General features: G+C 66.2%; 49 protein-coding genes and 1 pseudogene (1 of these 50 running past the window's edge). 18 read left to right on the top strand and 32 right to left on the bottom strand.

The window, feature by feature from the left end:
• The first annotated feature begins 454 nt into the window (after nt 1-454).
• Nucleotides 455-1,147 (top strand): response regulator, encoded by a 693-nt coding sequence (locus BFF94_RS29335; RefSeq protein WP_219140122.1) that lies wholly within the window; start codon nt 455-457, stop codon nt 1,145-1,147.
• 139 nt (nt 1,148-1,286) lie between these two features.
• A complete protein-coding gene (locus BFF94_RS29330; protein WP_128848256.1) occupies nt 1,287-4,292 on the top strand; it encodes a hybrid sensor histidine kinase/response regulator in 3,006 nt (1,001 codons plus the stop codon).
• 218 nt (nt 4,293-4,510) lie between these two features.
• Here BFF94_RS29330 and BFF94_RS29325 read toward each other — a convergent pair whose 3' ends face one another.
• The 22 genes from BFF94_RS29325 to BFF94_RS29220 form a co-directional block, all read right to left on the bottom strand.
• Entirely contained in the window at nt 4,511-5,206 is a 696-nt protein-coding gene (locus BFF94_RS29325) for a hypothetical protein (protein WP_372454353.1), read from the bottom strand.
• Nucleotides 5,207-5,384: 178 nt separating this feature from the next.
• Complete coding sequence (locus tag BFF94_RS29320) at nt 5,385-5,933, bottom strand: CS1 type fimbrial major subunit (RefSeq protein ID WP_128848258.1); 549 nt, start codon at nt 5,931-5,933, stop codon at nt 5,385-5,387.
• A gap of 8 nt (nt 5,934-5,941) precedes the next feature.
• A complete protein-coding gene (locus BFF94_RS29315) occupies nt 5,942-7,417 on the bottom strand; it encodes a hypothetical protein (RefSeq protein ID WP_128848260.1) in 1,476 nt (491 codons plus the stop codon).
• 146 nt (nt 7,418-7,563) lie between these two features.
• Complete coding sequence (locus BFF94_RS29310; protein ID WP_128848263.1) at nt 7,564-8,103, bottom strand: CS1 type fimbrial major subunit; 540 nt, start codon at nt 8,101-8,103, stop codon at nt 7,564-7,566.
• Nucleotides 8,104-8,110: 7 nt separating this feature from the next.
• A complete protein-coding gene (locus tag BFF94_RS29305) occupies nt 8,111-9,112 on the bottom strand; it encodes a hypothetical protein (RefSeq protein ID WP_128848265.1) in 1,002 nt (333 codons plus the stop codon).
• 62 nt (nt 9,113-9,174) lie between these two features.
• Nucleotides 9,175-9,501: a hypothetical protein gene (locus tag BFF94_RS29300; protein WP_128848268.1), complete on the bottom strand. Its 327-nt coding sequence runs from the start codon at nt 9,499-9,501 to the stop codon at nt 9,175-9,177.
• Between the two features lie 188 nt (nt 9,502-9,689).
• Nucleotides 9,690-10,238 carry a CS1 type fimbrial major subunit gene (locus BFF94_RS29295; protein WP_128848271.1) on the bottom strand — a complete coding sequence of 183 codons (549 nt, stop codon included), beginning with the start codon at nt 10,236-10,238 and terminating at the stop codon, nt 9,690-9,692.
• Between the two features lie 8 nt (nt 10,239-10,246).
• Nucleotides 10,247-11,275, bottom strand: a complete 1,029-nt coding sequence (locus BFF94_RS29290; RefSeq protein ID WP_128848274.1) for a hypothetical protein — start codon at nt 11,273-11,275, stop codon at nt 10,247-10,249.
• 189 nt (nt 11,276-11,464) lie between these two features.
• Entirely contained in the window at nt 11,465-11,941 is a 477-nt protein-coding gene (locus BFF94_RS29285; RefSeq protein ID WP_128848276.1) for a fimbrial biogenesis chaperone, read from the bottom strand.
• On the bottom strand, nt 11,941-12,627 hold the full coding sequence (locus BFF94_RS29280) for a pilus assembly protein (protein WP_128848278.1): 687 nt from the start codon (nt 12,625-12,627) through the stop codon (nt 11,941-11,943). The genes BFF94_RS29285 and BFF94_RS29280 overlap by 1 nt, the downstream gene beginning before the upstream one ends.
• A gap of 12 nt (nt 12,628-12,639) precedes the next feature.
• The gene (locus BFF94_RS29275; protein ID WP_128848281.1) at nt 12,640-14,919 is read right to left on the bottom strand and encodes a TcfC E-set like domain-containing protein; all 2,280 of its coding nucleotides are present in this window, start codon (nt 14,917-14,919) and stop codon (nt 12,640-12,642) included.
• Nucleotides 14,920-15,037: 118 nt separating this feature from the next.
• Nucleotides 15,038-15,574: a CS1 type fimbrial major subunit gene (locus BFF94_RS29270; RefSeq protein WP_128848284.1), complete on the bottom strand. Its 537-nt coding sequence runs from the start codon at nt 15,572-15,574 to the stop codon at nt 15,038-15,040.
• 506 nt (nt 15,575-16,080) lie between these two features.
• Nucleotides 16,081-17,118 (bottom strand): acyltransferase family protein, encoded by a 1,038-nt coding sequence (locus BFF94_RS29265; protein ID WP_128848286.1) that lies wholly within the window; start codon nt 17,116-17,118, stop codon nt 16,081-16,083.
• A gap of 29 nt (nt 17,119-17,147) precedes the next feature.
• On the bottom strand, nt 17,148-18,251 hold the full coding sequence (locus BFF94_RS29260) for a hypothetical protein (RefSeq protein ID WP_246637450.1): 1,104 nt from the start codon (nt 18,249-18,251) through the stop codon (nt 17,148-17,150).
• Nucleotides 18,241-19,542, bottom strand: coding sequence for an oligosaccharide flippase family protein (locus BFF94_RS29255; protein WP_128848289.1), 1,302 nt, complete (start codon nt 19,540-19,542; stop codon nt 18,241-18,243). The genes BFF94_RS29260 and BFF94_RS29255 overlap by 11 nt, the downstream gene beginning before the upstream one ends.
• Before the next feature lie 12 nt (nt 19,543-19,554).
• Nucleotides 19,555-20,715, bottom strand: a complete 1,161-nt coding sequence (locus BFF94_RS29250) for a polysaccharide pyruvyl transferase family protein (RefSeq protein ID WP_219140121.1) — start codon at nt 20,713-20,715, stop codon at nt 19,555-19,557.
• Nucleotides 20,712-21,965 carry a glycosyltransferase family 4 protein gene (locus tag BFF94_RS29245; RefSeq protein ID WP_246637448.1) on the bottom strand — a complete coding sequence of 418 codons (1,254 nt, stop codon included), beginning with the start codon at nt 21,963-21,965 and terminating at the stop codon, nt 20,712-20,714. The genes BFF94_RS29250 and BFF94_RS29245 overlap by 4 nt, the downstream gene beginning before the upstream one ends.
• Complete coding sequence (locus BFF94_RS29240) at nt 21,962-24,262, bottom strand: polysaccharide biosynthesis tyrosine autokinase (RefSeq protein WP_128848292.1); 2,301 nt, start codon at nt 24,260-24,262, stop codon at nt 21,962-21,964. Before BFF94_RS29240 ends, BFF94_RS29245 begins: the two co-directional genes overlap by 4 nt.
• Nucleotides 24,263-24,266: 4 nt before the next feature.
• Nucleotides 24,267-24,803 carry a low molecular weight protein-tyrosine-phosphatase gene (locus BFF94_RS29235; protein WP_219140120.1) on the bottom strand — a complete coding sequence of 179 codons (537 nt, stop codon included), beginning with the start codon at nt 24,801-24,803 and terminating at the stop codon, nt 24,267-24,269.
• Entirely contained in the window at nt 24,800-25,954 is a 1,155-nt protein-coding gene (locus BFF94_RS29230) for a polysaccharide biosynthesis/export family protein (RefSeq protein WP_219140119.1), read from the bottom strand. The genes BFF94_RS29235 and BFF94_RS29230 overlap by 4 nt, the downstream gene beginning before the upstream one ends.
• Before the next feature lie 50 nt (nt 25,955-26,004).
• Entirely contained in the window at nt 26,005-27,417 is a 1,413-nt protein-coding gene (locus BFF94_RS29225; protein ID WP_128841481.1) for an undecaprenyl-phosphate glucose phosphotransferase, read from the bottom strand.
• A 452-nt stretch (nt 27,418-27,869) separates the two neighbouring features.
• A complete protein-coding gene (locus BFF94_RS29220) occupies nt 27,870-28,886 on the bottom strand; it encodes a 1-aminocyclopropane-1-carboxylate deaminase (protein WP_128841480.1) in 1,017 nt (338 codons plus the stop codon).
• 194 nt (nt 28,887-29,080) lie between these two features.
• Between BFF94_RS29220 and BFF94_RS29215 the strand changes: the two genes are divergently transcribed.
• From BFF94_RS29215 to BFF94_RS29180, 8 genes and pseudogenes are all read left to right on the top strand, one after another.
• Nucleotides 29,081-29,581, top strand: coding sequence for an Lrp/AsnC family transcriptional regulator (locus BFF94_RS29215; RefSeq protein WP_128841479.1), 501 nt, complete (start codon nt 29,081-29,083; stop codon nt 29,579-29,581).
• Between the two features lie 219 nt (nt 29,582-29,800).
• Nucleotides 29,801-31,522 (top strand): ubiquinone-dependent pyruvate dehydrogenase, encoded by a 1,722-nt coding sequence (gene poxB, locus BFF94_RS29210; protein ID WP_219140118.1) that lies wholly within the window; start codon nt 29,801-29,803, stop codon nt 31,520-31,522.
• Between the two features lie 72 nt (nt 31,523-31,594).
• On the top strand, nt 31,595-32,035 hold the full coding sequence (locus BFF94_RS29205; protein WP_128841478.1) for a GNAT family N-acetyltransferase: 441 nt from the start codon (nt 31,595-31,597) through the stop codon (nt 32,033-32,035).
• Nucleotides 32,036-32,047: 12 nt separating this feature from the next.
• Nucleotides 32,048-32,482 (top strand): annotated as a pseudogene (locus tag BFF94_RS29200) (aldo/keto reductase); the annotation flags it as partial.
• A gap of 226 nt (nt 32,483-32,708) precedes the next feature.
• Nucleotides 32,709-33,299, top strand: a complete 591-nt coding sequence (locus BFF94_RS29195) for a class I SAM-dependent methyltransferase (RefSeq protein WP_219140117.1) — start codon at nt 32,709-32,711, stop codon at nt 33,297-33,299.
• A 154-nt stretch (nt 33,300-33,453) separates the two neighbouring features.
• Entirely contained in the window at nt 33,454-34,893 is a 1,440-nt protein-coding gene (locus BFF94_RS29190) for an alkaline phosphatase (protein ID WP_128841477.1), read from the top strand.
• A 32-nt stretch (nt 34,894-34,925) separates the two neighbouring features.
• Complete coding sequence (locus BFF94_RS29185) at nt 34,926-36,317, top strand: alkaline phosphatase (protein ID WP_128841476.1); 1,392 nt, start codon at nt 34,926-34,928, stop codon at nt 36,315-36,317.
• A 33-nt stretch (nt 36,318-36,350) separates the two neighbouring features.
• Nucleotides 36,351-37,088, top strand: coding sequence for a hypothetical protein (locus tag BFF94_RS29180; protein ID WP_128841475.1), 738 nt, complete (start codon nt 36,351-36,353; stop codon nt 37,086-37,088).
• A 161-nt stretch (nt 37,089-37,249) separates the two neighbouring features.
• On the opposite strand, the gene BFF94_RS29175 is transcribed toward BFF94_RS29180, so the two are convergent.
• On the bottom strand, nt 37,250-38,362 hold the full coding sequence (locus BFF94_RS29175) for an acyltransferase family protein (RefSeq protein ID WP_128841482.1): 1,113 nt from the start codon (nt 38,360-38,362) through the stop codon (nt 37,250-37,252).
• A gap of 315 nt (nt 38,363-38,677) precedes the next feature.
• Nucleotides 38,678-39,829, bottom strand: coding sequence for a porin (locus tag BFF94_RS29170; protein ID WP_128841474.1), 1,152 nt, complete (start codon nt 39,827-39,829; stop codon nt 38,678-38,680).
• A gap of 569 nt (nt 39,830-40,398) precedes the next feature.
• Here BFF94_RS29170 and BFF94_RS29165 point away from each other — a divergent pair.
• The 7 genes from BFF94_RS29165 to BFF94_RS29135 all read left to right on the top strand — a co-directional run bounded on the left by BFF94_RS29165 (nt 40,399) and on the right by BFF94_RS29135 (nt 47,109).
• The gene (locus tag BFF94_RS29165) at nt 40,399-41,436 is read left to right on the top strand and encodes an ABC transporter substrate-binding protein (protein WP_128841473.1); all 1,038 of its coding nucleotides are present in this window, start codon (nt 40,399-40,401) and stop codon (nt 41,434-41,436) included.
• Between the two features lie 70 nt (nt 41,437-41,506).
• Nucleotides 41,507-42,472 carry an ABC transporter permease gene (locus BFF94_RS29160; RefSeq protein WP_128841472.1) on the top strand — a complete coding sequence of 322 codons (966 nt, stop codon included), beginning with the start codon at nt 41,507-41,509 and terminating at the stop codon, nt 42,470-42,472.
• A 12-nt stretch (nt 42,473-42,484) separates the two neighbouring features.
• Nucleotides 42,485-43,306, top strand: a complete 822-nt coding sequence (locus BFF94_RS29155; RefSeq protein ID WP_128841471.1) for a quaternary amine ABC transporter ATP-binding protein — start codon at nt 42,485-42,487, stop codon at nt 43,304-43,306.
• A 633-nt stretch (nt 43,307-43,939) separates the two neighbouring features.
• Nucleotides 43,940-45,202 (top strand): hypothetical protein, encoded by a 1,263-nt coding sequence (locus BFF94_RS29150; RefSeq protein ID WP_219140125.1) that lies wholly within the window; start codon nt 43,940-43,942, stop codon nt 45,200-45,202.
• Between the two features lie 129 nt (nt 45,203-45,331).
• Nucleotides 45,332-45,805: a hypothetical protein gene (locus BFF94_RS29145; RefSeq protein WP_128848035.1), complete on the top strand. Its 474-nt coding sequence runs from the start codon at nt 45,332-45,334 to the stop codon at nt 45,803-45,805.
• 3 nt (nt 45,806-45,808) lie between these two features.
• Nucleotides 45,809-46,501, top strand: a complete 693-nt coding sequence (locus BFF94_RS29140) for a C39 family peptidase (RefSeq protein ID WP_246637447.1) — start codon at nt 45,809-45,811, stop codon at nt 46,499-46,501.
• Nucleotides 46,502-46,509: 8 nt separating this feature from the next.
• Nucleotides 46,510-47,109 carry a hypothetical protein gene (locus BFF94_RS29135; protein ID WP_219140116.1) on the top strand — a complete coding sequence of 200 codons (600 nt, stop codon included), beginning with the start codon at nt 46,510-46,512 and terminating at the stop codon, nt 47,107-47,109.
• A gap of 60 nt (nt 47,110-47,169) precedes the next feature.
• Here the strand turns inward: BFF94_RS29135 and BFF94_RS29130 are convergent, their stop codons facing one another.
• From BFF94_RS29130 to BFF94_RS29105, 6 genes are all read right to left on the bottom strand, one after another.
• Nucleotides 47,170-48,537, bottom strand: coding sequence for a DUF3187 family protein (locus BFF94_RS29130; protein ID WP_219140115.1), 1,368 nt, complete (start codon nt 48,535-48,537; stop codon nt 47,170-47,172).
• A gap of 323 nt (nt 48,538-48,860) precedes the next feature.
• Nucleotides 48,861-50,528 carry a GMC family oxidoreductase gene (locus BFF94_RS29125; RefSeq protein WP_128845724.1) on the bottom strand — a complete coding sequence of 556 codons (1,668 nt, stop codon included), beginning with the start codon at nt 50,526-50,528 and terminating at the stop codon, nt 48,861-48,863.
• A gap of 15 nt (nt 50,529-50,543) precedes the next feature.
• Entirely contained in the window at nt 50,544-51,761 is a 1,218-nt protein-coding gene (locus tag BFF94_RS29120; protein WP_128845722.1) for a mandelate racemase/muconate lactonizing enzyme family protein, read from the bottom strand.
• Nucleotides 51,758-53,095, bottom strand: a complete 1,338-nt coding sequence (locus BFF94_RS29115; RefSeq protein WP_164497754.1) for an MFS transporter — start codon at nt 53,093-53,095, stop codon at nt 51,758-51,760. The genes BFF94_RS29120 and BFF94_RS29115 overlap by 4 nt, the downstream gene beginning before the upstream one ends.
• 116 nt (nt 53,096-53,211) lie before the next feature.
• Nucleotides 53,212-54,636 carry an aldehyde dehydrogenase gene (gene aldA, locus BFF94_RS29110; RefSeq protein WP_219140114.1) on the bottom strand — a complete coding sequence of 475 codons (1,425 nt, stop codon included), beginning with the start codon at nt 54,634-54,636 and terminating at the stop codon, nt 53,212-53,214.
• Nucleotides 54,637-55,040: 404 nt separating this feature from the next.
• Complete coding sequence (locus BFF94_RS29105) at nt 55,041-55,979, bottom strand: LysR substrate-binding domain-containing protein (RefSeq protein WP_128845371.1); 939 nt, start codon at nt 55,977-55,979, stop codon at nt 55,041-55,043.
• 222 nt (nt 55,980-56,201) lie between these two features.
• Here BFF94_RS29105 and BFF94_RS29100 point away from each other — a divergent pair, with 222 nt between their 5' ends.
• Complete coding sequence (locus tag BFF94_RS29100) at nt 56,202-57,077, top strand: LysR substrate-binding domain-containing protein (RefSeq protein WP_128845361.1); 876 nt, start codon at nt 56,202-56,204, stop codon at nt 57,075-57,077.
• A 176-nt stretch (nt 57,078-57,253) separates the two neighbouring features.
• Here BFF94_RS29100 and BFF94_RS29095 read toward each other — a convergent pair whose 3' ends face one another.
• Complete coding sequence (locus BFF94_RS29095) at nt 57,254-57,607, bottom strand: hypothetical protein (protein ID WP_128845363.1); 354 nt, start codon at nt 57,605-57,607, stop codon at nt 57,254-57,256.
• Nucleotides 57,604-57,671, bottom strand: partial view of a hypothetical protein gene (locus BFF94_RS29090; protein WP_128845365.1) — the end only. The gene runs 658 nt beyond the window's last position; only the last 68 of its 726 coding nucleotides appear in the window; its start codon lies beyond the right edge, outside the window; its stop codon occupies nt 57,604-57,606. The genes BFF94_RS29095 and BFF94_RS29090 overlap by 4 nt, the downstream gene beginning before the upstream one ends.

Below are 57,671 nucleotides of genomic sequence, written 5' to 3'. Positions count from 1 at the left end.
TGCGGCGCGCCTGATCGGTGTGACATGCGCGACGACGCGGCATCGCGTCACGGCGCGCCGCGAATCTCGCGATCGGGGCGATTGTATCGGGGTGACGAAAGACGATCACGACCGAGGCGGGCGTGACCGCGCCGCAATGCATTCGCGTAGCCGGCGTGCGGCGATCTTGCCGGCAGCCATCGACCTGACCATCCAGTCATGGCAGGATGCCGCACGCTTCGGCACGCATGCTCGACGCGTCGATCGCGGCTCACGGGGTAATTGGGGGGCCGCTCGCGTATCCCTGTCGATGCAAACGCTAAGTCCGGCGTCATTTATCTTAAAATTACGTCGCGCATCGTCGTCCGATGTACAAAACGTAGTGCTTCGTCGACGTGATGTCGTGCGATTCGTTGCACCCTGCCGATTCCGGCAGTTGGGCGCATGATCGAAAGCTCCGGGGAGAACGGATACGATGGATGAATTCTTTGTACGTGTGATGGTGGCGGATGACCATCCTGCGTCCTCGCTCGGGATGTCGCAGGCGCTGGCCGGCAGCAGCACCGTCAAGCTGGTGGGCACCGTGGCGAATTCGACCGATCTGGTGGCCGCGCTTGACGAGAATCCGAGCGACGTTCTCGTGCTCGACTACGTGATGCCGGGCGGCAAGTATGGCGACGGGCTGGCGTTGCTGTCGTTTCTGCAGCGCCGCTACCCTGCGCTGCATCTGGTGACGATCACGATGATCGACAATCCGAATGTGCTGCGCGCGATCCGGATACAGGGCGTCGGCTGCATCCTGAGCAAGTCGGATGCGATTTCGCACCTGGTCGGCGCCGTGCATGCCGCGTACGTGGGCGCGAACTATCTGTCGCCTTTCATCAAGAAGCTGCTGGACGATACGGAGGCGGCTCCGGTCGCGCGTCCGTTGACGACGCGCGAGATCGAAGTGGTCCGGCTGTATGGCGCCGGCTATACGGTCGGCGAGATTGCCACGCAGCTGCATCGCAGCAAGCAGACCATCAGCTCGCAGAAATCGAGCGCGATGAAGAAACTCGGCATCGTGCGCGACGCGGACCTGATCCGCTATGCGGGCGAGGGCAAGCTCCCGGATACGCCGGCGTCCGACGCGCCGGGCGCGCACAAACAGCCCGGGCACGACGCGTAACCGCCGGTCGGCGCCCGCGGCCGGGTTGGCCGCGGTGCGGAACCTGGCGGCATGAGTGCGGCCGGAATGCGCGGTGGGGCAGGCCGGCGGTTTCCGGAAGTCGTCGTGTTCATGCCGGGGCCACCCCACAACGAATCCTATGCCCGCAAAACTGAAACGACTCGTCGCGCACCTGGCCGCGGCAGGCAGCAAGCCATTCGAACCGGGCCGGGTTCGGCGCCAGCAGCAGACCTTGCTGTATGGCGGCGGCGCGGCGGTCACGGCCTTCATCCTGGTGTGCGCGGCGCTCGTCGTACGGCTCGATGTGCTGGATCACCTCGAGCGGGCACGCACGGCTTTTCTGCAGCGCGAGACCGTGTTCAACGCGAACCTGCAGTCGGCCGACCGGATGATGACGACCTACGGGAACAGGCTGGAGCGTCTGTGGAGCCGCGGTGTCGAGTTGCCGCCCGAGACGTTCCGGGCATTCGAGGACGGGCACGGCAAGCTGGTCTGGCGCAACCGCAACGGCGGGGAGCCGTTGCTCGCGCTGGCCGAGATCGCCGCGGATCGTCCCGCCGCGTCATACGCACGCTATCTCGCGACGGTGATCGCTCAGCTGGATCCCGACGGGCTGCCGCCGCCGCCGGCCGTCGCCGCCGAACCGGTCGGCGGCTACGTGATCGGAATCGATCAGCGGCTGCTCGTCATGATTGGACGTGAGCTCGTCGCACATGCGCGCGGGCTTCAGGCCGACGGCGGCCTGCCGCAGCTGATTGCCGGATTGATGCCGACGGGCTCCGTGACGAACAAAAGCGGGATCGGCTATTTCGGCAGCTTCACGATGGACCGGCGCTTCGATCCGGTGGTCGGGCGCACGGTCATACGGTTCGTCAGACGGCTCGACGACGCGAATGGCCGACCGTTCGGATGGATCGTCTTCAACGGCCCGTTCAATCTCGACGACATCATGGCGCCGCAATCGAGCGACGAGGAAACGATGGTCGTCGATGTGCGCGGGAATGTCCGGTTCGGGCAGATTCGCGACCGGGCGACGCTCGAACGCGGGCTGAGCGATGCGCGCGCGCCGTTCGGCGATCACGTGTTCGTGCGCCGGGTCGGCACGAACTTCGTCGTCAGCGGGCGCTTGCCGGATTCCGAGCTCGTCATGATGACGGCTTTCTCGTGGCGCAGCGTGGCGAAAGCCACCTTTGTGCGCGTGAGCGCCACGCTCGGGACGGCGTTCGCCGCGATCGCGCTGCTGTGGTTGGCGATCGTGATGTTCGACCGGCGCGCGCTGCGCCCGGCCAACCGGCGTGCGATCCGCCTGATCGAAAGCGAGGCGCTCAATCGGGCGCTGATCCGCACCGCGCCGGCCGGCATCATGCTGCTGTCGGTGGCCGACGGCGAGACGATGGTGCGCAACGACGCGATGCTTGCCTATGAGAACGCGGCGCCGGGCGTGCCGCTCGGCAAGCGGATCTGGCGCGCGTATCGCGAGCGTCACGCCGGCGCAGGCCAGTCGCGCATCGTCATGCAGCACGAACTGGCGGTCGACCATCCCGGCCACGACACGCGCCATCTCGTGGCGAGCATCGTCCGAACCCGGTTTCGCGGCGCCGACGTGCTGCTCTGCACGCTGACCGACATCACGGCGCGCAAGCTGGCGGAAGACAAGCTGCGCGAGGCGCGCGCGGCGGCGGAAGACGCGAACAAGGCGAAGTCGACGTTTCTCGCGACGATGAGCCACGAGATCCGCACGCCGCTCAATGCGATCGTCGGCAACCTGGAACTGATGGAGCGCGAGCCGCTGCCGTCGTCGCAGCGGCGGCGGCTGAAGACGATCGTGTCGTCGTCGGACGCGTTGCTGAGCACCATCAACGACGTGCTCGATCTCTCGAAGGCGGAATCGCACCAGATGATGCTGGAGCACATCCCGTTCGACGTGCGCGACTTGCTGCGCGACGTCGCGGCGATCTTCAGGCCGCTTGCCGATGCGAAGGGGCTGACGCTCGCGTGCCGGATGTCGGTGGAGCTGGACGACGGCTACGTCGGCGATCCGACCCGGCTGCGCCAGCTCGTCTCGAACCTGGTCAGCAACGCGATCAAGTTCACGGAGCGCGGCAGCGTGACGATCGACGCGCGGCCGGCGCGGGACGACGCAGGCCGGCACGGGATCGAAATACGCGTCGCCGATACGGGCATCGGCATTCCGGCCGACGGCATGTCGTCGTTGTTCGACGTCTACATCCAGGCCGATGCGTCCATGTACCGGCGCTTCGGCGGAACCGGCCTCGGGCTGCCGCTGTGCCGCCATATCGTCACGCTGATGGGCGGCGAGCTGAGCGCCGACAGCCGCGCCGGCGAGGGTTCGACGTTCACCGCGATGCTGCCGCTGCCGGAAGCGCCGCCGGGATGGCGGGACGATCTGCCCGAGCAGGACGCCGAGGCCGACCACGAACCCGAGCCGGAGGCCGACGACGACGTTGCGCTGCGCGTGCTCGTCGCCGAGGATCATCCGGCGAGCCGCGCGCTGCTGCGCGACCAGCTCGAAGCGCTGCGGTACGACGCGACGATCGTCGCCAACGGCGCGGAGGCGATGCGGGCATTCTTCGAGCAGACTTTCGACGTCGTGCTGACCGACCTCGGCATGCCGGAGATGGATGGCTACGCGCTGACGAATTTCCTGCGCGAGCAGCAGTCGGGCGTGCCGGTGATCGCCATGACCGCCCATGCGACCGAAGAGGACTACCGGCGCTGCGAGCGGGTCGGCGCGGCGGAAGTCGTGCTGAAGCCGCTGTCGATGGCCGCGCTCGACGCGGTGCTGAGGCGGCACGCGGATCGGCGTGCGCGCAGCGATGCGAGGGCGGTGCACGGCGCGCCGCCGGTGATGACCGCCGAGATTCGCGGCAAGCTGCATGCGTCGACGCTGCATTCGCTGGCGACGATTGACGATGCGTTGTCGAACGGCGAAGCCGATTCGGTCAGGATCGAGCTTCATTCGCTGCGGGGCGGTTTCGCGCTGGTGGGCGATACCGAAGCCAGCGACGCATGCGCCGACGCCGAACGGATCGTGGCCGAAGGCGGCATGGATGCGCTGGCAAAGGCGTGGCCGGCTTGCCGGGCAGCGCTCGAACGCGCGCTCGAGCGGTTGGCAGGGAAGTGATCGCAGCGGTCGCGCCGGAGAGGGCGCTGCCGCCGTCCTCGCTGCCGAAATCGCGGCTGACCGGCCGCGTCAGGGCGCCACGGTTTCGGGGGGCCGGCCTTCCCCAGTCGAGCAACATCCTTGGACTGATTCATCGCGATGGGCTTTCTCAAGGGCGGGGAACCTTGCGCCGTCAGGCTGCGATGCGCGACGCCGGAGTCCGTGCGACGTGAACCGCATCACTGCGTAGCGGCGGCCCCTTTCTCGAGCGAGTTGCCCGTGCCGTGACAAACGGGCTGGCCGGGTATCTCGACGTTGCGTCCGGTCAACGGCAACGGTACGCCGGGATAGACGTTGAAATTGTCCAGTGCGCGGCCGTCCACCTTGGCGTCTTTCACCGTGTAACGCACGCTGCCCGTGGCAGTGAGTTGCGCGCCGGATGCGTCGCAGGTCACGGACAGGCTCGCGTTCTCCTTCGCCGGTAATTGACGGACCAGCCCGCTGAAACTCAGGTTGACGACCACCGTGCCGGACGTTTTCTGCTGCTCGCCCGGCAAGACCTTGAGCACCGGCTTCACGTCCAGCCGGTAGACCGTTTCCGATTCGACCGTGTGCAGCGGCTTCAGCGTGATCGTCTTGGTCTGGCCCGGCGCGAGCGTCAGCCGGAACGGCGACGCGAACAGCGCCGGCTTCACGGCGTCGCCGACCGGTTCGAGTTTTTCGTCGGCGAGCGGGACGCCGGGGTTCAGCAGGCGCGACAGCGAGATCGATACGTATTCCGGGCGCTTGCCGTTGTTGATGATTTGAACGGCGGTAGCTTTGTCATGAACGACCACCTCCTTTGGAATCAGGTCGATCGCGCCGAAGGCGGATACGGAGAAGGCGAGCCCCATCGTCGAGGCAAGGATCGAGCAGGCGGAGGTCAACAGCTTCATGGATTCGTGTCCGTGGATGGTGATGCTGGAATTGTGTCGCAACCGGGGTTCGGCGCAAGCGCTGTGTTCGCGACTTTGGCGAGTGTAGTGAACAGTCGGTGAGCGTGGCGATGAAGTGCTATCGATCGTCGCTCGAAAGCACGCGCTGACATATCAGCGAGACACGCCCGGCGAGCCGTCAAGGCGCTTTTACCACGGGTTCGAAAGTCAGCGACAACACACCGCCGTACGTACCGGCCGTGGTCTTGAAGTCGCCTTCCGGCGGGTAGGCGGAAACCGCGAGATTGTAGTAACCGACCGAATCGTCCGCCGACGTTGGCGGCGCCGGGTTCTGGAATGCGGTGTTCTGGCCGACCACGAGCGCCTTCGGCTGGCCGTCCTCCGCGCCGAGACTGACGGACGGTTGCCGGAACGCCTTCGTGGGATCCGCCTGGTTGCGGATCTGCAGCGGCTCGTCCAGGCGGACCTGGAAGTCGCGGCTGGTCGACAGCACGCGCAGACGTGCGGTCACCTCGTAAGGCGTATTCCAGCCGCCGAGCTGCTGCATGGCCAGCCCCTGTTCGAACCACCCGCCCTTGTCGTCGGTGACTTCAAATATAAATGACTGAACGACGCTCGCCGTGATCTTGCTCGACGTTTTGCCGGTGAGCGTGATCTGCTGGGCGGATACCAGGACCGGCAGAAATATCGCGGTGGCCAGCAAACGGCCGACGATTCGGGTTGTCATGATGCTCCCTACGATCTGATGACGACGTTGAACGTCAGCACGTCGCTGTAGTTGCCCAGCGCCGTGCCCAGGTTCAGCGTTGTGTTGAACGTCGGAACGAAGCAGGTCTTGCCGGTATCGCTGAGCGGCACTGCGGTGCTGTTGCGGTTCGGTAGGGACACGGTCGAAGCTCCGCTGTCCAGCGTCACGTTGTACGGCACGATCTGTGAAGTATCGGCCACGTTTTTGAGCTGGTAGCGGTTGTTGACGATGCCGTTCGCGTTGCTGGCATTAATGACGAAGTTTTTGCCGCGGACACCTGTACCCGAGTACGTGAAGCAAAGCTGATCCGCCGTCTTCTCGAACGTCTTCCTTCCGTCGCCTCGCGGCAGTTCGCCGAGATTCCAGTCGGGGGCGGTCACGTTGATTGCAAGCACAGGCGGCGGCGGATTCGTCGGATCGATAATAATCTGGCAACCGCCATTAGCCCCGTCGCGGCTGACATAGGCCGCCCGGGTGTCGCCGTATACCTTGTCTCCGCCAATATTCGCCGCTTGAGACCCTCCGAGGAGGGAAAGAGCCGGCCACACTTTAGACACGAGCGAGTTGTTAACGACGACGTTGACGAATGCGGTAAACGGCTCGGAGATCCGCCAGTCGCCGTAATTGCTGGAGTTCGTGTTCATGACCATGCTCCACCCTTCCGCCAAAAAGTGCACGGCGCTTGATGCCGTTACTCCGTTGAGCGTCGTTCGGGAGGTGACGACAAACTTGTCATCCATTACAGGGTGTCCTGAATCGTTGTACCTGTATACCTGTATTCCGCGCGTCTGGAGATAGCCGCCAACCAGGTAGTCGGAGGCAGCCTTGAAGAATACTTTCACCCCGATAGTGCTGGTTCCGTCGCCGTTGTCGGTCCAGGAACACGAATCGTAGCCATTGGTGATCGGAACCACCCGCAGCGCAGCCGCCTCACCGGACACAAAGACAATGGTCGTCGCAGTTAAGAGCTTTCCCAATCTTCGATTCAAATATGCGTTGAAGAGATTTTTCATCGATGGACTCCTAATGTTTTGGTGGCGAGGTGCTGGATTTGCATTGGAGTTCAATGCAATTGATGATGTGTTGATTGGGGGGTATCTGAAACTGCTCTGGAGGATTTTCTCGTGAATGGCGGAGCCGCCAGTCACTGAAAATTTTTTATCGAGAAGAAGACGATTTTTTATTTTATCGACAATCTGATAGGTCACGATGCCGTAATCCGCACTGACAAAGAGCGGCGCCGGTGCGCCTTCAGTCTTGCCGGCATCGGCAACGATGTATTCTGCGGGACGAGGAGTCGCATGCCAGAGCTTGAGCGCGTGCGGAATACCCGGCACGTTCACCGCCATCCGGTGTTTCCGTGCAGGCGCAAACGTTTGCCATGTTGGCAAAACCAGCAGCGTGGGTCGTTCGACTTCGGTGACCGGAACCAGATGCTCCGGGGAATACCCCGGATTCGTCACGGGGTACCGCGTCACGTTCGTACGCGACGATTTTTGAATCCATGATTCAAGCGAGCATGACCGCCGGCAATCGTGGCGGTGAGATCTTACCGATCGCCGCTCGAAAGCACGCGTCGGTGTATCCGCGGGACACATTCGGCTAGCCCTCAAGGCGCCTTCACCACCGGTTCGAAAGTCACCGATAACACACCGCCGTACGTACCGGCCGTGGTCTTGAAGTCGCCCTCCGGCGGATAGGCGGAAACCACGAGATTGTAGTAACCGACCGAATCGGTCCCGGCCACCGGCGGTGCCGGGTTCGTGAATGTCGTGCTCTGGCCCACCGCGAGCACCTTCGGCTGACCGTCGTCGGCACCGAGGCTGACGGACGGCTGTCGGAACATCTTCTTGAGATCGGCCTGATTGCGGATCTGCAACGGTTCGTCCAGGCGGACCTGGAAGTCGCGGCTGGTCGACAGCACGCGCAGCCGTGCCTGCACTTCATAAGGCGTGTTCCAGCCGCCGAGTTGCCGCATTTCGAGGCCTTGCGTGAACCACCCGCCCTCGTCCGTCACTTCGAAGTGGTTCAGAACGACACGGGCGGTAATCTTGCTTGTCGTCTTTCCGAGGAGATCGATTTGTTCTGCCGCGAGCGCGGGCAGGCAAACCAGAGCGGCCAACGTGCCGCCGAGAATACGCTTCTTCATGTCGTTCCTATGGCTTGGTTACGACCGTGAATGTCAGGACATCGCTGTAATCGCCTTCCTTGGCAAGCTCGCCTACCGTCGCCGTGAAAGTCGGGACGAAGCAGGTTTTGCCGGACGTGCTGAGTGGAACGGCAGCAGAGCGCGTGTTTGGCAGAGAGATAACCGAGGTTCCGCTATCCAGCTTGACGTTATAGGGCACTGTCTTCGACGTGTCGGTCAGATGCTTGAGCAGATAACGGCCGTTTACCACGCCATTGGCATTGCTGGCGTTGATGATGTAGTTCCTGCCGCTGACTGCCGCACCCGTGTATACGAAGCAAAGCTGATCCGCGCTGCTGGTGAAGGCCTTCTCGTTGTCGCCAAGCTTCAGGTCGCCGAGATTCCAGTCTGGTGTCGTGATATTCATCGCGACAATGGGCGGAGGCGGATTTGCCGGATCAATAACCTTGCACGTACCCCCGGTAGCATTGCCGTAACGACTGACGTAGGCCGCGCCTTTTATTTCGCCGATATCGTCGCTCGTTGTGTAATGCCCTGCGCGCAAACCAAATGCAGGCCAATCGGCAACGAGCTTGTTGTCTATTACGATCTCAAAGTTTGCAGTGAAGGGGCGCAAATCCATCCAGGTACTGTTTCCATAGCCGTAATAGATCATATAGTTTTCACCTGTATACGACAGGGTATTTGACACCCCATTTAGTTTTACACTTTTTGCTACGGCATTGTTCGGTTTTGGAACGCCATTTTTGTCGTATGTATAGAGCAATACGCCACGCGAAACATACGTCGGGACGCCGGCTTTCGATGCCTCCTTGAAACTGACCGCAACGCGAATGGTGCTTGTTCCGTCTCCGTTTTCTTGCCACGAGCAAGCGCCGTATCCGCTGCTTATGTCGCGCAGCACGAGTACAAATGCATTGGCTTCGCCGGAAAAAAATACAAGGAATGGGAAAAATGCGACAATCGATAAATTCAGGAGTCTTTTTAGGGTAATATTTTGATAATTCATGATTTTCCGTTATCCAGGATATTTGCAAGTGAATTTAATCGGGCGGATAGTTCAGTCTAATCTTAAAGATTTTTACGGATTTCATTCGCTTGCAACGAGAAATCATTGGTGAGGCGGGAGATTAATTTTCTGAAATGGAAGGGATGTTGCTTATGTCCATTAGACTGGTATGTCACGATGCCGTAGCCCACGCTGAGGAATAGCGGCACTGGCGTACTTTTCGCATTTTCGACATCGACGACGATGTGCTCCTCAGGACGGAACGTTATGCGCCAAACCTGGGATTTGCGCGGCACAACCAGCACTTTCATCACCATCCGGTATTTCCGTGCAGGCGAAAGCGTCAGCCGGGTTGGCAAAACCAGCAGCGTGGGTCGTTCGACTTCCATGACCGGAACCAGATGCTCCGGGGAATACCCCGGATTCGTCACTGGGTACTGCGTCACGTTCGTACGCGACGATTTTTGAATCCATGATTCAAGCGAGCATGACGGGCGGCGATGGCGGCATTGAAATCTCTCCGAACGCCGCTCGACAGCACGCGCTGACATATCAGCGAGACACGCCCGGCAAGCCCTCAAGGCGCCGTCACGACGGGTTCGAAAGTCAACGACAACACACCGCCGTACGTACCGGCCGTGGTCTTGAAGTCGCCTTCCGGTGGATACGCGGAAACCGCGAGCGTGTAGTAGCCGATCGAATCGTCTGCGGGCGACGGTGCCGCCGGGTTCTGGAATGCTGTCATCTGGCCGACCACGAGTGCCTTTGGCTCGCCGCTCTCGGCGCCGAGGCTGACGGACGGCTGCCGGAACGCCTTCGTGGGATCCGCCTGATTGCGGATCTGCAGCGGCTCGTCCAGACGGACCTGGAAGTCGCGGCTGGTCGACAGCACGCGCAGCCGTGCGGTCACCTCGTAAGGCGTATTCCAGCCGCCGAGCTGCTGCATGGCCAGCCCTTGTTCAAACCACCCGCCCTTGTCGTCGGTGACTTCGAAGACGAATGACTGGGTGACGCTGGCCGTGACCTTGCTCGTGGTTTTGCCGCCGAGCTGGATATTCTGCGCAGACGCGAGGGCCGGCAGGAAAATCAGCGCTGCGATCCAGCCACCGACGATTCGAATTCTCATGAAGCCTCCTACGATTTGGTGACGACGGTGAACGTCAGCACGTCGCTGTAGTCGCCCAGCGCCGTGCCGGTGTTCAATGTCGTGCTGAACGTCGGAACGAAGCAGGTCTTGCCCGTGCTGCTAAGCTGCAATGCGGAGTTGTTGCGGTTCGGCAGTGCGAGGGTCGAGCTACCACTGTCCAGCGTTATGTTGTAAGGCACGATCTGGGAAGCGTCGGATACGTGCCTGAGCTGGTAGCGACCATTGACGATGCCGTTGGCGTTGCTGGCATTGATAACGAAGTTCTTGCCGCTGACAGCTGCGGCCGCGTAAGTGAAGCAAAGCTGATCTGCTGCGTTGTTGAACGTCTTTTTGCCGTCGCCTCGCGGCAACTCGCCAAGATTCCAGTCCGGTGCCGTAACATTGATCCCAAGCTGAGGCGGCGGGGGATTCGTTGGATCGGTTATGACCTGGCACGTACCGTTGAGTCCGTCACGGCTGATATAGGCCACGCCATTGATTTCTCCAACGTCGGGCGCCGAATCAGGCGAGACATTGCCAGCGCGAACACCAATTGCGGGCCAGTCAGTAATCATCGAATTTCTTATTACTAATTCAATATTTGCAATAAATGGATCGGTTTTTTTCCATTGGTTGTCCGTCGATGAATAGGTGGAGAAGTACGAATAATAGTCACCCCCCCCGAGACCGTAAGTAGTGTTCCATCCATTCAGATAGATGATGCTGGCTAGGGCGGCTGGCTGAAGCTTCCCTTGTTTATCATACTTGTAGACAAATAATCCACGTGAGTAAAACGGGTTGCCGGCGGTATGACCGTTGGACGTTTTGTAATCAATCGTCAAACGGACGCTACTGGTTCCGTTGCCGTTGTCCTGCCACGAACATCCGCTATATCCATTACTGACATTGTCGAGGATAAGTGGCGGAAAGGCACCTTGAGCGTTGGACGTTGTTGCGGTGAGGTAAATGGAAAATGTTAGTAGCAATGTCTGCCATCTTATGCGGACAAGTCTTCCGAAAATTTCGTCGATTTTCATATCTACAATTATTTGCGAGAGTGGCTTCGGCGGACATTGCCGTAGTGGATGAAATGGAAAGTATGAGTGATGCATTTTCCACTTGATTCGAACCGATAGTTGATGACGCAATCGCACGGCATCACCATGCTCTGGCCATACTTCCAATGGCGCTGTCAGCACTCCACCGAGACTCCACATACAGCATCGCTATTGCTGCCGACCACTCAGGTGATAGATCACCACGCCGTAACCGACGCTGATGATCAGTGGTGCTGGTTGCACATCTCCATCTTCGGCGGCGTTGACGACGATGTTCTCCTTGGGGCGGAACGTCAGTCGCCACACCTGCGTCTTTGATGGCGCGGCCAGTTCCTTGATCACCATCCTGTATCGTTGCCGAGGCGACAGCGTGAGCCGGCTGGGCTGCACCAGCAGCGCAGGGTGTTCAACTTCCGTGACCGGAACCAGATGCTCGGGAGCGTGCCCCGGATTCGTCACGAGGTGTTGCGTCACGTCCAGGTACAGCGGTGTATCGCCGATGTTCTCGACCCACAGCTCGCTCGCCGGGTTACCGGGCTCGAGCCTCAGTTCCGTGCGCGACAGCTTCAGAACACCCGCCGCCAGCGCGCTCGAGCAGCACAGAGCCGCCAGCAGGCCCAGCGCCGTTCCGAGCCCGCGTTTCATTACGAACACTCCAGCGTCTTCTGCTCATCGCCGGCGCGCAGCGTCATGTGCTTCGTGGTGAAGTGCTGCGGCGTTCCTGGGAACAGCGCGACGGTCTTCGATTCTTTCGCGTTGTTGTACGAAACATCGGTCAGCAGCTCGCGAACATTGCCCGTCGTTTCCAGCGTGATGCCGCCGTTTTCGCAACGATGCGCCCAACCGGTGCGCTGCTTCGCTGGCGGCGGCATGTGTCGCACCAGCACGCCATAGCCGATCGAGAAAGTCATCGGCGCGCTGATCTTGTCCTGCGGCGCCTCGTCGACCTTCAGCGATTTGACCGGAACGATATACAGGCGATACAGCTCTTCCTGCTGCGGTTCCATCAGCGATTTCAGGACGATCTGGCGCGTCTGGTTCGGCCCCAGCGTCAATTTGTCGGGGTTCGCGATCAGGCCCGGATGCTCGAGCTCGCCGAGGGCCACCTTCTGTTCCGGGAGCATGCCGGGGTTCGTCACCTTCTGGAGCGAAATGTTCAGATAGAGCGGCGCGTCGCCCATGTTCTTCGCCGTCACTTTCTGCTCGTGATTGTTGTACACGCGGGTCGAAGCCGGCATCACCATGAGTTCGCCTTCCGCGTGGACCGACGGAGCCGCCGTGAACAGGAGGGCTGTGAGGATCGGCGCTGCAAGCGTCAGTTTGAAGTTCATGTCAATACTCCGTCATTCAATGTTTTTCGGCGTGCAGCGGAAGTCGTTGCCGTCGGCATCCTTCAGGCTGCACGTGTAGCGGTGCCCGTTGCCTGCGACCGTGATGTTCGAGAGCATCGTCTTGCTCACGATCGAGAACAGGCCGTTGCGGTGGACAGCGTCACCGGTTTCTTCAACCTTCCCGCTGATCGGCTGCCCCGCGGCGTCCTTCAGGAAGCCGCTGTAGATCATGCTGATGTCGACCTTCGCCTTCGCCGAATACACCTGCCCCGGATGCGCGCGGACGATGTTTACCGGCACCTCGACGTTCATGTCGAGCTTCTCGCTGGTGCTCATCACGCGCGCGAAAGGCAGGTCGTTATACGTATTGACCGGCACCGCATAGGTGCTGTTGCCGGCCACCGGATTGCCTTCGACGTTGAAGCCGTACTTCACGCCGTCGATTTTTGGCGTGCTCAGCAGCATCGCGCTGCCGCCGTTGCTGTAACGACCGAACGCCACGCCGTCCTTGTTGGCCGCGACCATGCCGCGGTAGTTGAAGTCCAGGTTGGTCGCGCCGCCGCTGCGGCCGAGGTTCAGCGATGCATCGCCGCGCGTGCCCGAGCGGGTGCCGTACACGTTCACGCCATACTCGGCATTCACGCGGCTGCCCGTGATGCCGACGGTCGTCGTGCCGAAGCCGTCCTGGAAATCCTTGCGGTAATCGCCGCTCAATTGCGTCTGCCCGCCGGAGCGCGCCGCGCTGAAGCTCGCCTGGGTCTTTTCGAGCTGCATGGTCATGTTGAAATACACGCCATAGCCGCCGTTGTTCTGGCCGAAGCTGCCTTTTTGCACGCCCAGTGCGAAGGTGCCCCACAAGCCGTTCGGCCGGTAGTTCCAGCGCACTTCGGCCTGCTGCGTCTTGCCGAAGCCCGACTTCTGGTAGTTGTAGCCGACCGTCGCGCCGCGAACGTTGCGGCTATACGAGAAGCTCGTGCTCGGCGTGCCCGCATAGAACCGCGACACGTCGTTGTTCAGGTAGCGGCTGACCATCACGTTGCCGAGCGCCTCGCCGGACGCCGCGACGCTGATATAGCCGCCCGCCTTGCGTTCGCCGCCCAGCACGCCGAGCGTCGGCGTGACGTCGACGTTGCCGATCTTCATCGGGCGCGTGACGTTTATTTCGGTGGCCCAGTCTCCGCCGTGGCCGACGAGCGTCGACGCGTTCATGTAGAACTGGCTGAAGTTCCGGCTCACCGCGGCTTCCATCAGGAAGCCGCCCCGAACGCTCATTTCCTTGCCGGCGGTGAAATGCCATGCGTTGCCGCCGCCCGCCGCGCCGAAGTTGACGTTGTTGATCTCGCGGATTTCCTGCGTGACCACGTTGCCGTTGCGATCGACCAGGCGAACCTGCACCGAGTAGTAGCCGCCGGGCAGATCCGCGTAGCTGATTTCATTGCGGCCGAGAATGGCCGGCCGCTTCATGATGAGACGGCCGTTGCGGTAGAACTCGTAGTTGCCTTCCGCGGTAGCGTAGAGAATCAGCGAGCCGGCATTGCGATCCGCCTGAAAGTTGCTCTGGCTGCCAACGGTGACGAACTGGTCGAAGCTCGGCGACAGCAGCGTGCTGACCGAGCCCGACGCGTAGTCGATGCTGTTCTGTTTACCCGCCCGCACGTAGGTGTTGGCGAAGTTCTTCTGCAGGTAGTACGACGAAACGCCTTGCGTGCCGCTGCTTCTGCCCTGCGATTGCGTGCGGTTCGCGTACCAGTTCACGTAGCCGAAGCTGCGCGACGGCAAGCCGACCCACGTACTGCCGTTCGTGTTGACCGCGCGATAGCCGTCGGACGACGCGCGCAAGTCGAGCGACTGGTTGTTGACCAGCCCGAAAGTTGTTTCCGGCACGACGTAATCGTCGCGCGTATCGCGGATCGAGATCGACCGCTTCAGCTTGTCGATCGTGACGTAATAGCCTGCGATCTGCACGTCGCAGCCCTTGCTGCAACGCTTGTAGTCGATCTGCGAGATGACGCTGCGGATCGTATCGACATCGTCCGGCGAAATGCCGTTTGCCGCGTATTTGAGCGCGTCGAATTCGAGCGACGCCGCTTTTGCCGAATAGCTGATGAACCCGGGAAGGGTTTTGCCATTAAAGGTGGCGACATAATTCGCGCTATCGTCCAGTTCGGCCGCACTGAACCCGTCGGGTACCCCGTACGATACCTTGACCTCTGCGAACGAGTGCGATGAAACAAAAATGAATGCACCCAGCCACAGCTTGTTGAATCGAAAAGGGGCTTGATAGGCGAACACGCTAATGTCTTTTTAATGGTTTGGGATTTAAATCGGCAAGCGGACTTATCCTTGCTGATGAGATGCAAGAGTCGAAACCCGGACGGGATCCGGGCCTCGACTTCGGAGGGGAGGGGTATTACTCGGCCGGGGTCGTTGCCGTCGGCTCGAACAGCATGACCAGATCGCCGCTGTAGCTGCCGTTGGTGCTCAGCGAGCCGACTTGGGTCGGTGCCTCGACGCTGACCTTCAGGTTGTGGATTTCGTCGAAGCCGCCGTTACCCGGGACAACTTGCGTGATCTTCTTGACCGCGAGATCCTCGAGTGCCGTATCGCCTGCCGTGCTCGTCAGTGCGACCTTTACGTTCTTCATCTCGTAGTTGTTGCCGGCCATCTTCAGCGGCTGGGCCAGCGACACGTTGAAGTCGGCGTTCTTCGTCCAGACGCGGATCGGCAGCGACTTGTTGAACTTCTTCTGCGTGTAGTCTTCAGCGTCCAGCTCTTCCGACGAGTACCAGCTCGAGCCGTCCGGCTTCGACACGAAAATGCCGTCGTTGATCTGCGCGGTGAGCGTGATCTTCTTCGAAACCTGGTTGTCCGTCTTCGGTGCTGCCTGTGCCGTGCCGATCACTGCACCTGCGATACCCAGTGCGAGAACGAGTTTGCTGATTTTCATCCTAATCTCTCTGTAAAAAAGATAATTAAATATTCATCGCTTTTAAAGCGGTGAATCGAGAGTGGAGGTTGTTTTCCACAAGTGAAATTCTGAGGGAAGGGGGGTAATCGGGGCAACGAGACTAGTTCGAATATTTGTAAGATTGGCCTAGTACTTGTACTAAAGTTAAATTAATCTTCGTTGTGCGATTAATTTCCGCGTGGAATGTCAGGTGGATTTTACGTTTCAGGATCAATCGGTTGGCGGCCATCCGGCCATCCGGCCGGTGTCGTTCATGGGGCGTGCCGGCACGCGGCGGCATTTAAAGCTGGCCGCGGTCACGTGATCCGTAGCAGCGGATTCGGAGCGGAGCGAGTCGGGATGACGAAATTCCGTGCAGTGTTATCGAGGGATCTTCATTTCCGAAAATCGCAGCCTGTCGCTGCCTCGATGGCCTTCCTGAAACCACGCGCAGGCGAGCGGCCAAACAGGTATCGTGACTTCCGGAAGGCATCCGGCCGCGCTGATCAAGGCCGGGCCGTGGCGCGCTTGGTGCCGCGCAGCCGCCGGTTCAGTGCCGCGAGCATCGGCTGATCGACCCACACGTGACACGCATGGCCGGATGCGCAGACGATCGCGAGCACCGCGAGCGCGGTGGCGATGCCCTGCCAGCTTCCGAAGTCGGGCCGCACCCCGACGATCTTGCCGGCGATGCCGATCACATACGGATGCAGCAGGTAGATCGAATAGCTGGCCGCGCCCAGGCGGGCCACGGTCGCATTCCGGATCGTCCGTCCGCGCAGGTCGAGCGCGACCAGCGCAACGATGAACAGACACGCGGAGCCACCCCACCCGACGGCGCGCGCCAACCCCGCGGGCGTGCCCGTCAGCGCGTGGACCAACGGTATCGCCGCGAGGCTCGCGGCGGCGACGGCGACCCAGGTCTCTGTCGGTATCCGGCCGACGGCACGACTTTGCAGCGTCCGGTAGGCGAGCACGCCGAAACCGAACTCGAGCACGAACGGCGTGCCGAGATGGCTCATGACCGCGCCGGCAGGACCACCGGCGGCGACATACGCGCAAAACAGCGCGAGCAGCAGCGCGGCGAACGCGGTCGCATGGCGGGCGCGCACGAGCGCGAGCGACGCCGCGATCACGACGTAGAACAGCATTTCGTATTCGAGCGTCCAGCCGTTCAGGTTCAGCGGCCCCCAATGTCCGTTTGCCTTGACGTACGGGATGAACAGCAGCGACTTCAGCAGATAGTCGAGGCCGGCCGTCGTCGAGTTCAGCCACTGGGGACGCACGAGCGCGATCGCGAAGACGCCGAGCGTGGTCAGCCAGTAGAGCGGCACGATCCGGATCAGGCGCTTGCGCAGGAAATCGCGCCCTTCGCGCGGCGCCACGCAGGACATGATGAATCCGCTGATCACGAAGAACACGTCGACGCCGGCCTGGCCGGACGGCAGCATGCCCATGTGGTAGCCGACGACCGCGAGCGCGGCAAGCGCCCGCGCGCCCTGGATGTTCTGAAAGACGACGGGTTGCCGTGCAGGGGTGGGCATGTCCGAATCCGGTTTCGATGGCGGGGCCGTCATTCGCCGGCGACGATCCGGTGCGTGCCGGGTCGGCCGTCCGGTTCCGGTGCGCGAGGACGGGCAGGGGCGTGCGGCGCCCGGCCGTGCGATCCGAATCCCGCGAACTGAATGGCGCACAGCAGCGCGACGCTGGACAGATGCCGCATGTAGCTGCCGAGATCGGGCTCGAACAGCATCGATACCGCGACATGGCCGACGACGACGCACGCGAGCAGGTCGCGGGCCGGATGCGCGTCACGACGCGCGCGGCGCCACACGGTGGCCAGCGCGATCGCGATGAACAGTTGCATCGCGAGCTCCTTCGGCCCCGGCGAGAACAGCACGGGCAGATTCAGGCGCAGCACCGCGTACAGGTAGTTCGCGCAGAAGCCGATGAACGAATCCGGCGCGACCGGGTTGTGGAAACTGGTGCGCGCGCCGAACGGCGAACCGTATGCGAGGTAGTCGGCTGCGATGTCGCGCGGATGCTGCAGCAGGTAATACAGATCGGCCGGCAGCAGGAACAGCGCGACGGGTGCGGCGATCATCATCAGCACCCGGCCGCGCGAGGACGCCTGCCGGAACAGGAACGCGGCGAGCGCGATCGCGAGGATCAGCGCGAAATAGCTGCGCACGACGGCTGCGTAGCCGGCATACAGCGCGACGGTCGCGACGAGTGTCGACCCCGTCGAGTGGCGCCGCGCGACGCGAGCCAGCACGATCGCGATCAACACGACGAACGTGTCCTTGCCCGCGACGAACAGATTGAAGAACACGCACGGTGCAAGCAGCACGAGGCTCGCCGCCAGCGAGCCGACGCGGCGGCTTTCGCCGATCATGCGCCAGATGAACAGCGCGCCGACCGCCGCGACGAAGAGATGGGTGCCGGTCGTGCCGAGCATCGCGTAGAACCGCGCGACGGCGTCGAACGACGTGCCTTCGTAGGTGCTACCGCCGCCGATCTGGCTCTGGATCTTCTCCGCGTCGCGGAACACGAACTCGGGCAGAAGCGCGCCCGCCTTCGCATAGATGCCCCAGTAGGCGAGCACGGCCAGCGCAGCGACGGCGCGCACGAGCCCCCGGCTGAGGGCGGGGCCGCCGGCGATCAGGTTACGCAGCATCGGACGTCGCCTCCGGATTCGTGCGCGGCGTGTGCGTCGCCGTGCCGCGCGTGACGACCAGCGCAAGCGCCGCGGCGATCCCGGCGCTTGCCGCGAGATGTACGAACGCCGCGCCGGTGGCGCCCGCATCCGCGATCAGGCGCCACGCGAACGGCAGATACAGCAGCGCGACCGCCGCCATCGACAGCAGTGCCGCGATCCCGGTGCGCAGCGCGATCGCGGCGGTCCACAGCACGTCCGCGACCGATCGCAGTACGAACGACAGGAGCAGCACCGCGAGCAATACGACGTCGTTCGGGCCCACCGGCTCGTGCGCGAGCCGGAACACGTCGCGATGCACGACGAGGATCGCGGCCGCCGCGAGGATCGTGACGGCCGCGCTCGCCACCGCCGCGCGCATCAGTTGCCGGGGAAACGCGTCGGGCGTGTCGGCCAGCGTGCGGACGAAGCGCGGGCCGGCCGTGACGACGACCGTCGTGAACGCGACCGCCTGCACGGCATTCGCGATCGACCACGCAAACACATAGCGGCCGAGCGCGTCGGCGCCCAGGTGTGCGCCGGCGATGAATCGCTCCGCATATTGCAGCGTCGCCAGGATGACCCCCGCGACGTAGAACGGCATGCCGTGGCGCCATACCGCGAACATGCCGTGCAGAAGCGGTGTGCGATCGGGCGGACGGGCATGGCGCGCGTTCCGCGAGAGCGCGCCGATGCGGCGCCACGCGATGACGACGACGCATGCATTGCTCGCGAACCACAGCACGAAGACCGCTTCGATCGAGCGCAGCACGCCCGTGAACAGGCCCGCGCACGCGATGCCCGCCCACGCGCCGGTGCGGACGAACAGCAGCAGCGAACCGGCGCGCGGGCGATGCAGCGAGAACATCCACGAATTGGCTTCGAATGCCGCATGCTCGGACAGCGCGACGAGCAGCACGCACCACGCCAGCAGCGGCGGCAGGCCGAACGTACCGAACACATCGAACGCATCGGCCGTCGGGGGGCTCAGCGTCGCGGCGGCGAGCAGCGCGCCGAGCAGCAGATAGAGCGCGCCGTACACCGCGCCGAGCACGCGCGCCTCGCGCAGCGCCGGCGATGGGTCGGCTTCGCTGAGCCGCCGGTTGAGTTCCGGACTGAAGCCGAGCCCGAGCACCTTCGACGCAATGACGGATGCGGCCACCGCGAGCCCGTAGGCGCCGACCGCGTCGAAGCCGAGCGTGCGCGCGACGACGAGCGCCAGCGCGAATTTCATGGCGAGCGTGGCGAATCTGAGGAGGAGGCGAACAAGCATGCAATGGTCCGTTCAGGGGTGCGCGTGCCGGGCGGCGCGCAAGGTGTCGAGCACGCGTTCGCGGCCGGCACGGATCCGCGCGAATCCGGCCTGGGCGGCTTGCCAGAACGCAGCGGCCGCATCGGGTGCGAGCACGGTGCGCGCGACCTGCTCGGGATCGAAGTTCGCGCCGTTGACGACCCAGCCGCCGAGCCGCATGTCGGCATACGCGCCGAAGCCCTTGCGCTCGTAGCTGAGATGAAACGCGGGAACGCCGTGCAGCACCGCTTCCAGCGCGCCGTGCAGGCGAACCGAGATCACCCGGTCCGGCCTGTCGCGCTCGAGCAGCGTCCTGAGCGGCACGAGTTCGTCGTGGATGCCGATGCCGCGGTAATACGCGACGTCGTCGTTGCCGCGGCCGGTGCTCTGCACCGCGAAGGTGATCCGGCACGAGGCGCGCACCTGCTCGACGAGCCGTGCGATCGATGCGTCGTAGCGCTTGCGTCGCGCGCGGTCCCAGGCCGGCGCGCGGCGCAGCACGAACGCGACGTGGCGGACCGGGCCGTCTGCCTGCGCGGCGCGCCGCAGGATCTCGTCGCCGCGGTGTCCGAACTCGAGGACGGCGAGGTCGGGCGCCCGCCGCGCATTGGGGTTGGCGGCGAGAAACGCGGACGAGCGGTCGTCGCGCACGAAGACCGTATCGAACGACGCGAGCAACCGGCGCAGATGGGCGCCAACGGGCAGCGCCGGCTCCGCCGGGCCGATGCTTTGCGGCAGATACACGACGGGCTTGCCGGATGCGCGCGCCGCGCGCATCTGCAGCAGATGGCCGGCTTCCAGCCTGAGCGCCTCGATCGGGTTGCGCGCGCGCAGATAGCCGCCGCCGACGCCGGCGATCAGGTCGACGTCGTCGAGCAGGCGGCGCAGTTCGGTCAGCCGTTCGTTCGCGCGGACCGGCAGCAACGCGCCGGCCGCGCCGATCCAGCGGCCGGTGCCGTGCGCCGCCAGCACCGGGGCCGCGCGGACGTCGTCGTAGGCGGGAAACGACGCGGGATCAGCCGCGACGATCGACACGCGGGTCGCATCGCCGAACGCCTCCTTCAGCAGCTTGACCGACAGGTCGACCAGCAGGCCGTCCCCGGAATTGCACGCGCTGTACGCGTGCAGCAATGCGACGTGGGTCGTCGAGGTCATTCGGCTTCCTTGCCAACGAGGGTGCGGTAAAGGTCGAGCGTGCGACGGACCATCGTCGCGGCGGAGTAGTGTTCGAGCGCCGGCGCGCAGTTCGCGCGCATTCGGTTGCGCAGCGCGGCATCGCCCGCGAGCGTCACGACGGCGTGCTTGAAGTCGGTGGTGTCGTCGTCGTTCGGCAGCACGAGGCCGATCTCCCGCATGCGAATCAGTTCGGCGGCGCCGGCCACGTTCGATGCGACGATCGGCACACCCGCGGCCATCGCCTCCAGGCACACGTACGGAAAGCCTTCGTAGCGGCTCGGCAGCGCGAACAGGTCGAATGCGGAGAAGTAGCGGCCCGCGTGCGCCAGCGTGCCGACGACGCGCAGGTTCGGCGGCACGTCGTCGGCGTCGGAGCCGGCCGCCGCGGCGAAGTCGCCGGGGCCGATGACGACGAACCGCACCGCGCGGCCGCACTGCCGATACACGCCGCGCGCGATCCGCACGAGGCGATCCACGCCTTTCTGGTAATCGAGGCGGCCGACGAAGCCGACGACGAGCGCATCGTCCGGCAGGCCGAGCGCGCGCCGCGCTTCGTCGCGAGGCATCAGCGCGGGCGGCGCCACGCCGTTGGCGATCGTGTCGATGCGCCGCGCGGGAATGCCGAGCACGTCGTGCAGGTGCGCGGCTTCGTCGCGCGATACCGCGACGATCCGATCCGTGCCCCGGCGTCCGAGCTGACGCTCGATCGCGCCGTAAAAGCGCCGCTGACGGCTGCTCAGCGATGGATTGAGCGTGTACACCGCATGCGGCGTATAGACGTGCCGCCACGGCCCGCGGCACAGGCGCGCGATCGCGCCGGCCTTCGAGCTGTGAGCGTGGACGACGTCGGGGCGCAGGCGCAGCAGCAGCCGGTAAACATGGGAGACCGCGATCGCGTCGCGCCAGCCGACCGCGCGCTGCATCGGCACCCGATGTACCGACGTGCAACGCGCGAGGATGCCCGCATCGAGTATCGACGCGTCGAACCGGGGCCCCTGCGGCACGATCAGGTGCAGCTCGATTCCGTCGTGTGTGCTCAGGCCATCGATCAGATCGGCGAGGTGAACGGCGACGCCGCCGCCCGCGGCTTCGACGACGAGCACGACGCGCAAGGTCGGGCGCGGCGCATCCGCCACGCCGGCCTGACGCGGGTGCCCGTTGGGGGCCGGAGCAGGCGTGCGTCCGGTGTCGCGACGGACGATGCGGCCGGATTCGATCATGTCGCTCATCGCCCGCCTCCTTGCCGCATGCGGCCGGCGAACGCACGCAGCGCGCGCCGGACGGGCGAGGCCGCGCCGTGTTCGGACGGCGCGTAGCTGTATTGCATGTAGCGGTAGCCGCCATACCGCGCGCCATACCGGCCGGCGCGGGGATCGACGCCGTTGAGCAGCACGCCGCTGGTCGCGACGCCGTTGTGCGCGAGGCGCCGGGTTGCCTCGTCGAGCTCGGCGACGCGCGTCGAGCCGGCGCGCGCGACGAGCAGTACCGCGCCCGCGTGACGGCCGAGCACGACGGCGTCGGTCACCGCGAGAATCGGCGCGGAATCGATCACGACCGCGTCGTAGCGCGCCGAGAGCCTGTCGATCACCGCGGCGATTCGCGCGCCGACCAGCAGCTCGGCGGGATTCGACGGCAACGCGCCGGTTGCGATGAAGTCGAGATTCGGCACGACGTTCGCATGAATCACGTCGTCGTCCGGTGCTTCGCTGCCCGATACGAGCTCCGTGAAGCCGCGCTCGCGCGCGACGCCGAAATGGTCGTGCAGATGGCCCTTGCGCAGGTCACCGTCGACGAGCAGCACGCGCGTGCCGTTCGCGGCAAGCAGCGCCGCGAAGTTCGCGGCCACGAACGACTTGCCCGCGCCCGGCGCCGGCCCGCTCAGCAGCAGCACGTTGTTGCGCGCGCCCTGCATCGCGAAGTGCAGCGCGGTGCGCAGGCTGCGCAGGCTCTCGACCGCCGGCTCGTGCGGCTGGCAGGCGCTCAGCAGATGGAGCCCGGGTGCATGTGCGGCCATCCGCCGGGCGATCTGCCGCTGGCCCGGGGAATCGGGAATCGTCGCGTAGACGCTCAGGCCGAGGCGCTGCTCGATCTCGTCGGCGCTGCCCACGCCGCCGAACAGGAAGTCGCGCGCGAACGCGAGCGCGGTGCCGAGCAGCAGGCCGAGCAGCGCGGCCGCGCCGATCACGACCGGGCGGTTCGGGCGGACGGGATCCTCGGGCGCGATCGGCGCGTCGACGAGCCGCACGCTGCCGGTCTTGCCCGCCTTGACGAGCTCGAGCTGCTGCGCGTTCGCGAGCAGCGCCGTATAGAGATCGGTGTCGACCTTCACGTCGAGCATCAACCTCACCGCTTTCTGCTGGAGGTCGGGCAGGTGCTTGACGTCGCGGTCGAAGGCTTGCTGCTGGCGCTCCAGCGTCGCGATCTGCGCGCCGAGCGCGAGCATGTCGGGATGGCCCGGCGCGAAGCGCGACGCCATGTCGTCGCGTTTCTGCCGGAGTTCCAGCTCGCGGATCTTCGCGTCGGCGGCCTGCTGCAGGATCAGCTTCGATTCTTCGGCGAGATCGATCGTGCCGTTCGCGTTGCGCATGTCGGTGTAGCGCTGCTCGGCGCCCTCCAGCTGCTTCTTCAGGACCGGAAGCTGCTGGTTGAGAAAGGCGAGCGACTGAGCCGCCTCGGCGGACTTGCGCTCGATGTTCTGGTGGATGTAGTGATGCGCGATCTCGCGCAGTTCCGCCTGCACGCGCAGCGGATCCGGGCCGCGCAGCGTCGCGACGATCACGCCCGACTGCTTGATCTTTTCCTGCACGTCGAGCGCGCGGCGCAGCGTGTCGATCGTCTCGGCGCGCGAATGGCGCACGAGCGTGAAGCGCGTGCCCGGGTTCGCGTCGATGCGCGTGACGTGGATGTCGATCGGGCCGTACGCGGTCTCGAAGTGCGCCGCGCGGCCGACGTGCCCGGTGACGGGCGCGGGCAGGTCGGCGCCCGACAGCCGGTAGCGGCCTTCGTCGAGCAGCGTCAGGTCGAAGCGATTGCCTTCGAGCGGCTTCGGCACATCGAAGCGGGCCAGTTCGGCGCGCTCGTCGCCCCACGCGTAGCCGCCGAGGCCGAGCACGCCCGGGCGGGCAACGCCGGTGTTCAGGCGCGAGATGAAATCGCCGACCACCGGAAAGCGCTTCGGCTGCACGGCGATATAGCTGCGCAGCGAGTCGACGGCGCGCGTGACGACGAGGCGCGACGCGAGGATCTGCACTTCGGCCGCCGCGGACGATTTGACGTCGAACAGCGACGATACGTCGCCGAGCAGGCTCTTCGCGGCGGATGCGTCGCCGCTGTCCTCGACCTGCACGAGGATGTCGGCCTGGTAGAGCGGATGGCTGAGAAACGCGTACAGCGTGCCGGCGGCGACGCACGCGGCGGTCACGAGCGCGATCAGCCAGCGCTGGGAGACGAGCACGTCGAGCACGGCGGCGAGAGAGATCTCGTCGGCGCGCTCGGGCCCGTGCTGGGGCGAATGGAGAGAGGTCATCGGTTCAGTCCGGAAATGGCCGTGCGGAGGGAGGCGGCCCCGAAGGGCCGTCCGGCGAGGTGGCGGCAGGTTGTGCGGCCGGCGGCGCGACGCGCGCGCACCAGCAATCGACGCCGCGCTCGATCAGCGCGAGGCTGTGTTCGAAGGCCGTGCGCGGGCCGAGATACGGATCCGGCACGTCGAAGCCCGCACCGGCGCCGCCGGGCGCCGGGCAGAATTCGCCGAGCCGGTAGACGCGGCCGCACAGAGCCGGATCGCGGCGCACGAGCCAGCGCTGCTGGTCGCGGTCCATCGTCAGGATCAGGTCGGCCCGCGCGCCGAGCGCCGGCGGCAACCGGCGCGCGCGATGCGCGGCGAGATCGAGACCGCGATCGCGCATCAGCGCGACCGCGTGCGGATCGGCGGGATGTCCGTCGAGCGCGCCGATGCCGGCCGACTGCACGTCGACGCCCGGCAGGCGGGCGCGCAACAACGCCTCCGCCATCGGGCTGCGGCAGACGTTGCCGACGCACACGACGAGCAAGGTGGTCACGGCGATCATTTGACGGCGAGCGCCGCGGTGGCGCTCGTGGTGACGCCCGGCAGCAGCAGGCTCAGCACGCGGCTGAAGCGCACGAGGCTGCTGCCGTCCACGTAGACGACATCCTTCGGCTGCAGCTCGAACTCGTTGGCGAGCACCATCGACACCGGCGAGCGCGCGTCGAGGTGGAACACCTGCGGCGCGTCCGTCTGCGAGCCGCGGATCACGAACATCTGCGCGGCGTCGGCGGTGTTCGCGTTCACGCTGCCGGCCTGCGACAGCGCATCGGACAGCGTCAGCCGGCCGTCGCGCAGCGGCAGCGCGAGCGACGGCTTGTTGACTTCGCCCATCACGTACACGCCGTAGTCGCTGCGCGCCGGCACGTGCAGCAGATCGCCGGCCGCGAGCACGATGTCCGCGGGGTTGCGCCCGTGGCGCAGCATCTGCGTGAGGTCGAGCGGATGGGAGCGGCCGCCGCGCACGAGCGTCAGGCGGCTCTGGTCGGCGGACGGGTTCATCCCGCCGGCGCGCCCGAGCGCTTCGTAGAGCGTCATCGGCACGTCGTTGACCGGTTGCCCGCCCGGCGTGTGCACTTCGCCGTCGATATAGACCTGCTTGGAGCGGAACGACGCGACCCGCAGCGTGACCTGGGGATCGCGATAGACATGCGCGAGCGCGGCGGCGATGCGTGCCTGGGCGGCGTCGGCCGTCAGGCCGGCAACCGGCACCGCGCCGGCGAACGGGAACGACAGGTTGCCTTTCTGATCGACGACGAAGCCGGCGACGGGGTCGGCGGCGCGCGACGCGTTCGGCGGCGCGGCGCCGTGCGCCGCCGCGAGTTCGGGGTGATCCCAGACCGTGATCTGCAGCACGTCGCCGGCGCCGATCCGGTACGCGGCGGGCGGCGCGGCGAGCTGGCCCGCCTGCGCCGCCTGCTGCCGCGCGGCCTGCGCGTTCAGCGTACGGACGAGCGCGGCGTCGATCGTCGTGATTCGATAGGGCAGCGGTTCGCCCGCAGGCTGCGCGCCCGCCGCGGACGGCTGCGGCTCGCTCATCCGCATGCCGGGGGCAAGCGCGCACGCGGACAGCGTGACGCTGAGCGCGGCCGCAAGCAACAGGCGGGCGCCGGACGGGCGCGGTTGTCCGATCCGTTCGGTCACGGCGGTTTTCATATGGAGTCCTCTTGATGATTCGGCGCCACGCGCGGCGACGCACCGACGCGTCAGTACGCGTTGCTGTGGGTCCAGCCGTGCGTGGCGGTGGCCATGACGATGCGCATGTCGAGTGCGAACGACCAGTTGCGCAGGTAGTAGAGATCGGCTTCCACGCGCCGCCGCATCTTCTCGACGCGATCGGTTTCGCCGCGCAGGCCGTTGATCTGCGCCCAGCCGGTGATGCCGGGCTTGACGCGATAGCGATGGATGTAGCCGTCGACGATCTTCTGGTAGAGCGTGTCGTGCTCGATCGCGTGCGGCCGCGGTCCAACCACGGACATGTCGCCGCGCAGCACGTTGATGAACTGCGGCAGTTCGTCGAGACTCGTGCGGCGCAGGAACGCGCCGATCCGCGTTACGCGGGGATCGCCGTGCGTTGCCTGCGGGACATCGCCGGCGGCCTCGGCGTGAACCCGCATCGTGCGGAACTTGTAGATCGTGAAAGCGTGGCCGTCCGCGCCCATGCGCCGCTGGCGGAACAGGGCGGGGCCCGGCGACGACAGCTTGATCGCCGCCGCGATCGCGAGCAGCAGCGGGGCTGCCGCGATCAGCACCGCCGCGGCGAACAACCGGTCGAAGATGGCCTTCTGGAGCAGCGCGCGGGGCGACAGCGGCGACGCGACCAGGTTGATCGCAGGCGCGCCGGCCAGATCGATCATCTCGCCGTCGAACATGGCGAGCTGGCTGACGTCGGGCATGAACCGGACGTTCACGAGATCGTGCCGGAAGGTGTCCAGCACGCGGATGACGCCGCCTACCTCGGTGATGGGCAGCGCGATCCACACTTCCTGGATCGCATGCGTGCGGACATGCGCGGCAAATTCATCGAGTGCCTGGAACATGCGGATGTCGTCCGTATCCCTGCGCGGGGAGCGATGCGGATCGAGCACGGCCATGGCGCGATAAGGCGAGCCCGACTGGGCGATCCGTTCGAGGATGGCGGAGGAATGCGTGGCGCCGCCGACGATCGCCACCCGACGTTCCGGCTTGTCCGTGCCGGCCACGCGACGCCACACGCGACAGGCAACGAGCCGCGACGACGCGAGCGCGGCACCGCTGGCGATCGCCCACAGCACGTACCAGCCGACCGGTACGAACAGCGGCGCATAGAGCGCCCGCGTGACGAGTGCCGCACATGCCTGGGCGAGCGCCCATGCGACGCAGGTTCGAATCGCCAGGCCGAACGCCGAATGGTCGCGGGTCGCGCGATAGGCGCCGAATGCCGGGAACAGCACCATCGCGAATGTTGCCGCCGACGCGACGAGCGCCGCTTCGGCGGATGCCGGATCGCCGTTGCCCGGCAGAACCATTGCCACGCCCAGCGCGCTGAAAGCAATCAGCGCGACGTCCGACAGACGCGCAAGCAGCCCTGCGGCTGCCGATGGTGCGCTTGCCCATCGTTCCTTGAGTGCCGTCTGCATATACCTTTTCCATGCTGTTGAATGCATGCGTTCACCGCTTCGCATGACGCACGACGCGCGATGCAGCGTGCACCGATGAACACGGTGCATCGCTGCCGCTTCCGCTTCGCTGGAATGTCAAACGAGGAGGTGAAACGCGGTTTGCCTGATCGGAAGACCGTTGGCGCCGCGGTTGCATCGTTTAAATACGGAACGATGCGTATGGAGGTGGGTGTGCGATGCGGCGATCAACGAGACCGATGTTGATTTTCGGAAAAGGAGGCGATGATTTAAATCAGACGAGTACTAATGTTGGGTGGGTTCTTATGGCTCTTGTCCGAAATGCGGAATATTCGATTAGGAGCAGTCCGTATCTTGATGGGAGAACGACTGGTGATCTGCGGCGAGACGACGCGACGACGGGCCGGCTGGCCGCTGCTTCGACCACCCGGCCCGTATTGCGCGGCTGCGCGTCAGCCGTCGCGGAAGATGAAGCTGTACGCGCTCAGCGCCGGCGCGCCGCCGAGATGCGCATACAGCACTTTCGACCCCGGTTCGAATTCCCCGCGCCGCACCTTGTCGATCATCCCGTGCATCGATTTCCCTTCATAGACGGGATCGGTCAGCATGCCTTCCAGCCGCGCGCACAGCCGAATCGCTTCGAGCGTGCCGTCGTTCGGCAGCCCGTATTCGGGGCCGGCGTAGCGCGTGTCGAGCACGACGTCCTGCTCGACGATATCGCGCCCCAGGTCGACCAGCCCGGCCGTATGCCGCGCGATGCGCGTGATCTGCTCGCGCGTGCGCTCGGGCGTCGCCGATGCATCGATGCCGATCACGCGGTCGGCGCGCCCGTCGGCCGCGAAGCCGACGACCATGCCGGCCTGCGTGCTGCCCGTCACCGAGCACACGACGATGTAGTCGAACCTGAAACCGAGCTGCGCTTCCTGCGCGCGCACCTCCTCCGCGAAGCCGACGAAGCCGAGCCCGCCGAGCGGATGCTCCGAGCAGCCGGCCGGAATCGGATAAGGCTTGCCGCCGGCCTGCCGCACGCTCTTCATCGCGTCCTCCCAGCTTCGGCGGATGCCGATGTCGAAGCCGTCGGACACGAGCCGCACGTCGGCGCCCATCATGCGCGACAGCTGGATGTTGCCGACCCGGTCGTACACCGGATCGTCATGGTTGACCCAGTGCTCCTGCACGAGCACGCATTTCATCCCGAGATGCGCGGCGACGGCGGCGACCTGCCGCGTCTGGTTCGATTGCACGCCGCCGATCGATACGAGCGTGTCCGCACCCTGCGCGAGCGCGTCGGGGACGAGGTATTCGAGCTTGCGTGTCTTGTTACCGCCGAACGCGAGGCCGCTGTTGCAGTCCTCGCGTTTCGCATACAGCTCGACCTTGCCGCCGAGGTGCGCGCTCAGGCGCTTGAGCGGCTGGATCGGCGTGGGGCCGAACGTCAGCGGATAACGGGGGAAGCGTTGCAGGTTCATCGACGTGCTCCGGAAAGGCGGTGGATGGGAAACCGGTCGTGCTTCGGGCGTGGCTGGCGCGCCGCGTGCCGATCGAAAAATGATAGGCAGGACGACGAGAAATGAGCTTGCGAAATAGCTGTCGCTGCCCTACGTTATCGTCGATATTCACGTTGCATAAGCAATTCCGGTTCGCTGGAACGGAGACTGACGCAATGAAATTAGAACGAAAGGACGCATCGTCGGCCGATGCCGCACCGGCGCTCGATCGCATCGACCGCGCGATCCTCCGGCAATTGCAGCAGGACGCGTCGATCTCGAACGTCGCGCTCGCCGCGAAGGTGAAGCTGAGCGCGCCGGCATGCCTGCGGCGCGTGGAGCGGCTGAAGGAAATGGGGCTGATCCGCGGCATCGTCGCGCTGCTCGACCCGAAACCGCTCGGCGCCGGGATGCTGGTCGTGATCGGCTTCGTGCTCGACCGCTCGACGCCGGAAGCGTTCGCCGCGTTCGAGAAGGCCGCGCAGAAAGTGTCGGGCTGCGTCGAATGCCACGTCGTGACCGGCGAGTTCGACTACTTCATGCTGGTGCGCACGCGCGACAACGAGAGTTTCAACCGGCTGCATGCCGAGCAACTGCTGTATCTGCCGGGCGTGCGGCAGGTGCGGTCGTTCATGGTGCTCAAGGAGATCCTGTCGACGCATGCGCTGCCGCTGTAGGCGCGTGCGTCCGGCGAACGCGCGCCAACCGGTTCGTCGGCCAACGAACCCGCGACGGTTGCCCGACCCCGTCGAACGGGGCTGAACGAAACGCGCGGAAGCGGGATTCACGGTCACGACGCGTCGTGAACCGATCGCGTATGCTCGTCCCGTCGGCGGCGATGGTGGCCGCCGGAGCCGGTTCATGCATGTGACGACACATCCACGAGTGAGGACATCATGGCAAGACAGACGATGGCGGAATACCTGGCGAAGACGCTTGCGGCGGCGGGCGTCGAGCGCATCTGGGGCGTGACGGGCGACAGCCTGAACGGCCTGTCGTACAGCCTGGGCCAGATCGGCTCGATCCGCTGGATGCACACGCGCCACGAGGAAAGCGCCGCGTTCGCGGCCGGCGCGGATGCCGCGTCGACCGGGCGGCTCGCGGTGTGCGCGGGCAGCTGCGGCCCCGGCAACCTGCACCTGATCAACGGGCTGTACGACTGTCACCGCAATCACCAGCCGGTGCTCGCGATCGCCGCGCACATCCCGTCGACCGAGATCGGTCTCGGCTACTTCCAGGAAACCCATCCGCAGGAACTGTTCCGCGAATGCAGCCACTTCGCCGAACTCGTGACCAACGCTTCGCAGTTCCCGCGCGTGCTCGCGCGCGCGATGCGCACCGCGATCGACGAGCGCGGCGTCGCGGTGATCGTGCTACCGGGCGATATCGCGCTCGGCGACGGCCCGGAAGAGCTGCCTGCGTGGAGCGAATCGTCGCCGCCGTCGATCCTGCCGGCGGACGCCGATCTCGACCGGCTCGCGGCGCTGCTCAACGGCTCCGACGCGGTGACGCTGCTGTGCGGCAGCGGCACGCAGGGCGCGCACGACGAGGTGGTCGCGCTGGCCGACACGCTCGGCGCGCCGGTCGTGCATGCGCTGCGCGGCAAGCAGTTCGTCGAATGGGACAACCCGTTCGACGTCGGGATGACGGGGCTGATCGGCTTCAGCTCCGGCTATCACGCGATGGAATCGTGCGACACGCTGGTGATGCTCGGCACGGATTTCCCGTACCGGCCGTTCTATCCGGCGAGCGCGAAGGTCGTGCAGATCGACTGGAAGGGCTCGCAGCTCGGCCATCGCGCACCGCTCGCGCTCGGCCTCGTCGGCACCGTGAAGGAAACGATCGCGGCGCTGCTGCCGCGCCTCACGCGCAAGACGCAGCGGCGCTTCCTCGAGAACGCGCTGAAGCACTACGCGGCCGCGCGCAAGGGGCTCGACGATCTCGCGGTGGCCGAGCCGCCGGGCCGCGCGATCCATCCGCAATACCTGACGAAGATCGTCGACGAAGTCGCGGCGGAAGACGCGATCTTCACGGCCGACGTCGGCACGCCGACGCTGTGGGCCGCGCGCTACCTGACGATGAACGGCAAGCGGCAACTGCACGGCTCGTTCAACCACGGCTCGATGGCGAACGCGATGCCGCAGGCGCTCGGCGCGCAGGGCGCGCATCCGGGGCGGCAGGTGGTGTCGCTGTCCGGCGACGGCGGGCTGTCGATGCTGCTCGGCGACCTGCTCACCGCACGCCAGCTCAACCTGCCGATCAAGATCGTCGTGTACAACAACAGCCTGCTCGGCTTCGTGTCGATGGAGCTGAAGGCGTCCGGCTATCTCGATACGAACGTCGACCTGAGCCCGACCGATTTCGCGGCGATCGCGAAGGGCGCGGGCATCTTCAGCGTGCGCGTCGAGCATTCGGAGAACGTCGAGCACGCGTTGCGCATGGCGTTCGAGCATGACGGGCCGGCCGTCGTCGACGTCGTCACGTCGAAATACGAGCTCGCGATGCCGCCGAAGATCGAGATCGCGCATGCGAAGGGCTTCAGCCTGTTCATGCTGCGGGCGATCCTCAGCGGGCGCGGCGACGAGATCGTCGAGCTGGCGAGAACCAACCTGCGGTGATGCGGCGTAGCGCATCGACGAACGCTTTGGGGTGCGTTCGTCCCCGCTGTACAAGTTGAACAATACGAAAACATGGCAATTCAGATTCGCGCCTACGAGGCATCCGACCTGCACACGCTGTCGGCCATCTGGTTCGACGCGTCGCTGCTCGCGCATCCGTTTCTTGGCGAGGCGCGGCTGCGCGAGCAGCGCACGCTGATCGAAAATGTCTATCTGCCCGAGGCGGAAACCTGGGTCGCGTGTCGTGCGGGTGAGCCGGTCGGCTTCATCGGCCTGCTCGACGCGTCGATCGGCGGATTATTCGTCGCACCGGCGATGCGAGGCCACGGGATCGGCCGCGCGCTGGTCGAGCATGCACTCGCGCTCAAGGGCACGCTCGATCTGGAGGTGTACGCCGAGAATCGCGATGCCCGCGCGTTCTACGAGCGGCTTGGCTTCGAGGAAATGTCGCGGCGCGACGAGGACGACGACGGCCTGCCGTTCGCGAACATCCGGATGCGCTCGACGCGCTGAGCGTGCGGGCAGGAGGCGCGGATTTTGCCGACGCTCGAGGAGTTCGGCATCGGCTTCGTGCCGTTCAGCCCGCTCGGGAAAGGCTTCCTGACCGGCGCGATCGATGCGAACACGACGTTCGCCGCGAACGATTTCCGCCATGTCGTGCCACGTTTCTCCGAGGAAAACCGCAAGGCGAACGCGGGCCTCGTCGATCTGCTCGGCCGGATCGCGACCGGCCGGGGTGTGACGCGCGCGCAGATCGCGCCGGCCCGGCCGCCGGCCCGCAAGCCGTGGATCGTGCCGATTCCGGGCATGACGAAGCGGCATCGGTTCGGCGAGAATGTGGGCGCGGCCGCCGTGGCGCTGACGGCCGACGATCTTGCGGCGATCGATACGGCGCTGCAGCAGAGCCGGATCGTCGGCGAACGCTATCCCGCGCACATCCAGCCGCGCGTCGATTGCTGATCGGGCATCCGGCGGCTGATCGGGCGTGAATTGGTCAGGCGAATCAGGGACAATCTTCACGTCGCCTTAAGTTTGCGTTTCCTAGAATCGATTGATCGTCGCTCTTCCTGCGGCGGACCGATTCGCCCAGGAGGATGTGCATGAACGAGACCCGTGTCGCCGTAGCCCTGTCCCGCGCCGTCGTCGGCACGTCGAAGCCGACGGCGCAACCGCTCAAGGCCGGCCTATGATCTGGCCGAACGCGTGGCGTGTCTCGGCACTGTTCGTGCGCGAGTGGGTCGGCCGTCCGGCCGCGGTGGGCGCGTTGTGCCCGAGTTCGCGGCATCTGGCGCGCGAGATGGCCGATACGGTGCCGGACGGCGACGGGCTGGTCGTCGAACTGGGCGGCGGCACCGGCGCGATCACCGCGGCGTTGCTCGAACGCGGCGTCGCGCCGCAGCGCCTCGTCGTGGTCGAGCGTTCGCCGGCGTTCGTGCAGCACCTGCGGCGACGCTTTCCAGGGATCTCGATCGTGTCGGGCGACGCGCGGCAACTCGAGCGGCTGCTGCCGCCCGACGCCCGGGTTGACGCGATCGTGTCGTGCCTGCCGCTGCGCACGCTGCCGCGTGAGGACGTGACGGCGATCATCGGTCAATGTCATCGCGTGCTGTCGGCCGACGGCGTGATGATTCAATTCACGTACGACTTGCGCTCGCCCCGCCGTCATCCGCTGGGCGATTCGGCATTTGTTGCCTGCGGCAGCCGGATCGTGTGGGCAAATATTCCGCCTGCGCGCATCGTGACCGTGCGCAGCGTCGCCACCGAACACGCCGGTTGACGCCGCCGCGCGCGAGGCGCCCGGATGCGGCGCTGCTCCGGCGTCTTTCATAAGCAATACAAAACCTTCCAATAACCATTCATATTGCCGTCACATCGGATTCCTACCATTGCCTTTCATTTCGAAAGCAGCAATAGCGGGGGGAACGGGCAACATGAATCGAATCAAACTGGCGGCGCTGCTGTGCGCCGGCGCCTTGGCACTTGCCGGATGCGGCAGCGACGACGGCCCGACCGGCGGCACGGCGCCCGGCCCCACGAAGCCGCTGGCGGCGCGCAACGTGATCTTTTTCCTCGGCGACGGGATGGGGATGACGACGATGACGGCCGCGCGCATCTACGCCGTCGGCGAAGACGGCGCGCTCACAATCGACACGCTGCCCGAATCCGCATTCGTGAAGACCTATTCGAACGACGCGCAGGTGACGGACAGCGCGCCGTCGATGTCGGCGTACATGACCGGCGTCAAGACCAACAACGAAGTGATCTCGATGTCGCCCGACACGAAGGCGATCGAGCCGAGCGCCGGCCTCACCGGCAACTGCGGCGCGAACAACGGCAAATCGGTGTCGACGCTGCTCGAGATCGCGAAGGCGAAGGGGATGGCCACCGGTGTCGTGACGACCACGCGCGTCACGCACGCGACGCCCGCGGCGACGTACGCGCACGTGTGCCATCGCGACGCCGAGAACGACATCGCGGCGCAGCTCGTGCCGGGCGGCGCGGGCTATAACGGCGCGCTGGGCGACGGCGTCGACGTCGTGCTCGGCGGCGGCACGCAGTTCTTCGTGCCGAAGGACGGCGGCGGCAAGCGCACCGACGGGCGCAACCTGGTCAACGAGCTGAAGGCGAAGGGCTACGCGTTCGCGCAGAACCGCGACGACCTGCTGGCCGCGGATGCGACGAAGAGCGGGAAGCTGGTCGGCCTGTTCGCGTCGAGCCACCTGAGCTACGACCTCGATCGCGGCGCGACCAAGGAGCCGAGCCTGTCCGACATGGCGACGCGCGCGCTCGACGTGCTGCAGAACAACCCGAACGGCTATTTCCTGATGGTCGAGGGCGGCCGGATCGATCACGCGCTGCACGATACCAATGCGAAGCGCGCGCTGCAGGATACCGTCGCGTTCGACAACGCGATCAAGGCGACGCTCGACAAGGTGCGCAAGACCGATCCCGACCTGAAGAACACGCTGATCGTCGTCACGGCCGATCACGACCACACGCTGGTGCTGAACGGCTATGCGGCGCGCACCGGCAAGACCGAAGCGGGCAAGCCCGGCGTGCTGGGCGTGCTGCGCAGCTATCAGACGGGCGCGGTCGCGAAGGACGCGGACGGCGCGCCGTACACGATCATCGGCTTCGGCAACGGCGAGAACCGCGTGCAGGGCAGCCGCGCGGGCACCGCGCTCACCGACGCGGTGACGGGCGCCGACGATTACCGCCAGGAGGCCGTCGTGCGGATGGACAAGGGCAGCGAGACGCACGGCGGCACGGATGTGTTCCTCGGTGCGATCGGCCGCGGCGCGGATGCGTTCCACGGCGTGATCGAGAACAACAAGGTTTTCGAGCTGGTGCGCAACGCGGTGCAGCTTTGAGCGCCGACCACACGGGTACAGGGGAATACAGGATGTCGACCATCAAGTGCATCGCGGCGGCGCTGGCGGCCGTGGGTTTCGCATGCGGCCCGGCGCAGGCCGCCGGGCAGGCGAAGAACGTGATTTTCTTTCTCGGCGACGGCATGGGGCCGACGACCGTGACGGCGAGCCGGATCTACAAGGTCGGTGAGTCGGGACAACTGACGATGGAGAAGCTGGCCCGCACCGCGCGCGTCAAGACCTTCTCGAACGATGCGCAGACGACCGACAGCGCGCCGTCGATGGCCGCGTACATGACCGGCGTGAAGATGAACAACGAAGTGCTGTCGATGTCGTCCGACACGCGCGCGGTCGCGCCGGGCAGCGACGCCAACGGCAACAAGACCGTCAACAATTGCGCGCCGGGCAACGGCCAGCCGGTCGCGACGCTGCTGGAGCTGGCGAAGGCGCGCGGCAAGGCGGTCGGCGCGATCACGACGACCGAGCTCACGCACGCGACGCCCGCCGCGACCTATTCGCATATCTGCCATCGCGATGCGCAGTACGACATCGCCGCGCAGGCGGCGCCGGGCGGTGCCGGCTACAACGCGGCGCTCGGCGACGGCGTCGACGTGCTGATGGGCGGTGGCCGCAACCACTGGACGCCGTTCGATCCGGTGGCCAACAAACGCGGGCGCGCGGACGGGCGCAACCTGCTCGACGAGATGAAGGCGAAGGGCTACACGGTCGTCGCCACCCGGGATCAGCTCGCGCAGGCCGGCAACGGCAAGCTGGTCGGTCTCTTCAGTTCGACGAGCCATCTCGAGTACGAACTCGACCGCGCCGCGGGCAAGGGCGAAGGGCCGTCGCAGCCGAGCCTCGCCGACATGACGTCGAAGGCGATCGACGTGCTGTCGAAGAATTCGAACGGCTATTTCCTGATGGTCGAAGGCGGCCGGATCGATCATGCGCTGCACGGCACCAACGCGAAGCGCGCGCTCGAGGACACGGTGGCGTTCGACGAAGCGATCCGCGTCGCGCTGTCGAAGGTCGACCTGTCGAATACGCTGATCGTCGTGACGGCCGACCACGACCACACGATGACGATCAACGGCTATTCGAAGCGCGGCAATCCGATTCTCGACATCAGCCGCAACTATCGCGACGGCCAGCCGAGCAAGGACGCCGACGGCAATACCTACACGACGCTGGTGTTCGGCAACGGCGCGAACCGGCCGAACGTGCGTGCGTCGGTCGATTCGGCCACGGCGATGAACGACGCGTATCTGCAGGAGGTCGGCGTGCGGATGGGCAGTGCGGGCTCGGAGACGCACGGCGGCGGCGACGTGATGCTGTTTGCCGACGGTGCGGACGCGAAGGCGTTCAAGGGCACGATCGACAATACGAAGGTGTTCGGTCTCGTGCGCTCGGCGTTCGGCTTCTGAGCGCGGAGACTTCATGATGAACGGGAACCTCCGATGAAACGCCAGCTTCTCTGTGCGCTCGCTTGCGGGTTGGCTGCGCTCCCGGCCTTTGCGGCGGCGGATCTCGACGCCGCGCTGCTGCACGAAAGCCGTACGGTCACGGCCGACGGCGTGACGCGCACGACGATGTACCGCGAACGGATGGTTCGGCGCGACGGGCACGTGTGGGTCGAACGCGTGCTGCCCGTCGCGGCGGCGGGCGGCGGTCATGGCGACGATCACGACCATGACCATGACGCGGGCCGGCGCACCGGCGTGCAGCCGGTTGCCACCCACGCCGGTCACAAGCACTTCAACTTCCAGGCAGCCGCACGACATGTGACCTACGACGGCAAGACGGCGCGCATCGAGTATGTGGACGCGGCGACCCGGACGGTCGTCAGCGTGCCGCCGGCCGAGTACGAAACGACGGGCTTCGACGGCTCGTGGGACAACGCGTACTACGTCACGCCGCCGTCGCAGCTGAAGCGGCTCGCGGTCGCGAAGCGCGGCGATGTGCCCGGCACTGTCTGGTACGAGCAGGCGGTCGACACGCCCGGCGCGCGCGGGGTGAACCGGATCCTGTGGAGCGAAAAGTTGCAGGCACCGCTGTCGGTCGAATACCGGAGTGCGGACGGCCGCGTCGTGCGCAAGCTGACGTTGACACCGGCACCGGCCGCGCGGCGGGAGGCATTGCCGTGGCAGACGCTCGCCGGCTATTCGCGCAAGGAATACGCGGACTATCTGGATTGATCGACGGGCGGCCGATGACGCGGTCGCGCGGGTGATCGACGATTCGTACACGGGGCTTGCGGTCAGGCCGGCCGGCATCGTTGCGCGATACGGCCGGGCCCTGGCCGATTTTTTCTTTTCTCGCCGCCGCGCTGCAGCGATGGCCGGCCACGCGCCGGACGCTAGAAGCGCGCACCATCCGGCACACGCGCGGCAGGCCGCGACGCAACCCGTTTGATGAAGCGGTCGAGCGGCGTCGCATAGCCGCGCGCGATGGCCGCGCTCAAGCCGGCCGACAGCACCAGATACGCGATGAGCAACGCCAGCTTGCCGTCACCATGTGTGGCTGACGGCGCCCAGAACGTGCGCAGCGCGCCGAGCACGATCAGGTGGAACAGGTACAGCTCGTAGCTGAGCCGGCCGCTCCAGCGCAGCGGTGCGAGCGCGCAGCCGTGTGCGCGTTCGCGTTCGACGTGCGCGCCGATCAGCAGCACGGCCGTGCCGAGCGCCATCGCGGATACGCCGAGCACGTGGCTTTCCGCGATCGGCCACGCGAGATAGAGCACCGTCATCGCCGTTGCCGCGAGCCATTGCACGGGCGCGGCCGCAAGCACCTGCCAGCGCGCGCGTTCGGCCAGCAACGCGGTACAGCAGCCGATCGCGATGCCGTCGAAGCACGCGAAGTACGCGTAGAGGAATCCGCCTTCGTCGCCCGGATGCGTGAAGCGGTACACGGGGCTGATCGCGGCAATCAGCAGCCAGAACGCGAACAGCCGCGTGTCGCGCCGCAGTGCGATGCACAGCAGCGGAAACGACAGGTAGAACACCTCGTCGACCGACAGCGACCACAGCACGCCGAGCGCGTAGTTGACCCATCCGTATGTGCCGATCAGCACGTTCATCGAGAACGTGAGCGACGCGAGATTCACGAGCCAGTACGACACGGCGATGCCCTGCGGCGCATGGTTCGTGAAGATCGGCACGCCGGCCGCCGCGAGGCCGTTGACGAGCGCGAGCAGCAGAAGCAGGCACGGGACGATGCGGGCGACGCGCGACACGTAGAACGCGCGCACGTCGAGCGCGCCGAGGCTGCCCCAGCGGCGGCGCGCATTCGACGTGATCAGGTAGCCCGAGATCGCGAAGAACATCGTCACGCCGTAGTTGCCGTTGCGCACGATCGCATGGATCGTGTCCCAGCCGAGCACGCGCGCGAGCGCGGTGTCGCGCAGCGGATACGCGATGTTGAAGTGATGCAGCAGGACGAGCACGATCGACACGCCGCGCAGCAGGTCGATCCGTGCGTTGCGCGGGCCGGTGCGGGTGGACGTGGCCGGGTTGGCTGCGAATGCGGACTGCGTGCGGTGCCGGTGCTTCAAATGACACTCCTTCGGATGGGGCGGCACACAGTGTATCGGCGGATCGCCGGCCGTCGACCTGTCATGGTTGACGGGGCGCGTGAGCGGCGTTGATCGATTCCGGCGGGGCGGGAAGGGCACGCGTTGCCGCGCCCATGAAAAAACCCGCCGGCAGGCCTGGTGCCTGCGGGCGGGCGAAGACACCTCGGGCCGGCCGGCGCGGGTGTCGCGTGAAGAACGGGGAACCGGGGGGCGTCAGAACTTGTGGCGCAGCGCGACGCGCACGGCCACCTGGTTCGACGTCGACGACGGCGCGTCGGTGCCGGGGATGAACGCGTTGTCGAGGATCGAGTTCGTCTTGTCGCCGGCGATATGCTGGTACGCGGCCTGCACGTACACGTCGGTGCGCTTCGACAGGTTGTAGTCGGCCATCAGCCCGACCGAGTGGATCTTCGGCTTCGCGTCGCCGGTCGATGCGTCGTACTTCTCGAGCGACAGCACGTACTGCGCGCCGACCATGAACGCCGGCGTGATCTGGTACGAACCGTTCACCTCGAAGTTCTGGTACTTGATCGCGCTGACCGTCGCCCCCGGCGCGATGATCGCGCCCGGCGTGCCGAGGTAGCCGTTGCCGGTCGGGTTCTTGTAGTTCGAGTTCGTGTACGCGAAGCCGACCGTCGCGGGCCCGAACGTGTAGTTGATGCCCGCGCCGAACACGCGCATGCGCTCGGCGATGTAGCTCGCGTCGTTCGCGGTGATCGCGCCGGCCGAGCCGTTGCCCGGATGGTTCGCCTGCAGGTACGCGGCGCCGATCAAGAGCCCGTTGTTCTGGTATTGCGCGCCGAAGCTGTGCGCGCGGTTGTCCGAGAAGCTCGTGCTGTTGCTGAAGCTGTAGGCGCCGCCGAACTGGAAGCCGCCGAAGTTCGGGCTCGCGTACTTCACGGTATTGTCGAGGCGGAACGAGTTGTCGGTGTTGTCGTTGTCGAACGGGTGCGCGAGCAGGTAGCCGCCCCAGTTGCCGTTGGCCGTGGTCGGCGCGAGATAGTCGACGACGGAGTCGTACTGGCGGCCGAACGTCAGCGTGCCGTACTGCGCCTGGCTCAGGCCGACGTACGCCTGGCGGCCGAACATGCGGCCGCCCTGGTTGAGCCGGCCGCTGTTCACGTCGAAGCCGTTCTCGAGCTGGAAGATCGCCTTCATGCCGCCGCCGAGATCCTCGCTGCCCTTCAGGCCCCAGCGGCTGCCCTGCGCGTAGCCGCTGGCCATCTCGTAGACGTGGCCGGTGCCGACGTTGTTCGTGTAGTTCAGGCCTTCGTCGATCACGCCGTACAGCGTGACGCTGCTTTGCGCGAACACGGGGGTTGCGAAGGCTGCCGTTACGGCGAGCGCCGTCAGGGTCTTTTTCATTGAGATCTCCGGGATATCCAGCTTGTATCGGTTGTCGTGAGCGCGTCCGGCGAGGCGCGCCCCGTCATCCGGGGCGATCCGGCGCAGCGCGTGCGGCGCCGGGGCGCGCGATGCGCGGCGGCGCGGCAACCGGCAGCGTCGGGTCGTGTCTCCTCCGATGACACCGCGCATTCTTCCCAAGCCGGAAAGGAATCCAAAGCGAGTAATTTCGATGGATGGGATCGAGTTCGCCAATGGGGGCGCGACAGGTCGTTTCGATAGCCGGAACGGCGCGCGCGGCACCGCGGCTCAAGGCCGGCCAGGCCGCCGTCGAACGGGGTCGGGAAACGGGCCGTGCCGGGCCATGGCCGGCCTCGTAAAATCGGCTGCGCGGCCCGTCCGGCGGGCCTGGCGGGCGGCCGAAAGATCGATTGGCGCTGCCGATTGCAATGATCGGAATTACTCGTTTCCCTAAACAAATTGGCGGCTCAAACATGCAGGCTGACCGGACGTGGATGGCTTCGCGATTCGCCGGTTGCCGCGCATGCCGCGATGCACAAACAACAGATTCGATTTGGAGACGACCCACCATGCAGATTCGACGACTGAAAACGGTCCTTCTCGCCGCCGCGGCGATCCTGTCCGCGCCCGCGGCCCATGCGGCCGGCGGCGCGTGCACCGACGGCAAGACGGTCCATTTCGCGGGCATCACATGGGAGAGCGGATCGTTCGCGACCGAGGTGCTGCGGCAGATCATGGAGAAGGGCTACGGCTGCAAGACGGACGTCGTGCCGGGCAGCACGGCCGCGACGGAAACGGCGCTCGCGCGCAACGACCTGCAGATCTGGGCCGAGCAGTGGACGGGCCGCAGCGAGATCACCGCGAAGGCCGTCGCGTCGGGCGCGGTGAAGCTGATCGGCGACACGCTGCCGGGCGGCACGACGGAAGGCTGGTTCGTGCCCGAATACGTGGTGAAGGGCGATCCGGCGCGCAACATCAAGCCGGTCGCGCCGGGGCTCGCGTCGGTCGACGACCTGCCGAAGTACAAGCAGGTGTTCGCCGACGAGGAGGAACCGGACAAGGGCCGCTTCCTGAACTGCCCGACGGGCTGGGACTGCGAGCGCGTGAACTCGCGCCTGTTGCGCGTGCTGAAGCTCGACCAGTCGTATACGAACTTCCATCCGGGCACGGGTGCGGCGCTCGACGCGGCGATCGTGTCCGCGTACCAGCGCGGCGCGCCGATCGTGTTCTATTACTGGGGCCCGGCCGCGCTGATGGCGAAATACAAGTTCGCGGCGCTGAAGATGCCGGCCTTTAACGAAGCATGCTGGAAGACGCTGCGCGACGAGAGCAGCACGCACCAGTGCTCGTCGTCGTACATGGTGTCGCGGCTGACGGTCGGCGTGTCGAAGCCGTTCGCCGACGCGAACCCCGATCTCGTCGGCGTATTCGGCAAGGTGCGCTTCTCGATGGACTTCCTGAACCAGACGATCCTCGAGATGACGACGAAGAAGATCGACGGCGCGGCGATGGCCACGCAGTTCCTGAAGACCCGCCCGGACATGTGGAAGCAGTGGGTGCCGGCCGACGTCGCGCAGAAGATCGCCGGCAACCTGAAGGGCGCGTAACCTGCGCGCGGCGGCGGGCCCGCGCCCGCCGCCGCCGTCACGCGCCTTCACGGCGCGACGGAGAATCAAAATGAACGGCTTCTTTCTGCACCTGTCGATCGCCGACTGGGTCAACGGCGCGCTCGAGACTTTCGTCGCGCAATACGGCGACAGCTTCCATCATTTCAGCGCGCTGGTGCTGCGCTACCTGCTCGTGCCGCTCGAAGGCGCGCTGCGCGTGGCGCCGCCGTGGCTCGTGCTGCTGGTCGTTGGCGCGATCGCGTGGAATGCGACGCGCCGCATCGGCCTCGGCGCGCTCTTCATGCTGCTGCTCTACGCGATCGGCTGCTTCGGCCTGTGGGACAAGCTGATGCAGACGCTCGCGCTGATGCTCGTCGCGACGGTGCTGTCGGTCGCGATCGGCGTGCCGCTCGGCATCCTTGCGTCGCGCAGCGCATGGTTGCGCCGCATGCTGCTGCCCGTGCTCGACGTGATGCAGACGCTGCCGAGCTTCGTGTACCTGATCCCGGTGCTGATGCTGTTCGGCCTCGGCAAGGTGCCGGCGATCCTCGCGACGATCATCTACGCGCTGCCGCCGCTGATCCGTCTGACCGATCTCGGCATCCGCCAGGTCGACCCGGACGTGACGGAAGCCGCGCGCGCGTTCGGCACGACGCGCTGGCAACTGCTCGTCAACGTGCAGATGCCGCTTGCGCGGCCGAGCATCATGGCCGGCATCAACCAGACGACGATGATGGCGCTGTCGATGGTCGTGATCGCGTCGATGATCGGCTCGCGCGGGCTCGGCGAGGACGTGCTCGCGGGCATCCAGACGCTCGACGTCGGCAAGGGCACGCAGGCCGGCCTCGCGATCGTGATCCTCGCGATCGTGATCGACCGGATCAGCCAGGGCTTCGGCCAGGAGCGGCGCGCACGGCGGCGGCTCGCGCAGCAGCGCCGGCAGAAGGGCGCGTCGCGCGTGCCGTACCGGCTGCCGCGCAAGGCGCAGCCGGCGGGCGTCGATTCGAATCAGGCGGCGCAATCGTCGCGCGCATAAACGGAGGCAGACATGGCAACCATCGACGTCAAACACGTGTACAAGCTGTTCGGGCCGCCGGCCGCGCATGCGCGCGTGCTCGACCTGCTGCGGGCCGGCAAGCGCAAGGCCGACGTGCTGGCCGAAACGGGCTGCAACGTCGGGCTCAACGACGTGAGCCTCGGCATCGAGTCGGGCGAGATCTTCGTGATCATGGGGCTGTCGGGTTCCGGGAAATCGACGCTCGTGCGGCACTTCAACCGGCTGATCGAGCCGACGGCGGGCGAGATCGTGATCGACGGCAGCGACGTGATCAAGCTCGACGCGCACGGGCTGCGGGAGCTGCGCCGTTTCAAGGTCAGCATGGTGTTCCAGAACTTCGGGCTGCTGCCGCACCAGACCGTGCTCGACAACGCCGCGTATGCGCTGCGCACGCGCGGCGAGAAACGGCACGACGCGGCCGACGCGGCGCGCAACTGGCTGACGAAGGTCGGGCTCGACGGCTACGGCGACCACTATCCGGACGAGTTGTCGGGCGGGATGCGGCAGCGCGTCGGGCTGGCGCGCGCGCTGGCGGCCGACACCGACGTGCTGCTGATGGACGAGGCGTTTTCGGCGCTCGATCCGCTGATCCGCACGGAGATGCAGGATCAGTTGCTCGAACTGCAGGCGACGCTTTCGAAGACGATCGTGTTCATCACGCACGATCTCGACGAGGCGTTGCGGATCGGCGACCGGATCGCGATCCTGCGCGACGGCACGCTCGTGCAGGTCGGCACGCCCGACGATATCCTGTCGCGGCCGGCGGACGATTACGTAAGACGGTTCGTCGAGAAGCGGACGAGCGTGAACTGAGCCGGCGGATCGGCACGGCGCGTGAAAAGCGGCGCACCGCGATGAGCGGTGCGCCGCTTTTTTCCTGAGCCGGAGCAGGCGTCACGTCGGCGACGGGAATCCTCTTTCCCTATGAAGCGACCCGCGTTTGCGAAGGCCGACACGCACGGAAATGAACGGAAATCCGGCAGGCGCACGTCGCGTGATCATGATTGATACGTTTGCGAACGACCCGTATACGGGGTCTTTTGCCTCCTTTTGGGAAACAATTCGGCCGGATGTCCCTGTCCGACGGGCTTAGCGATCGCGATCGACTATCCGGCCGGGCCGGCTGGCCCGCGTGCCGGGATTGTCGTCCTCAAAAGTGAAACATTGTGCGTTCGTCAGGCCGGCCTTCGATAGGTCGGGCAGGTGCTTGAATACGAAAGGGATTTAACCCGCCTCTCGAGGCCCCTCCGGCGCCGTGCCGAGCGGAGCGTTACAAGGCTGAAACATAAAGCGCGCGCGGAGTCCGGCCGGGCCGGTTCGTGTTGCCCGGAAATTCGAGATCCCGTTCTGCATTCGGTCGCTTGCAGACCTGGCATTGCCAATGCATCAGGTAGCCTGGATTGGCGCAGTCAGCCAAGCCGTCCCTCGATGACTCAGGAGGATTTCATGCGCAATACATTATTGGCGTCCGCTGCGCTCCTCGCCCTAGGATGCAGTGGCTACGCAATGGCCAACCCATGCAGCAGCGATACAAGTTCAACATGCAGCCAGAAATCTGACGACGGATCGAACAGCCTCACCAACACGGTCAACTCGTCGCAGACCAGCACCACCGGGTCCAATGCCAATGAAGTCTCGCCCGGCGCAACTGTCTATCAGGATTCCTACAACACCACCAAGGTCGTCGCGATCAGCAAGCTCGACGGCTACGTGACCAACGTCCAGGTCTCTGGCATCGGCAACCAGGCGACCAACAACGGCAGCGCCAGCGGCGGAAGCGGCGGCAGGGGCGGCTACGGTTACGGCTATGGCGGGCATGGCGGCACGGGCGGCAATGGCGGCAACGGCGGCTCGGGCGGTGCGGGCGGCAGTGGCGGCAGCTCGGTCAACGGCAGCGCCACGGCCGGCAACGCTACCAATGGCGGCGCGTCGGCCGGCAACGGCAATGGTGGCGGCGGCGGCGCCGGCGGCTCGACGACAGCCAGCGCCGGGCACGGCGGCTCCGGCACGGCAAGCGGCGGCTCCGGGTCCGGCTCGGGCGGCGGCGCGCTCGCGGCGTCGGTCGGCGTAGGCGGCTATGGCAGCGGCAGCGGCTCGGGCCAGGGCTCCGGCACGGGCGCGGGAGGTTCCGGCTGGGCAAGCGCCACGACGCACCACGGCGGCACCGCGACCGCGTCGAGCGGCAGCGGTACCGGTACCGGTACCGGCACCGGTACCGGCTCGGGCAGCGGTTCGGGCGGCGCCGGCACGGCGGGCGCGTCGACGGCATCCGGCGGATCGGCGTCGGGTTCGGGCGGCGCGGCGGGCTCGGCGGGCGGCACGGGTGGCGCAGCGACGGCCAGCGCGGGCAGCGGCGGCGCAGGCGGCGCGGGCACGGGCGGCAACGCGTCGAACGGCAGCTCGACGTCGATGGCTAGCAACGGCAGCTCGACCGCAGGCAACGGCGCGGTCGGCGCGGCAGGCGCCATCGGTGGTGCGGGCGGCGCAGGCGGTACCGGCAACGGTGGCATCGGCACCGGCGCGGTCGGCGGCACGGGCGGCGCAGGCGGGACCAACGTCGTCGACGCGGGGACGTTCAACATGTCCAACACGATGACGAGCGTCGGACAGACCGCGGCGGGCATCATGGTCGCCAACCAGAACAGCGGCATGGCGTCGTTCGTTCAGCAGGCTGTGACCGTGCAGGCGAACCTGACAGTCGGACGTTAGAACGACAGGCGGGTCCAGGTGAGTCGTGCGAATCGCCGTGGGACGAAGCCTGTCCCACGGCGATCACGCCGACGATGCTCCCTGCGCGTGCGGTCCGGGCGGACCGGCGCAGGGCCCAAGGAGACAGCCATGCGAATCCGCAACGCAGTTTCGATGGTGATATTGCCTGCGCTGCTGCTGTCGGGCCTGACCGCCCGCGCGGCGGCCGACGGGCAGCGAGACGCGGCCATCGATGCAGCCGTCGCGGCTGCGTCAGGTTCCCTGCCTGCCGCGCTGGCCGGCCCGGACGCGGTTGCGTCCACGACCGGGGCCGGTGTGGCACGGCCTGCCGGCGACACGGTGGCCGGGCGCGAAGCCGGCTTCGGGGTCGCGATGAGCGCCGACCAGCTCGACGCGCACCGGGGCGGCGATGTGCTGATCGGCCAGAACACCCTGACCGGCACCGTTTCCGACAACGTCGCGAACCGGGTTTCGACGGGCTCGAATTCGATTGCCGACGGCTCGTTCTCGAATTCGAGCGGCTTGCCGACGGTCATCCAGAATACCGGCGCGAACGTGCTGATCCAGAACGCGACGGTCCTCAACGTGCGGTTCGGGAATTGAGCGATGAGACCTTCCGCGGCCGTGTGGATGGCGGCGCTCGCGTGCATGTTGGCCGTGCCGGCGGCGCGGGCGGACGAGATGACCGTGGTCGACCCAACGGGGGCCGGCTACGCGATGCACGTCACGAGTCTCAAGGAAGCGCGTTTCAAGCGAACCGTGAAGCAGCAGTACGACTTCAGTTGCGGGTCTGCCGCCGTCGCGACGCTGCTGACCTATCAGTATGACTATCCGATGACCGAACAGACGGCCTTCGCGCAGATGTGGGAGAACGGCAATCAGGACAAGATCCGCCGGCAGGGTTTCTCGCTGCTCGATATCCGGCGCTTTCTGGAAGCACACGGCTTCATCGCGGACGGCTATGAGCTGCCGCTTCAGACGCTCGCGAAGACGCACACGCCCGCGATCGTGCTGATCACCGAGCACGGCTATCACCATTTCGTCGTCGTGAAGGGGCTGCGCAACGGGCGGGTGCTGGTCGGCGATCCGGCCACCGGCACGCGGCCGATGTCGCAGGCGAGTTTCGAGCAGAAATGGGAGGACCATGTGATCTTCGTGATCCACAACAAGCCCGAGCTCGCGGCGTTCAACGACCCGCGCGACTGGCGCGTCGCGCCGAGCGCGCCGCTCTACACCGGGATCAACCGCGACGGCCTTTTCAACGTCGTGGTGCCCAAGCATGGTCCAAGCGACTTCTGAGTACTGCCATGAGATCAGCAAACGCAAGGAAGGCCCGCATTGCCGCGATGGTGTGCGGCGCGCTGGCGGCCACGAGCGCGGTGGCGATGCAGGACGGCGCGCCGGCCGCGGCCGGCGAGTGGGCGGCGCAGGCGAATAGCGGTGCGCCGGCGTCGGCATCCGATGACGCGCAGGACGAACACAACTGGCGGGCGGGCGGTGCGCTCGCGCTCAGCGACGCACGTCTCGACGCGATGCGCGGCGGCTTCGACATGCCGGACGGCCTGAAGGTGTCGTTCGGCGTGTCGCGTGTCGCGTTCGTGAACGGCAACCTGGTCGCGTCGACCAGCTTCAACATCCCGGACATCAGCCATATCACCGCACAACAGGCGCAGGCGCTGGCGGCCGCGAACGCGGGTGCGCTGCTTCAGGTCGGCCCCGGCAACGCCGCGCAGCCCGGCGTGTTGCCGGCGCTGACCGGCGCCGTGATCCAGAACACGCTGAACAATCAGCACCTCCAGGCGCTGACGACGATCAACGCGACCGTCAACACGCTGTCGGCGTTCAAGAACCTGAACATCATGTCGACGCTCAACAACGCGCTGACCGGTGCGCTGCCGGGTCGGTGAGCGGGTCGATGAGCGGGCGTTGCCGCACGCCGGGGGCAACGCCCGGCGTGCGGCACGCGCTCAGAACGCGATCGGCATGCGCAGCGTCATCGCCACGTCCGGCGTGTCGCGCGTGAGGCCGGCGCCGATCGACAGGTTCAGCGTGGTTTTCGGCGACAGCCGGTACGAGTAGCCGATGAGCAGCGTGCCGAGGATCACGCGCACGGAGCTCGGCACCGTCTGGCCGTTCTGTTGCGTCGGCATCACGATGCTCTGGTCGTAGCCGAGGCTCACCGACGCCTTCTCGTTCAGCGCGAGGCCCATGCCGATGTTGAAGCCCCAGATGTCGCCGGGCTGCACCTTGCCGAGGAAATCCTTCTGTCCGTTGCGGATCGTCAGGCTCAGGTTGTCGCGGCCGAAGCTGTGCAGGTAGCTGACGTTGCCGAAGAACACCACCGGGTCGGACGGGAACAGCCACGTGAGGCCCGGCTGGACCGCGTAGAAGCCGGAGCCGGTCGGCTGTTCGAGCGGCAGGCCGGTGCCGGTGGCATTGCCGACGCAGCGCGTGACGCAGTCGGTGACGACGTCGAAGGGGCTCTTGCCGGTGGCGGTCTTGAAGCGGAGCCAGCCGATGTAATAGAACTTGTCGGGGCCGCCGGTGTTGAACTGGTAGCGCAGCGTCATTTCGACGTCGCCGATGTTGTGGCCGTGGCTGTTGAACGCGTTGTCCTGCGCTGTGCCGGTGAAGATCTCGCGGCTGACCGTGTCGGTCGTCGAGTACACATACGGGACGCGGATTTCGAATTCCACCCGGTTGGTGATCCCGTAGCGCGCCGCGACCGCGGCCGTCAGCACGGTCGTCTTGACTTCCCGCACGTCGATCAGGCCGATCAGCAAGGCCGGGATGATCGTATAGCCGACGAGGGCGACGCGGTCCGACGACGAATAGCTGAACTGGAACGACGGTTCGATCACGAGCTTGTGCTTCGGCGTCAGCACGCCGGGCTGATCGAAGATCGGCGCGACCGGCGGCGGCGCGGTTTCCGGCACGGGGGCCTGGCCGACCGGCTGCGCGGGAGGCGGGGCGGCCGCGGCGGCGGATGGCGCGTTGCCGGCCGTGCCGCCTGCCGCGCCGGTGGTGTCGGCTGCGCCGCCGGCATCGGCCTGTTGCGCGGCGGCACCCGTGTCGCCCGTGCCGGCGCCGCGCTTGCTCGCGAGCTCGCGGATGTCCAGCGCCCGGCTCAGGCGGGAGAGATTCGTTTCTTCTTCGGCAAGCCTGCGCTTGAGCGCATCGAGTTCTTTCAGGTGGTGGTCGACTTCCTGGCGCAGCACGGAAATGTTTTCCTGCGTCGACTGGGCGTCCAGCGACTGCGCCAGCACCTCGGCTTGAAACAGCAGCACGCTGGCATAGGTGATGGCACGGATGGTGCGGAATGGCATCGGTTTCACGGTGCGTCTCCGAGGGCGAAATCGCCCGTCATCCGGGAGGACTTCCTGCGCGACGTAGGGCAAGAAATGGGGAGCGCCGTTTGAATGAACCCGGCAGGCGGCGAACGCCGCTGCCGGGTGGCCGCTCTTGTGGCGACGCATGCACGTTCCATATATCAGGACCCTCGTTCAGGCAGGCCTTCAGGACTAACCGGACAAACCCTTGGCCGCGTACGGCGCGCGATACGAACCGCGCTGATTCGCGGGGGCTTTCCGGGAAACTGAATGCATGTTTCGCGCCTGTGGCGAGCGCCGTGTTTCTGGGTCCGTGCACGCGCCGCGCGTCAGTGAGCGGCAGTCTCGCGTCCGTCCGCCCGGGCCGCCGCCGTCTCGCCGCGCCGCGCATCCGCCAGAATCAGGTCCGCGCCTTTCTCCGCGACCATCATCGTCGGCGCGTTGATGTTGCCCGACGTGATGTTTGGAAACACCGATGCATCGACGATCCGCAGCGCCTGCAGCCCGTGCACGCGCAGCGACGCATCGACAACCGACGTCGCCGCGTCCGGCCCCATCGTGCACGATCCGCACAGGTGGTAGATCGAACCCGACTGCTCGCGGAAGTACTGCAGCATCGCTTCGTCGGAGTCGACCTGCGGCCCCGGCGAGATTTCCTCGACGGTCATCGATTTCAGCGCCGGCGCACGCATCAGCGCACGGATCACCTTGCTGCCCTGCACGGCCTCGTCGAGATCCTTCTGCGTGGTGAGCGCGTTGATGTGGATCTTCGCGGCATCCTCCGCGCGGTTCGACGCGATCTCGATCGTGCCGCGACTCGTCGGCCGGCACGGATTGAATGCGATCAGGAATCCGGAATACGGTTCGGGCTTGATGCTCGCGCGGTCGCTCTTCGGAATCCGGTACGACAACGGGTTGAAGTAGAGCTGCAGGTTCGGCTCCTGCGCATCGGCCGAACCGCGGAAGAAGCCGCCGGCCTGGTTCACGCTCATCGCGAGCGGGCCGCGCTTCGTCAGCAGGTAGCGCAGCCCGATCTTCATCTTGCCGAGCAGCGTGCCCATCTCGTCGTTCAGCGTCGGCCGGTTCGCCTTGAAGTAGAAGCTCACGCACAGGTGGTCCTGCAGGTTGCGGCCGACGGCCGGCAGCGCATGCACGAGCGGCACGCGCCGGCGCGCGAGCAGCGCCGGATCGCCGACGCCCGACAGTTGCAGCAGCTTCGGCGTATCGACCGCGCCGGCCGCGAGGATCACCTCGCGCGCGGCGACGAGCGTCTCGTCGCCCTGTTCGCCCGCAACGACCACGCCGGTTGCGCGCGTGCCGTCGAACGTCACGCGCCGCACGAGTACGCCGGAACGCAACGTGAGGTTCGCGCGAGTCAAAGCGGGCCGCAGGTACGCGAAGCTGCTGGAGCAGCGCTCACCGTTCTTCGTGTTCAGGTCGTAGATGCCCGCACCTTCGAACTTCGCGCCGTTGAAATCGTCGGTGCGCGGCAGGTTCAGTTGCCCGCAGCCCTTCAGGAATTCGTGGACGATCGGATGCACGTCGGCTTTCATCGACGTGATGTGGATCGGCCCCGTCGAGCCGTGATGCCGCGGATCGGTCGCGCCGGCCGCATGGGTTTCGAGCTTGCGGAAGTACGGCAGCACGTCGTCGTACGCCCAGCCCGGATTGCCCGCGTTCGCCCAGTCGTCGTAGTCGCCGCGCTGGCCGCGCACGTAGACCATCGCGTTGATCGAGCCCGATCCGCCGACTACCTTGCCGCGCGGGCAATACAGCTTGCGGTCGGCGAGCTGCGCTTCGGGCTCGCTGTAGTACATCCAGTTGTAGCGGCGGTTGTAATAGGTCTTCGTGAAGCCGACCGGCACCTTGAACCAGAACGACGCGTCGCGCTCGCCTGCTTCGAGCAGCAGCACCGAGTGCCGGCCCGACTCGCTCAGGCGGCTCGCGAGGATGCAGCCGGCCGAGCCCGCGCCGACGATGATGTAGTCGTAGCTCATGTCTGTCCTTTGCGCTCAGCCCTTCGCGGGGGCGAGATCCTTCACGTCGACGGGTTTTTCGCCCATCTGCAGGTGCAGCCGCTGGCCCGTGTACGGCGTGTGACGGCGCACGACGTCCATGTCGAGCTCGATGCCGAGGCCCGGCTCGTTCGACGGGATGATGTAGCCGTCTTCCCAGCGGATCGGCGTCTTCACGACTTCGGCATGGAAGCCGCCCCACGTCATGATGCTTTCCTGGATCAGGAAGTTCGGCGTGCACGCCGCGAGCTGGATGCTCGCGGCCGCGCCGATTGGCCCGTTGTACAGGTGCGGCGCGATCTGCGCGTAGTGCACTTCGGCGAGCGTCGCGATCTTCTTCGCTTCGAGCAGGCCGCCCACGCGCGCGACGTTCAGTTGCAGGATCGATGCGCCGCCCGCCTGCAGCAGCTTGTGGAATTCGTACTTGGTGGTCAGGCGCTCGCCGGTCGCGATCGGAATCGACGTGTGCTTCGCGACTTGCGCGATCGCCTCCTCCTGGCCGGGAGGAACCGGCTCCTCGAACCACAGCGGGTCGTATTTCTCCAGCCGCTTCGCGAGCCGGATCGCCGACGACGGCACCATCTGCCCGTGCGTGCCGAACAGAAGGTCGGCCTTGCTGCCGACGGCCTCGCGCACCTTGCGGCAGAACAGCTCGCAGCGCTCGAGCACGTCGAGCGACAGCTGGTGGCCCGAGTAAGCGGTGTACGGGCCGGCCGGATCGAACTTGACGGCGGTGAAGCCGAGCTTCACGTTCTCGGCCGCGCATTCGGCCGCGAGGTCGGGATCGTCGTAGTCGTATTCGCCGTTCGCGTTCTTCGGATACAGGTACGTGTACGAGCGCAGCCGCTCGTGGATCCTGCCGCCGAGCAGTTCGTACACGGGCTTGCCGGCGGCCTTGCCGACGATGTCCCAGCACGCCATTTCCAGCCCGCTGACCACGCCCATCATCGTGAGGTCGGGCCGCTGCGTGAAGCCGCTCGAATACGCCTGGCGGAACAGCCGCTCGACGTGGTGCGGATCCTGGTTCAGCAGGTGGCGTTCGAACACGTCGTCGATGATCGGGCCCATGGCCTTCGGGCCGAACGTCGCCGAATAGATCTCGCCGACGCCTTCGATGCCGCAGTCGGTCTTCAGCTTCACGAAGATCCAGTACATCCCGCCGACATGCGGCGGCGGCACGGCGACGATATGGGTTTCGAGCGAAACGATCTTCATGCGGACTCCTGGATGCGGTTGAGGCGGGTTTTGAGGAACGCGGCGGCGCCCGCGCCGCAGAGCGCGATCGCCGCGATATAGCCGAAATAGAGCTGGTAGCCGTGCGCGCCCGGGTAGGCCTGCGTCACGTAGCCGTTGATCAGCGGCACGAACACGTCGGGCGAATAGCCGAGCACCGAGATCAGGCCGATCGCGAGGCCCGCGCAATGCGTCGGCACCTTGCAGTCGTCGAGCAGCGACCAGTACAGGCCGCGGATCGCATAGGTGAGGATGCCGATGAACAGCACGAGCACGACGAGCATCGCCTGCGGGCTGTGCGGCGGCGCGGCGATCAGCCCGACCAGCGACAGCGCGGCGAGCACGAGCGCCCAGAACAGCACGGAGACTTTCGACACGCGATCGCCGAGGAAGCCGCCGCCGATGCCGCCGATGGGGCGCATCCACAGCTTGAGCGTCGTGATGAAACCGGCCGCCGTCGCGCTGAGCCCGAAATTGCCTTCGTGCAGGTACGCCGAGAAGCTGTAGGTCGCCCAGAACACCTGGTAGCCGCAGAACACGATCGCCGCGACGAGCCACAGCTCGGGGATCGCCGCGAGCGTCTTCAGGTCGGTCAGCACGTTGCCTCGGCGGTCGCTACCGGCGCGGCGCTTCGTGGCTGCCGCACGGTCGCCCGCGCGCGCCGGATCCTTCACCAGCGCAAGCAGCACGCCGAGCGCGATGCAGAAGAACGCGTACAGGTGCACGACGAGCCTGAAGCCGGCCGCGTCGGTGCCGCCGTGCGCCTGCGTCACGTACGCGAACAGCGTGATCGCGATCGTCGCGAGCAGCGCCTCGACGAGCCCGCGGCCGCCGTCGAGCAGGCCGAAGAAACGGCCCTGTTCGTCAGGGCCCGCGATCATGTTCACGCGCTTGATCACGGCCGCCCAGAACGTGAGGCCGGTGGTCAGCCCCCAGCCGCCGAAGATCAGCACGAGCATGTTGAACGACGGCCCGGTCGCGTAGAGAAGCCCGAGCGCGCCCGTCGCGAGCAGCGAGAAGCAGATCAGCCAGCGCGGCGACAGGCGGTCGGCAAGCCAGCCGCTCGGCAAATAGCTGACGAGGAAGATCGTGCCGAGCGACGAGTACAGGTAGCCGAGCTGCACGTCGTCGATACGGAAGAACTGCAGCATCGTCGGCTGGTACACCTGCCGCAGGTACAGCATCGGGTAGATCGCGCCCGCGGCGATCACGAGCAGCAGCAGTTGCAGGTAGCGCTGCGCGCGCGAATCGCGCGATGCGTGTGCGTCGTCGTGCAACGCGAGCGACGCGGCGGGTGTCGACGGTTGGGTCGGCATGATGTCTTCCTCCATCAGACTTCCTTCAAGCGGAGGTCTGCAGATTTGTTTTGTGTTTGATCGGATCGGGGGCGGCGCGCGCGGCGTGGTGTCGGGATGCGCGCGCCGGTGTTGCGTCAGTACTTCATGACGACGAGGCGCGTCTGCGTGAATTCGAGCATCCCGTGCTTGCCGTCGTCGCCGCCGAGGCCCGAGCGCTTCCAGCCGGCGTGGAAGCCCTGGTACGGATCGGCCGGCGTGCGGTTCACGTACAGCTCGCCCGCCTCGATCGCGTTCGCGACGGTCAGTGCGGTGCGGTAGTGCTCGGTGTAGAGCACCGACGACAAGCCGAACTGGTGGTCGTTCGCGAAGCCGATGGCTTCGTCGATCGTCCGATAGCGCAGCACGGGCATGACCGGGCCGAAGGTTTCCTCCTGCACGATCTCCATGTCCTGCCGGCAGTTCGTCAGCAGCGTGGCCGGGTAGAAGAAGCCGGGGCCGTCGGGGATCGCGCCGCCGGTTTCGAGCGTCGCGCCGGCCGCGATCGCGCGTTCGACCATCCCGTGGATGTGCGCGCGCGCCGATGCGCTGACGAGCGGGCCCATGTTCGACGGATCGGCCGCGCGGTTGCCGCTGCGTACCGCGCCCATCTTCTCCTTCAGCAGCGCGACGAAGCGGTCGTGCACGCTGTCGTGCACGTACACGCGCTCGATCGCCGTGCAGAGCTGGCCGCAATGGGTCGTCTTCGACGCGACGAGCGCGGCGGCCGCGCGTTCGAGATCGGCGTCGGGCTCGATGATCGCGGGCGTCTTGCCGCCGAGTTCGAGCGACGGCTTCGCGATGTTCGCCTTGCAGTAGTCGAGCACCTTGCGGCCCGCGTTCACGCTGCCCGTCAGCGTGATCATGCCGACCGCCGGATGCGTGCACAGCGCCTCGGCCGTCGCGTGGTCCATCGTCAGGATGTTGACGACGCCCGGCGGGAAGCCGGCCTCATCGACGGCCTTCGCGATCTCGAACGCGGACACCGGTGTGTGGTTGCTCGGCCGCACGACCACCGTGTTGCCGGCGATCAGCGCGGGCGCGACCTTGCGCAGCAGCGTGTAGACGGGGAAGTTGAACGGGATCAGGCATGCGACGACGCCGATCGGCTCGCGCTGCAGGAACAGGTTCTCGTCGGGCGTGTCGCTCGGGATGATCTCGCCCTCGATCCGGCGCGCCCATTCGGCGTGGTAGCGCGTGATCTGGCCGGCGTAGACGGCTTCGTTCGACGCGTCCTCGACGCTCTTGCCGGATTCCTGCGCGAGCGCCGCACCGATCTCCGGCGCGCGCGCGGTCAGCGCGTCGGAGAGCTTGTGCAGGAAGGTCGCGCGCTCGGCGCTCGGCAGCTTGCGCCACGCCTTCTGCGCGGCGGCCGCGGCGTCGACGGCGGCGAGCGCCGCGGCCGGCGTCGCGGCAGGCACACGCGCGAACGGCGCTTCGGTGGCGGGATTGTGGACGACGATGAACGCGTCGCTTTCCGCGACGACGAAACGGCCATTCACGTAGTTGCGTTCGGTGCGCATGAAGAGTCTCCTCCGATGGGTGCGGGCGGATCGCTTCGGGCGGCGAAACGCGCGTCACGGGACAGAGGCCATTCTGTTCATGCGTTTAGCGCACGACAAACGACTTATTTTCGTGTCGGGCATGAGAAAAATGCACGTTACTCGGCGAGCCGGCCGGAATTGCCCGTCCGGCAAGGCCGGTGCGGCGGCAGCGGGACGGGATGCGGAGGCGGCCCGGCCGCATTTTCCGACGGGTCCGATTGCGGACGGGCGCGGGAGCCGGCAAGGTGTCGCCCGCGGCCGCCGGACGACGCCGATCGGGCCGGATCGCGCGCCAGGGCCGGTTCGCGCTAATAAGGGGCCAGCCCCGCGAATGAATTCTCCAGACAAGGGGGCGCGAGCCCGTTATTGGCGTGCACCGGCCGCTAGGCCAGCGGCACCTGCGGCAGCGGCGACGACGGCTCGAGGTGACGCTTCGCGAGCCACACTTCCTGCTGCAGCCAGTCGCGGAACTGCACGATGTGTGGCAGGTTCGTCTGCTCGGGCCGCGTGACGAACCAGTACGACTGGTGGCCGTCGACATGCACGTTGAGCACCTGCATCAGTTGCCCGGCCGCGAGCTCGCGCGCGACCATGTGGCGGTCGGCGATCGTGATCCCGAGGCCGTCGATCGCCGCGCGGATCGCATGATCGAGCAGGTCGAATTCGTAGCCGCCGCGCGTGTCGACGTCGGTGATGCCGGCGGCCTTCAGCCAGTGTTGCCAGGTCAGGTAGCGCTGGTCGTCGGTCGCAAGCACGTGCAGCAGCGTGAAGCGGTTCAGGTCGATCGGCGCATCGTCCTGTCGCAGCCGCGCGACCAGTGCGGGCGCGCAGACGGCAATATGCTGCTCCTGCATCAGCAGCGCGTTGTCGAAGCCGTCCCATTCGCCGTCGCCGAACCGGATCGCGCAGTCGAGCACGCGCGATTCGCCGAGGCTGTCGTGAATGCGGGTGGTCAGGCTCAGCTCGAATTCGGGATACGCGTCGCGCAGCCGGCCGAGGCGCGGCATCAGCCAGCGCGTGGCAAAGGTGGGCGGCACGTTCGCGCGCAGGCGGTTCAGGTGGGTTTTTTCCTGCAGGCTGCGCACGGTCAGCTCGATCTTGTCGAACGATTGCTGCAGCGCACGCAGCAGCACGCGGCCGGCCGCGGTCAGTTCGAGCTGGTGATGGCGGCGCTCGAGCAGGGTTTCGCCGAGCTGGCCCTCGAGCTGGCGAACCTGGCGGCTCACCGCGCTCTGCGTCACGTTGAGCAGTTCGGCCGCGCGCGTGAAGCTGCCGGTGCGGCCGGCCATCTCGAAGGCTTTCAGCGCATTCAGCGCCGGCATCTTGCGTCTCACGGGGCGGTGTCGTCGTTGGTGCGGGATGTTTATTGTAGGCGGGAGGCTGGCGGGGCGGGGACGAGGAAGGCGATGGCAGGCGGCGGCCGGAACCGCGCGCACCGGACATTGGGGTTTTCACGGCCTGCCGGGCGGCGCGCTTTTCTGCCATAAAACTGCCCGCAAGCTCGCCGGCGCGGCCGGCAGTCATACCCAAGAGGAAGAAACACCATGCGACGCCTGCCATCGTTGATCGCGCTGCGATTTTTCGAGGAGACCGCGCGTCATCTGAGCTTCAATCGCGCGGCGGTCTCGCTGTGCGTGACGCAAGGCGCGGTGAGCCGGCAGATCCGGCTGCTCGAGGAAGCCCTCGGCGCGCGGCTGTTCGAGCGCGATCACAAGGGCGTGCGCCTGACCGATGCCGGCCAGCGCCTGCTGCCGTTCATCGGACAGGCGTTCGACACGATCGAGCGCGGCGTCGGCGAAGTCGCCGCCGCACGGCCGGGCGCGAAGCGGCGCCTCACGGTGTCGCTGCCGCCGACGTTCGCGACGCAGTGGTTTTCGCCGCGGCTCGGCACGCTCGCGGAGGCGCTGCCCGATGTCGAGCTGTCGATCCGCACGGAGCCGGCCGACGATTGCCATTGCTACATCCGCTTCGGGCGCGCGGCGCGGCCCGGCATGCAATCGGAGCTGCTGATGATGGAGCGGCATGCGCTCGTCGGCGCGCCGCGCTATCGCGGCGATGCGCTCGACGTGCTGCTCGGCCGGCTGCCGTCGCTGCATGTGCTGCATGAAGGCAAGCGCCTCACGCTGTGGGCCGACTGGTGCGAGCAGGCGGGCGTGCCGTTGGCGCGGATCGGCGACGGTATCGAGTTCTCGACGCTCGAACAGGCGATCCGCGCGGCGCGCAAGGGCGCGGGGCTCGCGGTCGTCGACCTGAACATGATCGAGGAGGAGATCGGCGAGGGCAGCCTCGTGCGGCTGTCGCCGGTGCAGCCGATCGGGCCGTTCGGCTATTGGCTCGATGTCGAGCCGGAGAGCGTCGCGGTCGAGCATGTGCTCGCGTTTGCCGCATGGTTGCGGGAGCAGGCGGCGAGGAGGGGGTAGGGGCGATGGCGTCGACGGTGAGACGCGGCTGACTTGTCCGTAGCAACAATCGGTTCAGTCCGCACCTGTCCTGCCGTGCCCGCGGCTTCGGTATCTGTCAACGATCGTTACCGGGAACGGCGATCGGCGCGGTCGTTGTCGAATCGGGCCATGCGGTTTCTTTCCGTCGCTGCCGGTCATGAGTCGGGGTCCAGCCCGAAGTGCGTGAGTGTTTCCCGGCGAGCCATGGCTTCCGCTTCGGCATCCGTGATGATGGGCAACTGGCACTTCGACAGATCGATGCGCCCCACGTTGAAGACGGCTCGTCGCGGCGGGGATGTGCGAACGGCGGCGGCCCATGCGTCGTGCTCGAGCGCGGATTTGCGCATGACGCGAGCCAGGCTGTGATGGAGTTCGCGTGTGACGAACGCGTCAAGGAGTTGGCGGGCTTCCGAAAGGCGAACCGGACGATGCTTGCTCATCGGGCGGCCGCGCCTCGCCGTGGGCCGCGCAATCCGGAATCCGGCGATCGGCGTGTGCTTTGCGTTCATTCGTAGATCCCCTTTTCGATCAAGTATTTCTGCAACGTCTGCACGCACTTGCCGTGCGGTGTGA

This window comes from Burkholderia catarinensis, from assembly GCF_001883705.2.
Lineage (GTDB): Bacteria > Pseudomonadota > Gammaproteobacteria > Burkholderiales > Burkholderiaceae > Burkholderia > Burkholderia catarinensis.
Note: the sequence above shows the minus strand (reverse complement) of the source record. Positions and strands in the feature narration are given on the sequence as shown.

Coding starts and splice junctions, on each gene's coding strand:
- BFF94_RS29335 (WP_219140122.1), top strand. CDS start 455: ATGGATGAATTCTTTGTACGTGTGATGGTGGCGGATGACCATCCTGCG.
- BFF94_RS29330 (WP_128848256.1), top strand. CDS start 1,287: ATGCCCGCAAAACTGAAACGACTCGTCGCGCACCTGGCCGCGGCAGGC.
- BFF94_RS29325 (WP_372454353.1), bottom strand. CDS start 5,206: ATGAAGCTGTTGACCTCCGCCTGCTCGATCCTTGCCTCGACGATGGGG.
- BFF94_RS29320 (WP_128848258.1), bottom strand. CDS start 5,933: ATGACAACCCGAATCGTCGGCCGTTTGCTGGCCACCGCGATATTTCTG.
- BFF94_RS29310 (WP_128848263.1), bottom strand. CDS start 8,103: ATGAAGAAGCGTATTCTCGGCGGCACGTTGGCCGCTCTGGTTTGCCTG.
- BFF94_RS29305 (WP_128848265.1), bottom strand. CDS start 9,112: ATGAATTATCAAAATATTACCCTAAAAAGACTCCTGAATTTATCGATT.
- BFF94_RS29300 (WP_128848268.1), bottom strand. CDS start 9,501: ATGGAAGTCGAACGACCCACGCTGCTGGTTTTGCCAACCCGGCTGACG.
- BFF94_RS29295 (WP_128848271.1), bottom strand. CDS start 10,238: ATGAGAATTCGAATCGTCGGTGGCTGGATCGCAGCGCTGATTTTCCTG.
- BFF94_RS29290 (WP_128848274.1), bottom strand. CDS start 11,275: ATGAAAATCGACGAAATTTTCGGAAGACTTGTCCGCATAAGATGGCAG.
- BFF94_RS29285 (WP_128848276.1), bottom strand. CDS start 11,941: ATGAAACGCGGGCTCGGAACGGCGCTGGGCCTGCTGGCGGCTCTGTGC.
- BFF94_RS29280 (WP_128848278.1), bottom strand. CDS start 12,627: ATGAACTTCAAACTGACGCTTGCAGCGCCGATCCTCACAGCCCTCCTG.
- BFF94_RS29270 (WP_128848284.1), bottom strand. CDS start 15,574: ATGAAAATCAGCAAACTCGTTCTCGCACTGGGTATCGCAGGTGCAGTG.
- BFF94_RS29265 (WP_128848286.1), bottom strand. CDS start 17,118: ATGCCCACCCCTGCACGGCAACCCGTCGTCTTTCAGAACATCCAGGGC.
- BFF94_RS29260 (WP_246637450.1), bottom strand. CDS start 18,251: ATGCTGCGTAACCTGATCGCCGGCGGCCCCGCCCTCAGCCGGGGGCTC.
- BFF94_RS29255 (WP_128848289.1), bottom strand. CDS start 19,542: ATGCTTGTTCGCCTCCTCCTCAGATTCGCCACGCTCGCCATGAAATTC.
- BFF94_RS29250 (WP_219140121.1), bottom strand. CDS start 20,715: ATGACCTCGACGACCCACGTCGCATTGCTGCACGCGTACAGCGCGTGC.
- BFF94_RS29245 (WP_246637448.1), bottom strand. CDS start 21,965: ATGAGCGACATGATCGAATCCGGCCGCATCGTCCGTCGCGACACCGGA.
- BFF94_RS29240 (WP_128848292.1), bottom strand. CDS start 24,262: ATGACCTCTCTCCATTCGCCCCAGCACGGGCCCGAGCGCGCCGACGAG.
- BFF94_RS29235 (WP_219140120.1), bottom strand. CDS start 24,803: ATGATCGCCGTGACCACCTTGCTCGTCGTGTGCGTCGGCAACGTCTGC.
- BFF94_RS29230 (WP_219140119.1), bottom strand. CDS start 25,954: ATGAAAACCGCCGTGACCGAACGGATCGGACAACCGCGCCCGTCCGGC.
- BFF94_RS29225 (WP_128841481.1), bottom strand. CDS start 27,417: ATGCAGACGGCACTCAAGGAACGATGGGCAAGCGCACCATCGGCAGCC.
- BFF94_RS29220 (WP_128841480.1), bottom strand. CDS start 28,886: ATGAACCTGCAACGCTTCCCCCGTTATCCGCTGACGTTCGGCCCCACG.
- BFF94_RS29215 (WP_128841479.1), top strand. CDS start 29,081: ATGAAATTAGAACGAAAGGACGCATCGTCGGCCGATGCCGCACCGGCG.
- poxB (WP_219140118.1), top strand. CDS start 29,801: ATGGCAAGACAGACGATGGCGGAATACCTGGCGAAGACGCTTGCGGCG.
- BFF94_RS29205 (WP_128841478.1), top strand. CDS start 31,595: ATGGCAATTCAGATTCGCGCCTACGAGGCATCCGACCTGCACACGCTG.
- BFF94_RS29195 (WP_219140117.1), top strand. CDS start 32,709: ATGATCTGGCCGAACGCGTGGCGTGTCTCGGCACTGTTCGTGCGCGAG.
- BFF94_RS29190 (WP_128841477.1), top strand. CDS start 33,454: ATGAATCGAATCAAACTGGCGGCGCTGCTGTGCGCCGGCGCCTTGGCA.
- BFF94_RS29185 (WP_128841476.1), top strand. CDS start 34,926: ATGTCGACCATCAAGTGCATCGCGGCGGCGCTGGCGGCCGTGGGTTTC.
- BFF94_RS29180 (WP_128841475.1), top strand. CDS start 36,351: ATGAAACGCCAGCTTCTCTGTGCGCTCGCTTGCGGGTTGGCTGCGCTC.
- BFF94_RS29170 (WP_128841474.1), bottom strand. CDS start 39,829: ATGAAAAAGACCCTGACGGCGCTCGCCGTAACGGCAGCCTTCGCAACC.
- BFF94_RS29165 (WP_128841473.1), top strand. CDS start 40,399: ATGCAGATTCGACGACTGAAAACGGTCCTTCTCGCCGCCGCGGCGATC.
- BFF94_RS29160 (WP_128841472.1), top strand. CDS start 41,507: ATGAACGGCTTCTTTCTGCACCTGTCGATCGCCGACTGGGTCAACGGC.
- BFF94_RS29155 (WP_128841471.1), top strand. CDS start 42,485: ATGGCAACCATCGACGTCAAACACGTGTACAAGCTGTTCGGGCCGCCG.
- BFF94_RS29150 (WP_219140125.1), top strand. CDS start 43,940: ATGCGCAATACATTATTGGCGTCCGCTGCGCTCCTCGCCCTAGGATGC.
- BFF94_RS29145 (WP_128848035.1), top strand. CDS start 45,332: ATGCGAATCCGCAACGCAGTTTCGATGGTGATATTGCCTGCGCTGCTG.
- BFF94_RS29140 (WP_246637447.1), top strand. CDS start 45,809: ATGAGACCTTCCGCGGCCGTGTGGATGGCGGCGCTCGCGTGCATGTTG.
- BFF94_RS29135 (WP_219140116.1), top strand. CDS start 46,510: ATGAGATCAGCAAACGCAAGGAAGGCCCGCATTGCCGCGATGGTGTGC.
- BFF94_RS29125 (WP_128845724.1), bottom strand. CDS start 50,528: ATGAGCTACGACTACATCATCGTCGGCGCGGGCTCGGCCGGCTGCATC.
- BFF94_RS29120 (WP_128845722.1), bottom strand. CDS start 51,761: ATGAAGATCGTTTCGCTCGAAACCCATATCGTCGCCGTGCCGCCGCCG.
- BFF94_RS29115 (WP_164497754.1), bottom strand. CDS start 53,095: ATGCCGACCCAACCGTCGACACCCGCCGCGTCGCTCGCGTTGCACGAC.
- aldA (WP_219140114.1), bottom strand. CDS start 54,636: ATGCGCACCGAACGCAACTACGTGAATGGCCGTTTCGTCGTCGCGGAA.
- BFF94_RS29105 (WP_128845371.1), bottom strand. CDS start 55,979: ATGCCGGCGCTGAATGCGCTGAAAGCCTTCGAGATGGCCGGCCGCACC.
- BFF94_RS29100 (WP_128845361.1), top strand. CDS start 56,202: ATGCGACGCCTGCCATCGTTGATCGCGCTGCGATTTTTCGAGGAGACC.
- BFF94_RS29095 (WP_128845363.1), bottom strand. CDS start 57,607: ATGAACGCAAAGCACACGCCGATCGCCGGATTCCGGATTGCGCGGCCC.